Below are 56,166 nucleotides of genomic sequence, written 5' to 3'. Positions count from 1 at the left end.
TCCGAGCCCGGTGATGAAATGAAGGACCTCGGAGCCGTAGCGGTGCATGTATCTCGCCTTGTTGGATTTGCCGGGAGCTTAGGCGTCAATTGGCATTTGCACCATAAGGTGCAAGGCTGCGCCGGTTCGGTGCCTGAAATCTGTCGGCCCGGATAAGATTTTATCGGCGGCAAATGCTGGCAATTTGCCATTTTCCTGCCGAATGAAATGACTTATGTGAAGATATAAAGGTTCAACTGCGACGTGCACGGTTTCAATCGGGTGGGATGCCATGCTCTGGTATTCCGTGTGCTGGCAATTGCAGGCTTGTTTAGTGGCGTTTTAGGGGTTGGCGCGGCGAGAGCCGTTTCATCAGGTTTACATGCTGAATATGAAAAAAACCCGCATCGCTGCAGGGCTTGCCGTTGGTGTTGTGCTGGTCGCACTTGTCCTTTGGCGCCAGACGGGCGGCCATCACCAGGACGGGCCGCCGCCATCCACCGTCGAGACGGTTGCGGCGAGCGCGCGCGATGTGCAGGTGAAGCTCACGGCGCTGGGTTCGCTCGATGCGGATCAGTCCATCGTCGTCAGCCCCGAGATCGATGGCGTCGTCACCAGCATCGACTTCACGGATGGGCAACGCCTCAACAAGGGCGACACCATCATCTCGCTCGATTCCGGATCGCTGAAGGCGCGGCTCATGCAGACGCAGGCGCGGCTGACATTGACGCGCGCGAATTTCGATCGTGCCGAGCGGTTGCGCAAGCAAGGCTCGGGCACCGAGCGCGCGCTTGATGAGGCTCTGAACGACAGGCGTTCGGCCGAGGCCGATCTCGCGGCAGCGCAGGCCGATCTCGACAAGGCGAATATCAAGGCGCCCTTCACGGGGATCATCGGCTTGAGGCAGGTCAGCCTCGGTCAATATCTGAAGGCGGGTTCGCCGATTGCGACGCTTGCCGATGTCGACAATCTGCGCATCGATTTCCGCGTTTCTGAAGTCTTCCTCACGCAGATCCGCAAGGATCAGGAAGTGAGCGTCACGGTCGATGCCTTGCCGGGCGAGAGCTTCAAGGGCGTCATCGCCGCCATCGACCCTGTTGTCGATGTGGCGGGCCGCGCCATCAGCGTTCGCGCCGTGCTGCCCAATGAGCAGGGCAAGCTCCGGCCGGGTCTTTTCGGCCGCGTCAGTATCGTCACCCTGGTGCGCAACTCTATCGTGCTGCCCGAAAGCGCGATCGTTCCGCAGAAGACCGGCGGCAAGGCCGTCTTCGTTGTGATTAATGGCGGCGAGAAGGGGCCTCACGCCGAGCTGCGCCCGGTGGAGATCGGCGAGAGATTGTCAGGCGAGGTTGAAATTCTCTCGGGCATTGCGGCGGGAGACATCGTGGTGACTGCGGGGCAGATCAAGGTGCGCGACGGCGAGCCCGTTGTTCCGATTGCCGAAGCCGCGTCCCCAGCTCCGAAAAGCTGAGGCAGGCATCATGCATCTTTCAGAACTCTTCATTCGCCGCCCGGTTTTTGCGACCGTCGTTGCGCTTATCCTCATGCTGATCGGCATCGTCTCCTACGAGCGCCTTGCGATACGCGAATATCCAGCCATTGACGAACCGGTCGTCACGATCACGACGACCTATCGGGGCGCCAGCGCGTCGGTCATCGAACGCGAGGTGACGCAGCCGCTTGAAGAGTCGATTGCAGGCATCGAAGGCATCGAAATTCTTTCGTCCGCCAGCCGCCCCGAGCAGAGCCAGGTGACGGCGCGCTTCACACTCGAGACCGATCCTAACGTCGCCGCGAGCGATGTGCGCGACCGCGTGGGCCGCGTGCGCGGCATGTTGCCTGATGAAATCGACGAGCCGATCATTGCCAAGGTTGAGGCCGATGCGCAGCCGATCATGTTCGTCGCCTTTTTGAGCGACCGCATGTCGGAACTCGACATGACGGATTATCTCGACCGCGTCGTGAAGAACCAGCTTCAGAACCAGCCGGGCGTCGCGCAGGTGGTGATTTTCGGTGAGCGTCTTTATTCGATGCGCATCTGGGTCGATCGTGCGCGTCTCGCCGCCTACAATCTGACGGCGCAGGACGTCGAGACCGCGATCCGCCAGCAGAATGCGGAAATTCCCTCCGGTCGTATCGAAAGCCATGATCGCGAATTCACCGTTCTGGCAAAGACCGCGCTGAAGACGCCGGAAGAGTTCGGCAAAATCGTCGTGAAGCAGGCGGGCGGTTTTCAGGTGCGCCTCAGCGACGTGGCCAAGGTGGAAATCGACGCTGCCGAGAAACGCCGCGCGGCCACTTATAACGGCACGCCGTCGATCTCCATCGGCATCATCAAGCAGGCGACAGCCAATCCGCTCGAGGTGTCGAAAGGCGTTCGTGCGGAGCTGGAACGGCTTGCGCCGACCTTGCCTGCGGGCATGACGGCCAATGTCGGTTACGACACGTCGATCTTCATCGATGAATCCATCAAGTCGGTTTACGAGACAATCGGCGAGGCCATCGTGCTCGTCGTGCTCGTCATCTTCTTCTTCCTGCGCACGGTGCGGGCGTCGTTCATTCCCGTCGTCACCATTCCGATTTCGCTGATCGGCACTTTCGGCGTCATGTTTGCGCTGGGCTTCAGCATCAATACGCTGACGCTTCTGTCGATGGTGCTGGCGATCGGTCTTGTGGTCGACGACGCCATCGTCGTGCTCGAAAACATCTTCCGCCATATCGAAGAGGGCATGGAGCCGATTGCGGCCGCCATCAAGGGGTCACGCGAAATCACATTCGCCGTCATTTCGATGACGCTGACGCTTGCCGCCGTCTATACGCCGATTGCATTCGCGACAGGCCGCACCGGCAAGCTGTTTCTCGAATTCGCATTGACGCTTGCCGCCGCCGTTGTCGTCTCGGGCATCATGGCGCTGACATTGACGCCGATGCTTTGCTCGCGACTGCTGCGGCACAATCCGTCTGCCGGGCGGGTTGACAAGTTTCTCGGCGACAAGCTCGACTGGCTGGATGCGGCTTACAAGCGGACGCTTGAAACCGTCCTGTCGCGCCGTCGCCTCGTCGTTTTGGTCGCGGTCGGCGTCGCCATCTCCTGCGTCGGGCTTTACAAGATGCTCAATCAGGAACTCGCACCGATTGAAGATCGCGGCATGCTGCTCGTCGCGGGCCGTGCGCCCGAAGGCGCGACGATCGACTACACGTTGCGCTACACACGCGAGATCGAAAAGATCATTGCGCAGGTGCCCGAAGTGACGGGCTATCTCGTGGTCGCCGGTTTCCCGCAGATCACCAATCTCATCTCCTTCTCGCGTCTGGAGCCCTGGAGCGAGCGCAAGCGCAGCCAGAAGGAAATCATTCAGTCGATCAGCGACAAGCTGTGGAATATTCCGGGCATCATGGCTGTCGGCATCAATCCGCCGTCGCTTGGCCAGAGTTCGAGATCGCAGCCGGTTCAGTTCGTCATCCAGACATCGGGCACTTACGACGAGCTGGAAGAATATGTCAGCGCCTTCATGCACAAGATGAGGGAAAATCAGAACTTCATTTTCCCCGACACGGATCTTCATCTCGACAAGCCGCAGATCGACATTCAGGTCAATCGCGACAAGGTGATCGATGCGGGCATCGACATTTCGACTGTTGGCCGCACGCTCGAAACCTTTCTTGGCGGGCGCAAGGTCACGCGCTTTGAACAGAACGGCAAGCAATATGACGTCATCGTGCAGGTCGGCGATGAAGACCGCCGCTCGCCGAGCGACATTTCCGGCATTTACGTGCGCGCGGGCGATGGCCGGATGGTGCAGCTTTCAAACCTTGTGGAGGTGAAGGAAACCGTCGCGCCGGATTCGCTCAATCACTTCAACCAGTTTCGTTCGGCGACCATCACGGCAAACCTCGCGCCCGGCTATTCGATTGGCGAGGCGCTGATATTCATGCAGAAGGTCAGCGCGGAAGTTCTGCCGAGCACCGTGAAGACAGACGTCGATGGCGAGATGCGCGAATTCATCAAGTCGTCGGGAACGCTTGCGGCAACCTTCATGCTCGCGATCCTTTTCATCTATCTCGTTCTCGCCGCGCAGTTTGAAAGCTTTCTCGATCCGCTCATCATCATGATCAGCGTCCCGCTTTCGATTGCAGGCGCGCTGGCCATGCTGCTGATCACCGGCACGACGCTCAATATTTACAGTCAGGTCGGTCTCATCACACTTGTCGGCCTCATCACCAAGCACGGCATTCTGATCGTCGAGTTCTCAAACCAGCTTCGTGCTCAGGGCAGGAGCATCATGGAAGCGGTTGTCGAGGCGGCAGGGCTCCGGCTGCGGCCCATCCTGATGACGACGGGCGCGATGGTGCTCGGCGCCATGCCGCTTGCGCTAAGCTCCGGCGCGGGTGCCGAGAGCCGCAAGGCGATCGGCTGGGTGATTGTCGGCGGCATGAGCTTTGGCACATTGCTGACGCTCTTCGTCGTGCCGACGGTCTATCTCATGGTCAAGACGTGGCAGGCGAGCCGGGCGGCGCAGGCGCAGGTTGCGCCTGCCGAATAGCGTTCAGAAGAAACGCGCGATGCGGAGCTGCAGGTAATTGTCGTCTGCAATATTGTAGACGGGGTCCTGACGCGGAACATTGCCGAAGAAATAGGCTTCCGCCGAAACACGATAATCGCTGCCGAGGCGGCGCTCGCCCTTGAAGCGGAAGCCGAGCGCGCCCGTCTCCGCGTCGATCACCGCGCCGCCGAGCAGGCTGGTCGAGGCTTCGTCATTGGCCGTCCAGCGCAAAGCGAGGAAGCCGTCATTCTCATATGGCGCCCGCGCGACGAGGCCGCGGCTGTCCAGCGCATATTCCGCGACGACGCCAAGATCGCCCTGCGTACCGGCGATGCCATAAAATGTGTATTCGATGCCGCCCGTCGCCGCGCCATATTCGCGGCCGAGTTCGCGCCGCCAATAGCCTTCGAATTTGTAGAGCCACGCGCCCTTCGTCGCCTGCACGTCGATCGAGCCTTGCTTGATCTGTGCGTAGAAGGGCGAGAGTACGAGGTCGCCGTCCTTGCTCAGCGCCGGTTGCAGGATCGGATCGCGCCCCGTGCCCTGGAAATAGGAAAGGCCGAGGTCGATATCGCCGAAATTATTCGAATAACGGAAGGCGCCGTCTATATGGCGCTGCTTGCGCGAGCTTTCGTAACGCGCGAGATCCGTGTCGACCGGGATATCGGTTGCCGGGCGGCCGTCCGCGCCGGGGAAGTTACGCTCGCGGAAATAGGGCAGCAGGAACGCGTCGAAGGTGCCGAAGCTTTGCGTCGTCCGGATGCGCAGCATGGGCTGGCCGAGGCGGGTTTCCTGTTTCACCGGGTCTTCGATGATATCGACTTGATTGACGATATCGATGAGATGCACCGCTTCCGTCACGCCCCAGAACACCTTGTCGATACCGGCGCGGATTTCCCAATTGCCGGTTGCATAGGCATAGCGCGCTTCGCGCAAGTCCCAGTGGGTGCGACGATGGTCGCGCTGGTCGAGGCGCGCGAAAGGCGTTGCGACGAGAGACTGACCGTCGCCCCATATATATTTTGCGGTGAGTTCGCCCGCGATGGAGAGATCGCTGTTGGTCTGGCGCTGGTTGCTCGGCGATTGCGTAAAAACGCGGAACTCAGGTTCTATCGAACCGCGCAGGCCCAGATCCGAAGCGCTCGCCACGCCCGGCGCAACAAGCGCCGTGGCAGCCATCAGCGCGGCCATCTGCCCGATCGAAAAACTCCTGCGCCCCAATTCCCCAGCCCTATGATGCGGCAAAAATAATTAGACCCTTACTCGATCCCGCTCTAGCGCGCCCGCTCCAGACTTGCCGTCGTGAAGTCATCCTTGGTCAGGCCGGTGCGGAACTTGTAGCCCTCCCAGATGAGCTTCGTCGTCTTGCCGCTTTCGTGGTTGACCATGTCGAGTTCGCCCGGCCGCCAGAACTTGTTCTCGTAAAGCGCATAGTTCTGATAGGTCAGCGTCTTCAGGAGCGTGTCTTTGCGGTCGTAATAGTCGATCTTGCGGAACTGATAATCGGTCGTGTCGACCCAGACGGTTTCGCGGGTATAGCCGGAATCTTCATAGAGCGGCTTGCGCTCGATGACATGGCAGGTGCGGTCGCCGCAGGCTTCGTCCTTCAGCCATTTATAGGCGAACTTGCCGACTTGCTGCGTCGAGAAGTCCTCGAATGCGAATTCGCTGCCGACAAATGGGCCGGATTTGTTGGTCGATGAAATACGCTTCACGCGCTTGACGGTCGGCAGATAAAGCCACTGGTCGTCCGCGTCCTTGATGTGCGAATAGGTGAGAAGCGCCGTGCCTTCAATGTCGCGCGGACGCTCGAAGGTCATCAGGCTCCAGTCGCCATCGCTGCGATCGGTGTTTTCCAGCATCATGAAACGCAGCGCCCGCTCGCTCGTTTCACCCGAGGCGTTTGTCAGCACCATTTTCATGTCGGCGCGGGCATCGCCCCAGCCTCTGTCGCGCGCGTCGTTTTCGGCGGCGATTGCGGCGCCGCGCGCTTCCGGGTCGCTGACAGGCGGCAGGCCGGGCGCTTCGGCATGGGCGAGATGCGGCGCGAGCAGCGCCGTCAGCGCGAATGCAAATGTGGCGAGCGCGTTTTTCCGCGCGCGTGCGAATGTAGTTCCACCCATATCCACTTTCCCCCGCAACGACGCAGCTCTCTGCCTCGAAGCAGGAGCGACTTTGCGCCGATGATGCATGGCGCTATCGGCGTTTCAAAGGGGAAAATGCGGCGCGTGGTTGTTTCAGAAGGGCTTGTCGCCGTTCACGGTCACACGTTCCATATGGCGGCGGTGGCCATGATAGTCGTTCAGCGCAAAATGCTGCGTGCAACGATTGTCCCAGAAGGCGAGCGTGTCGTTCGTCCAGCGGAAGCGGCAGGTGAAGCCTTCCTGCGTGCAATGCTCGAAGAGGAATTTGAGCAGCGGCAGGCTTTCGCGGCGCGTCATCCCTGAGAACTTCTCGGTGAAAGCCATGTTGACGTAAAGCGCCTTGCGGCCGGTTTCGGGATGCGTCCGCACGACGGGGTGCTCGTAGGAGGGCACATCGTCGCCCGCGAGTTTGACTTCCATCGAGGAGCGCTTCTGCGCCGAGTGACCGCGCTCGCTATATTCGCCCTTGGCGGTGTGGATCGCCGTCAGCCCGCCCAGCATCTTCTTCATGCCGTCGGACAGGGTTTCATAGGCCAGATACTGGTTTGCCCAAAGCGTATCGCCGCCATAGGGCGGCACTTCCTTGGCGTAGAGGAGCGAGCCCAGTGCAGGATGCTCGAGGAACGACATGTCCGAATGCCAGCCGCCGCCGAAATTCACCTTGTCGTCACGCTCCTTGACGATCTTCATGATCTCGGGATGTCCGTCCATGCCCTTGACGTAAGGGTGGATATTCAATGTCCCGAAGCGGCGGGCGAAATTCTTGTGCTGCTCATGCGTCAGCGTCTGGTTGCGGAAGAAGATCACCTGATTGTCGAGAAACGCCTGATGGATGCTGGTGAAGGCCTCATTGCTAAGGTCTTGCGAGAGATCGACGCCCTCGATTTCTGCGCCAAGCGCGCCGGCGATGCGGTTTATCCTGATGCCACTCATGAGCGTCTCTCCGAAATCTATTTGCCGCTGGCTTTCTGAAAGCCGGGCCGCGACGACAGCCTGTCGAAATAGGCAGAAATATTTGCGTATTCGGCGAGAGGAACGCGGATCAGATTGCAGAGGAAGAGGTCATAGCCAAGCATGATATCGGCCGCCGTGAACTCATTGCCGCAGATGAAGGGCTTCGTCGCCAATTCCTTATCTAGCAGCGTCAGCACCTTTTTCAATGCGGCTTGTGCATCGGTCACGACGCTTGCGACGCGCTCTTCGGGTGGCTTGCGAAACGTATGCTGGATGATGAGGCTGACCGGCGGCATGAAGGTCGCTTCGGCGAAATGCAGCCATTGCAGATATTTGCCGTAGACCGGCGTGCCCAGCTTCGGCTCAAGGTGGCTGCCTGCATGTTTTGCGAGAATATATTGCACGATTGCGCCCGATTCATTGAGCATCAGGCCGTTGTCGTTGATGGCAGGCAGTTTCCCGAGTGGGTTGATGGCGAGATAGGCGTCGGATTGCAGATATTTCGGATCGAACTCGACCGTCTCTTTTTCATAAGGCGTGCCGAGTTCCTCCAGCAGCCAGAGGACGCGGATCGAGCGCGTATTGGGCGCGTGATAGACTTTGAGCAAGGCGGCCTCCCGGCGTTTTCGAATGTCGCGTTTCTTGCAGTTTAACCGATTGTCGGCCTCAGTCGAGTTTGCGCCGCTTTTTCGGAAAGTATCGGTCCAGCGTCACGGCGAAGGCAGGCAGGAAGAAAATCGCCGCGATCATGTTGATGAGGAACATGAAGGAGAGAAGCAGGCCCATGTCGGCTTGCAGCTTCAGCCCCGAAAAAGCCCATGTCGAGACGCCGACGGAGAGGGTCAGGCCGGTGAAGACGACAGCGACGCCGATCTGTTGAAGGGCGAGCGAATAGGCATCGCTCATGCCCATGCCCTCATCGAGAAATATCTGCAACCGGCTGTAGATATAGAAGGAGTAGTCGACGCCGATGCCGGTTGCGAGCACTAGGACGGGCAGCGTCGAGACCTTCAGGCCGATATCCAGCGCGGTCATGAACCAGTAGCCGAGGAAGGTTGCGAGCAGCAGCGGCATGCAGCAACAGACGATGGCGCGCCAGTCGCGATAGGCGAGCCAGACAAGGATGATGATTGCGGCATAGACCCAGAAGAGCATCGGAAATTCGTTCTCGGCGATGACGTCATTCGTTGCCGCCATGATGCCGATGCCGCCCATGGCGAGGCGGAAGTTCACGTCCTTGCGCGATAGGGCTTCAGGGTCGGTGGCCTGAAAGTGCTTTACCGCCGCGATCACGCCGTCGATGGACGCCGCCTTATGGTCGTTCATGTAGACGACGACAGGCAGCACGGTGCAGGCCTCGTTGAGAAGGCCGGTGCTTGGGTCGTAAGGCGCGGTCATCTGGATGAGTTCTTGTTGCGAACGCGGCAGGCCCACCCATTTCAGATTGCCCTCGCGCCAGATCGCCACCGTATCGCGCACCGATGTCGGCAGGGAGCGGACCGAATTCACGCCGTCCACATTGCGCATATACCAGGAGAAGCGATCGACGAGATGCATTGTCTTGTAGTCGATGCAGCCATCGGCGGGGGTCTCGACGACCACGATGAGCGCGTCGGCGGAAATGGAGAAGCGCTCGACAATGTCTGCGATGTCGCGGTTGTACCGCGCATCGGGCCATAGCTCGGAAAAGCCGGGCGTCAGGTCGCCGATGTGGCGTTGTCTCGTTTCATGCGCGGCGAGGCCGAGCAGGCCGACAAACACCACGAGCATGACCATGGAATTACGCGGCCGGGCGATGCGCGCAATGAAGCGCATGATCCGCTCCGGCGTTCGCTTCAGCCGTATGTATTTCTCCGCATATTCCGGATCATGCGGCAGGTAGGAGGCGAGCAGCGGCAGCATGATGAGGTTGGTGACGATTTTCAGCGCCACGCCGAGCGAGGCCATGACGGCCAGATCCTGAATGACCTCGATGGGGATCAGGTAGAGCGTCGCAAAGCCGACGAGATCGGTCAGCAGCGCAAGCGAGCCGGGAACGAGGAGGCCGCGGAAAGTCGCCCGCGCCGCCTCGTTCGACGATTGGCCTGTGCTGATCTGCGCGGCGATCATGTTGATCTGTTGCACGCCGTGGCTGACGCCGATCGCATAGACGAGAAAGGGCACAAGCACTGCAAGCGGATCAAGGCCGCGATCGAGAAGATGCAGAAGGCCGAACTGCCAGACGACCGAAACGAGCGAGCAGAAGACGGCAAGGAAGGTGAGCTGCACCGAACGAATGTAATAATAGACGGCGAGCGCCGTCAGCACGAAGGCAAGTCCGAAGAAGACCACCACCATGCTGGCGCCGTCGGCTATGTCGCCGATGAATTTCGCAAAGCCGACGATTTCGATTTCGGTCTTGTCGTCCTCGAATTTTTCGCGGACCTGCTTTTCGAGGCGACTCGACAGGTCGAGATAGTCGAGCTTTCCCTTGGTGACAGGGTCGATCTCCTGCAGCTCGGCAATGATGAGGGCGGCCTTCTGGTCGTTCGAAATCAGAAAGCCCTGATGACCGCCATTGAGCGCCCGGTCGCGGATGAGCAGCGCATCCGCATTGGTGAGTGTGTTGGCAGTCACGTTGCCGGGGATGACCGGATAGGAGTTGATGCCTTCCTCGGTGTTCTCCGTGACGCGCGTCGTCGGCGACCAGAGCGAGAGCACGGTCGTGCGCCGCACGCCGGGCAGGAAGGTGACTTCCTCGGTCACTTCATAGAGGCGTTTCAGGAATGCGGCATTCCAGATGGTGCCTTCGCGCGCGGTGACGGCGACGAGAACCAGATTCGCGCCGGGCACCTCATCCTGATATTTCAGGAAGGTCTGCACATATTCGTGCCGCGTCGGCACCTGTTTCAGAAAGCCGGCATCCATCTTCAGTTGCAGGGCGTAGTAGCCCATGACAACGGTGAACGCCGCCAGCAGGGCAAGGATCAGGATCCGGCCCTTGAAGACGATCAACTCGACTAACCGCACGAAAATTCCCCCCGGTGTCCACGGACCTTCTTCATTCGTGGACGATCTTGTTTATTCCCCCGTCGGACCGCTTCGTCTGTTTTGCAATTGCGAAGGCTCGAAGCGGCTATCCCTTTTATTGAGTATGGGCCAGACTTAGTAAAACTACTTAATCAATTTGGGGGGAGTCCAGTGAGCGTATCGAAGTGGGTTGCCGTTGTTACGGCGGGAGGGATGCTGGCGTCGGTCGCGGGCATAGCGGCGGTTCAGGCCGGAGTGCCGGAGGCGGCAGCCGCGCGGCTCGGGCAGGACCTGACGCCCGTTGGCGCGGAAAAGGCCGGGAACGCGGATGGGTCGATACCGGCCTGGACGGGCGGCCTCGACAAGGCGCCGGACGGCATCGGCTTCAAGGGCGACGGCCGTTATCCCGATCCCTTCGCGTCAGACCCGGTTCTCTTCACGATCGACAAGTCCAGCGCCGATAAATATGCGGACATGCTGACACCCGGCCAGAAGGCCATGCTCGCGACCTATCCCGATTACAAGCTCAACGTTTACCAGTCGCGCCGGACCTGCGCATTGCCGCAATCCGTCTACGATGCAACGCGCAAGAATGCGACGACGGCAAGCCTTGGCGGCGGCGGGGACAGTCTTTCCGGCGTGCTGATGGGCATGCCTTATCCGCTTCCTTTCGACGCCTATGAAATCGTCTGGAACCATAATCTGCGCTATCGCGGCTACAAGCTCGCCCGCACATTCGCGTCGGCGGCGCCGACAAGGACGGGGTCTTTCACACCCATCATCGTGAAGGACGAAGCGCTTTTCGATTATGCATCGCCAACGAACAAATCTTTCGAGCAGCTTGGCAACGTTTCCGTTCGTTATATTCAGGAGACGCTCGCACCGGCGCGGCGCGCGGGCCAGTTGCTTCTTGTGCATGAGACTGTCGATCCCAAGAAGGGCGAGCGGCGCTCATGGCAATATACGACAGGCAATACCAACTCCGCGCCGCGCGTGCAGCGCACCAGCGCGGTTGCCTATGACAATCCGCAAATCTATTCGGACGCCATGTCGACGGCCGACAGTTTCGACGTCTTTAGCGGCCCGCTCGATCACTACAACTGGACCGTGCTCGGCAAGGAAGAGCGCTATGTCGCTTACAATTCCTACAAGCTCAGCGCGCCGAATCTGAAATATGCCGACATCATCAAGGCCGGGCATATCAATCAGGATTATGTCCGCTATGAAAAGCATCGCGTCTGGGCGGTCGAGGCAAATCTGAAGCCGACGGAACGGCATGTCTATCATCGCCGCGTCGCCTATTTCGATGAGGATGGCGGCAATATGGTCGGCGGCGAGCTTTACGATGCGCGTGGCGGATTGTGGCGCGTACAGGAGGCGCACATCATTCAGTATTACGATGTGCCGACCTGCTTCAACGCGTCGGATGCCGTCTACGATCTCGTGGAAGGACGCTATGTCATTCAGAATCTGAAAAACGAGGAGAAGGGCATCGACTTTCACGCCGATAATATCAGCGACGGCATGTTCGTGCCCGACGAGCTGCGGCGCCGGATGAACAAGCGCTGAGCGGATTATTCCAGCGCGCCGACAAGCGAGGCGCGCTGGGATATCTCTATCCAGTTCCCGTCGGGGTCGCGGATGAACGAGATGCGCGCGATATCGCCCAATGTCTGCGGCGCCTGACCTTCGCGCCCGCCATGGGCGAGGATGCCCGCATGTTCCTCGTCGGTCTTGAAAACCTGAACCGTCAGATAACGAAAGCCGGTTCCCTGAATTGACGCGTCGGCGGGCGCGTCTTTCGCTTCCTCGATGAGGATCACGCTGTCGCCGCAATAAAACGATGCGCCGCCTTCTTCCGGCACGTCGGGCAAGCCCATGGCGAGAGCATAGAAGCGGCGGTGAGCGGCGATATCGCGCACGGCGAGCTTCATGCCGATGCGTGTGATGCCAAAGAGGCCCGGCGGCACCAGCGTCACAGCATTGCCGTCCGGATCGGTCAGGTGCTTTGGTCCGAGCAAGCCTTCACGCGCAATCATCAGCTCGCGATAGCCCGCAGCCGGTGTCTCGGCGACCGGCTCGCGTGATGCGTTGATTTTCAGCACTGAGCCGAGCATGTCGTGGCGATGCTGCTGGCGGCCATTGCCCAGCGGCAGCAGATGGTCGAAGGGCAGGCCGATCTCGTTCTGATAGAAGGCGAGCATCGCCTCGAGGCGGTTGGTGAAGAGGCCGACATCGAGGCGCGGTTTGGCGAGATTCATTGCCGGTTTCCTGTTCAATCAACTGCTGTCACCCCGGGCTTGTCCCGGGATCCAGAGCAACAAACTCCGAGCGAGCGGTCCTGGACCCCGGGACAAGCCCGGGGTGACAGAATAGAACCGCCCTTACGGCTTCTCGTTTGAAAATACGATGGTGCCTGACGCGGCGAACATGCCGCCGACGCCATGCGCGATCGAGATTTTTGCGCCGGGCACCTGCGCGGGCGCGATGCCGCGCATCTGCCGCACGCTTTCCTGAAGCGCATACATGCCATACATGCCTGAATGCATATAGGACAGGCCGCCGCCATTGGTGTTGAGCGGCAGCTTGCCGCCCGGCGCTGTGTTGCGATTGCGGATGAAGCTTGCCGCTTCGCCGCGTTCGCAGAAGCCGAGGTCTTCAAGGCCGAAAAGCGGCAGATGCGCGAAGGCGTCATAGATCATCAGGTGATCGACGTCGGCGTGCTTGATGCCCGCTTCGTCGAATGCCTTCTTGCCGGAAACGCGGAAGGCCTTCGATGTCGTGAAGTCTTCCATCTGGCTGACCATCGGCGTCTCGACGCTCTCGCCTGTGCCGAGGATATAGACGGGCTTTTGCGGGAAATCCTTCGCCCGTTCGGCGCTGGTCAGGATCAGCGCGCCGCCGCCGTCGGTGACGAGGCAGCACATCAGCATACGGAAGGGCCAGGCGATCATCTTCGAATTCAGGACATCGTCGACGGTGATCGGATCGCGGAAAGAGGCGCGCGGATTTTTCGCTGCCCATTCGCGCTGGATGACGGCGACCATGGCGAGGTCTTCTTCCGTCACGCCCAGTTCCTTCATGTAGCGCAGCACGGGAATGGTGAACATGGTGGGCGGGCTCGTGACGCCGTAGGGTACTTCGAACTGGCCCATCTGGCTTGCCGGATCGCGGCCGAAGTGGCGCGCGCCGATGCGCGAGCGTCCAGACTCCGCATGGGTGATGAGCACCGTGTTGCAAAGTCCTTCATTGATCGCCGCCGCCGCGTGGCGGACATGCAGCATGAAGGAGCAGCCGCCGACGCTTGTGCCATCGACCCAGGTCGGCGTGATGCCGAGATAGTGCGCGATTTCAACCGGGCTGTCGCCCGCCGTCGCCACGCCGTCGATATCCTTTGCTGTCAGCCCCGCATCCTTCAGCGCGTTGAGCGCCGCGTCGGCATGGAGCCCGAGAACGGACTGGTTGGTAATTTTTCCCATTTGCGTCGTTTCGGCTGCGCCGACGACCGCTACTGTTTTCTGTTTCATGTCTTACCCCTTTGCCGGGCGAAATTTCGGCAGGCTGATCGTCTCGCTCGCCTTTTCGAATGTGACTTCGAGCGGCATGTCGAGGATCAGCGCTTCCGGCGTCTGCGGGCAGTCGATGATGTTCGTCATCATGCGCGGACCTTCGGCGAGCGTGACGACCGCGATCGAGTGCGGCGCCTCGCCGAAGTCGGGGCGGGGGCGATGGTTGATGACGTAGCTGTAAAGGCTCGCCTTGCCGGACGCCTTGAAGGTTTCAACCTGACGCGACGAGCAGGCCGGGCAGAAGGCGCGAGGCGGGAAATATGTGTGCGTGCAATCCGTGCATCGCTGGAGGCGTAACTCCCCTGCCTGACAGCCATCCCAGAAAGACTGGGTTTCAGGCGTCGGTTTCGGGAGCGGGCGCATATATTCCGCCATGATCGGTTCCCTCTCGGTCAGTATGATGTTGATGCCAGTTCAAACGAGAGTAACGGCGCGATGCTGTTTGGCAAGGCGAAGCGGTGAACAGGTGCGCACCTGCCTTGAACGTTGATGCAGAGGGTCTATATTCGGATGATGGTTCACCTCAACCGCATCATCGGAATGTCATTGGTCGCAGCCGTCGCTTTCAGCGGTGCGGCTTATGCGGAGACGCCTGCCGCCATAGCGCCCGGCGCGACCGTGATCGACATTGCGGGCGAAGTCACGACAGCGGGTCTCAGCGGCGGCATCGCCGATTCCGTGCCGCTTTTCAGCGGCCCGTCAGGCCCCGTCGTTTTCGTGATGAGCGCGCCGGATGAGGAGCAGACCACGCTCGACAAGGCGCAGACAGCTAAGGTTCCACTCGCTCCCCGACTGTCCGCGCCCCGCGCGCGCTGATCATTCAAATCCGTGAAACGTCGCGAAGCTTTCCACGGGCTCACGCTCGGAGATGAGCGTATTGACCGGCGAGGTTTCATCTTCATAGCCGAGTGAGATGCCGCAGATGATGTATTCGTCATCCGACACGTTCAACACGCGGCGCGTCGCGGTCCAGTAGTTGTTCCAGGCGCCTTGCGCGCAAGTGTCGAGGCCGCGCACTTTCGCCGCCAGCATCAGCGACTGCATGAACATTCCGATGTCGAGAAAGCTCATCGCATCGAGATCTTTGTCGATGGTGAAAATCAGGCCGACCGGCGCATCGAAGAATTTGTAGTTGCGGCCCCATTGCGCCCAGTTCGCCGCCTGGTCGCCTTTCGGAATTCCGATCAGCGAATACATGTCCTTGCCGAGCTTGCGCATGCGCGAGGTGTAAGGCTCCTTGCGCTTCGAGGTGCGGGCGAATTCGGCTGCGGCATCTGCCGGGTTCGTTTCGCGATGGGCGAGCACTTCGGCTTCGAGCTGGCGGCGCACCTCGCCCGCGACCACATGCACTTTCCACGGCTGGATATTGGTGCCTGACGGCGAGCGGGAGGCGGCTTCGAGGATTTCTTTTACAAGGGTGAGCGGAACAGGATCGGGCTTGAACGCGCGAACGGATTTGCGCGCGCGCAAGGCTTCATCGAGATGCATGAAGGAAACTCCAACAGGAAATGACGTTGAGCGGCAGTCTAGGTGCCGCCGCTCAACGCTGCAAATGTCGCTCAGAGACCGAGGACGGCTTTCGCCATGATGTTGCGCTGAACTTCATTGGTACCCGCATAGATCGAGCCTGCGCGGTCGTTGAGATATTTCGCCATCACCGGCAGGCTGTATTTGGGGCCGATGGGCGTTTCGTTGCCCTTGGGCGCGACGAAGCCCGGCACGGGGCCGCCCGGCCGTGTCGCATGGGGCTGGTAGGGCATCGCATAGGCGGCGACCGCTTCGATTGCGAGTTCCGTCAGGCGTTGTGAAATCTCCGTGCCGCGCGTTTTCAGCAGCGAGGATTCCGCGCCCGGCGCTTCGCCATTCGACAGCGCCGACATGATGCGATGTTCGGTGAATTCAAGCGCCGAGATTTCGACATTGGCGGCTGCGATCTTCGAGGCGAAGTCCGGCTCGTCGATCAGCTTCATGCCGTCGCCTGTGCGTTCCGCCTCTGCGATGGCGCGGATGCGGTTCAGGCGCGTCGTCAGCCCCGGCGCATAGGCGTGGCCGCCGCGCTCGAACTGCATCAGATATTTCGCCACCGTCCAGCCGTCGCCGACCTTGCCCACGACATTGGCCTTGGGAACCTTCACATCGGTGAAGAAGACCTGGTTCTGGATATGCTCGCCCGACAGCATGATGAGCGGCTCGACCTTGACGCCGGGCGTATCCATGTCGATCAGCAGGAAGGTGATGCCGCGCTGGGGAATATCCTCTTTCGAGGTTCGCACCAGATTGAAAATGCGGTTGGCGTAGTTGGCATGGGTCGTCCAGATCTTCTGACCGTTGCAGAGGAAATGATCGCCCATATCGACGGCGCTCATCTGCAGGCTGGCAAGGTCGGAGCCTGAGCCGGGTTCGGAATAGCCCTGACACCAGAAATCGGACCCGTCGAGCATGCGCGGCAGGTAGAAGGCCTTTTGCTCCGGTGTGCCGTAACCGATCAGAACCGGGCCGCACATGCCAAGCCCCATCGGCGAGAGCGAGGGTGCGCCCGCCGCTGAAAGCTCGCTTGAGAAAATATAATGCTGGGCAATCGACCAGTCGCAGCCGCCATATTCGACGGGCCATGCGGGCGCGACCCAGCCCTTTTCGTAAAGCGTCTTGTGCCAGGTCATGGTCGTTTCGTAATCGGCATAGACGCTGGTCATCAGCGCTCCGGTTTCGCGCAATTCCGGCGTCAGCTTTTCGTCCAGAAAGCGGCGCACCTCATCGCGGAATGCGGTGTCTTTGGTGCTCAAGGACAGGTCCATCGATATCTCCCCCAATGTCTTTATCGCGAAAGACTATGCCCGGTGAGCCATATGTCAAAAATGCACAGTGAGGTGCCTCAAATACGTCGCGTCCCCCATTGGCGGGCATGGAAGTTTCACGTACATCTGGGCGTCGAATTTAGAAAAAGGCCGGTGCGGGCCCCATGTCGGCCAATCCAGATCAAGACTCCAACGAAGTAGCGACCATCAGCGGCACGTTGACGACGCCTGCCGAGCGGAAACGCGCCTTCCAGATTCTGTTTCTTTGCCAGCTTGCAGGCGGCATGGGACAGACCCTCGTTTACGCCGTGCTGCCGCCCATTGCGCGCCGCCTCGGCATGAGCGAGTTCGAAACGACGATGATCTATTCGCTCTCGTCGTTTCTCTGGATCATCACCAGTCCCTTCTGGGGTCGGCGCAGCGACATTGTGGGCCGCAAGCCCATCATGCTTCTCGGCCTGAGCGCCTTTGCCGTCTCAACGACGATCTTCGCCTTTCTGGTGCTTGTCGGCTTGTGGGGCTGGTTGTCGCTCACCATCGTTTTCCCATTGCTCATGCTGTCGCGCGCCATCTTTGGCGGCTTCGGCTCGGGCAATGGTTCGGCGGCTCAGGCCTATGTCGCCGACCGCACGACGCGGGGCGAGCGCGCCGCCGGTGTCGCTTCGCTAGGCGCGGCCTTCGGCATCGGCACGGCCATCGGGCCGGGCGTTGCGGCTGCCTTTGCAGAAATTCACCTTGTCGCGCCCTTCTTTGCCGTGGCGGCGCTTGCCTATGTCAGCGTCGGGCTGATCTGGTTTTATCTGCCCGAGCGCACGCGGCCCTCGCATCGGGTTTCCGCGAAGCAGCAGGCCAAGCGCGCGACGCTGAAATGGTACGACAAGCGCGCGCTGCCCTGGGTTATCGCCAGCGTCATCATCAGTTTCGCGCAGACGATCATCATGCAGCTCTGTGCCTTCTACTTCATCGACATTCTGAAGCTTGAACTCGACGATGCGACGCAGATGGTCAGCGTCGGGCTCATGGCCATGGCGATTTCGGCGCTCTTTGCCCAGATCGGGCTCATTCAGCGCTTCAATCTCTCGGTGCAGTTCCTGCTGCGCTGGGGCTCTGTCGTCATGATCTTTTCCTATGCCGGCCTCATCATCGGCAGCTCATATGGCGTGCTGGTCACGGCATTGACGCTGGCCGGCTTCGGCTTTGGCATGTTGCGCCCCGGCTTGCAGGCAGGCGCCTCGCTCTCGGTGTCGCGCCGCGATCAGGGCGCGATGGCGGGTTTCATCAGCGGCACCTCGGCGACGGGCATGATCCTGACGCCGTTCATCTTTCTCAACTCGTTCATCGGCTTCAATATCTACGACCGGATGCATCAGGCGCCGTTCATGGTCGGCGCGCTGCTGGTCATCATCATTCTCGCCTTCGCGCTCTTCCATCCGGCGATGAAAGACCTCAACCAGTCGGCGGACGATTACGAAGACGAGGAAGAGGGAATCGGGCTTCAGTAGCGGCCATGCTTGGGCGCACCTGCCAGCGTCAGCAGGTGCGCGGACATGACGATCACGATCATGATCGCCAGGAACAGGAACGGCGTGAGCGGAAAGCGCACGCGGCCAAATTCCTGAGGTCGTTTTTCCAGAAACAAAAGAAGAGCGACCGCTGCGATCGATACGGCGATGATCGCGAGAGTGGGGATGAGGGTCAGCCCCTCATCCATGCGAGATGGGGCCGAGCGCGCCGTCGGCCTCCCATTGCGCCATCAAACTGCCGACAACCGCCGCGAAAGCATGGGGCTGGTCGAGCATGATGTGGTGCTGCGCGCCCGGCACGGTGAAAACCGGCCTGTCGGGCGTGAGGCTGCGCAGAAAGTCCACCGAGGCCGGCTCGTAATCCTTGCTCTCAAGGCCGAAGACCGTCGCAGCCGGGCAGGCGAGCTTTGCATAGATATCCGCGTGATCGTTGCCCATGCGCAGTCCGTTGAAGATTTCGGCGTCGAACTTCCAGGTCCAGCCCGCCTCGTTTGAGGGACGGCGACCCGGATTGTCGCCGATCTTCACCTCGCGCAGGCTGAGCCCGCCGATATAGTCGACGATAAAGCCATTCGCGCAAGGCTGGAGAGGGGCAAGGCGAAAGCGTGCCTTTGCCGTCTCGAAGTCGGGATAGATGCGCGTCGGCCTGCGGACGGGGCCGTCGAGGAACCATTCGCGCGCGGTTTCGGGCGAGCGCACGGTGAAGTCGGCGAGAATCAGGCCGCCGAGCCGGTCGCTATAGTGGTTGCCCGCCATCAGCGTCGTGAAGCCGCCAAAGGAATGGCCGACAATGACGGGTTTGGGGCCGAGGCCCGCGTCAAAGGCGACCGCGCCGATTTCGTGAGCGAAGCTGTCGCGGGAATAATGCTCGCGCCAGTCGCTGTCGCCCATGCCTCCAAGGTCCATGGAGGCCACATTATAGCGGTGGGTCAGCAAGGGGGCGATGAAGGCGAACCAGAAGGCATGCGCGCCGTTACCGTGAACGAAAAGAATGCCCGGGCGCTTGGGATCATTATTGCCCCAGCGCAGGTAGTGGATATTTGCGCCATCGACCATCACACGGCGGCTTTCGCGGGGAGCGGCCAGCGCTTCGCGGAACCATTGCGGCTGGTGGTGCATCATGTCTTCGTCGGGAAGCGAGCGCGCGGCCGGTTCCGTCAGGTAGTTCTGGGGCTTTTCATACGCCATTTGTCACTGAATTCCGTTGGCAGGCGACGAAAATGACGCCTGCGCCAATTTTGGGTTGGTGATGGTCTAACCCGATTTCAGGCCATAGAAAAGTGCCTCCCGACTCGGGTTGACAGGGGCGGCTGCGCCCCTTAGGTTCCGCGCCAGTTCAAGGGTGTTCCGGCGAGACCGGTTGCGGGGCCTATGGCCGATCGCACACCTTTTCTTCGTCCTCTCTCCTCTCGGAGAGCAGGCCCATCGCAGATTTTGGTCCCGAAGGTTTCGCCATGAAAGTCCGTAACTCTTTGAAATCGCTCCGCCTTCGTCATCGCGACAACCGCGTTGTGCGTCGCAAGGGCCGCGTTTACATCATCAACAAGACGAACCCGCGCTTCAAGGCTCGCCAGGGCTGAAGCATGGGGATCGCTCGCGCGCCTTTCAGGTCCGCGATCATCTATCGAATTTTGGCCGCGCCTTTGGGTGCGGCCTTTTCGTTTTTGGGGGGTAAATGAGCGGCGCGCTGGATACGGTCGTCTTCGATATCGGCAATGTGCTGATCGGCTGGGACCCGCGACACCTTTACCGCAAGGTGTTCGCCAGTGAGGCTGAGGTGGAGCGATTCCTCGCCGAGGTCTGCACGCTCGACTGGCATCTCGCGCATGATTACGGCGTCTCGTTCGAGGAAAATGCGACAAAGCTGAAAGCCGTGCATCCCGATCATGCCGCGCTCATCGACATGTGGCGGGGGCGTTACGCCGAAATGATCCCGGGTCGCGTTCCCGGCACCGTCGATCTTCTCCATCGACTCGGCGACAGCGGCGTGCGACTCCACGGCCTGACCAATATGCCGAGCGACATCTTCATTTATCTTTGTGACGTCTATCCCGAATTGCAGCGGTTCGAAACGACGGTGGTTTCGGGCGATGAGGGCGTCATCAAGCCCGATCCGCGCATTTTCGAGATTCTGATCGAGCGGTCGGGGCTCATTCCTCAGCATGCGCTTTTCATTGACGACTCGCATGCCAATATCGAGGCGGCGGCGAAACTCGGCTTTGCGACTCATCATTTCAGCGACGCTGTAGCACTGGGACGCGACCTGACGAGGCTCGGCCTTATCGGCTGAACAAAAGCCGCTATAGTTGTTCGGGGCAGGAGATCGGCGACAATCGGAGGATCGATGAGCGGCAAATTCATGATCTACGGCGCGACCGGGTATACGGGCAAGCTTGTCGCCCGCACCGCCAAGGCGCTCGGCATGCAGCCCTTGCTTGCGGGCCGCAACGAGGCGCGGTTGAAATCCGTCGCCGGACAGCATGGTTTTGAGTTTCGCGCCTTCGAGCTTTCCGATACGGCCGCGCTGGTCGATGCGCTGTCCGAAGTCGATGTGGTCCTGCACACCGCCGGTCCCTTTTCAGAAACATCAAAGCCCATGCTTGATGCATGCATGCGCACCGGCACGCATTATCTCGACATTACCGGCGAGATCGATGTTTTCGAGGCATGTGCTGCGCGTGACGTCGAGGCAAAGCAGGTCGGCATCATGGTCATGCCCGGCGTCGGCTTCGACGTCGTGCCGAGCGATTGCCTTGCCGCGCACATGAAAGCGCGCATGCCCGATGCGGTTGAGTTGACGCTGGCGATTTCCGGTCTCGGGCACATGTCGCGCGGCACCGCCAAGACGGGCGTCGAGAGTGTGGGCAAGGGTACGCGCGTGCGCCGCGACGGGCGCATTGTTTCATTGAACACGCCGCCGCGCGCCGAATTCGATTTCGGTCATGGCCCACGCCATTCGATCGCGATCGGCTGGGGCGATGTCGCGACCGCGTTTCACTCGACCGGCATTCCTCACATCACGGTCTATTTCGAGGCCAGCCTTCAGCTTGAACAGATGGCGGCGCTTGGCGGCTTCAAGCGCTGGGTTGCCAGCCTCGGCTTCATGCAGCGCAAGCTCAAGGCACAGATCGATCAGCAGCCGGAAGGGCCGAGCGATGCCGAGCGGCGCGAAGGCTATGCCGTTCTTGTCGGCGAGGCGCGCAATATTGGCGGCGACAAGGTCGTGTCGCGCTTGCAGACGCCGGAAGGCTATACGCTGACCGCGATGACCAGCCTCGAAATCGTCCGCCGGGCGCTTGCGGGCGAGGTGCAACCGGGATTTCAGACGCCGTCGCTCGCTTTCGGGGCCGATTTCATCACCGAATTCGACGGCTGCACGCGCCAGGATATGAACGTCTGAGCGTCACGCCTCTTGGCCGGAATCGGGCCTGCGCCTATGCTTGTGCGTATGGCCACTCGCTTTCATAGATTTGCCGCTTCCCTTTTGTTTGCGTCGGTTATCTGCGCGACAGGGAGCGCGAGTGTTCGGGCGGAAGTGGCGCCGCCGCCGCCCACTACCAAGGAACAGGACCGGCCGCCGCGCGGCGCTGTGCTCGACGCGCTCTTTGCTGATCTCGCCAAAGCGCGCAGTGCGGAGGAAGGCAAAGCCATTGAAGCCGCCATTCAGAAGGTCTGGCTTCAGTCGGGCAGTCCCAGCATCGACATTCTCATGGGGCGTGGCCTCGAAGCCTTCGGGCAGAAGGACTATGACCGCGCGCTTTTCTATTTCAACGAGGTCGTGATGCTCGCTCCCGGCTTTGCCGAGGGCTGGAACAAGCGGGCTGCCATCTACTATCTCAAGGACGATTACTCCGCGGCGCTGAAAGATCTGGAGCATGTGCTGCGGCTGGAGCCGCGCCATTTTGCGGCCATGGGCGGGCTTGCGATCATGTTGCAGGAGCTTGGCGACAAGAAGGGCGCGCTGGAAGTTTTCCGCCGCGCGCTTGCGATCAATCCCTGGCTCGACAATGCGATGCAGGCGGAGAAAAGACTGTCCACCGATGTTGAAGGGCGGGGGATCTGACGCCCATGTGGTTTCTCGCGCTGCTCATTATTGTGCTCGCGGCTCTGCTTCTGGTCCTCGCCGTCTATTCAGCGCAATATTTTCAGCACATAGGGCGTGCCTATCCGGCGCGTGGCGGCTTTGTCGGCGCCGCGGGCGCGCGTTTGCATTATGTCGAAATGGGACCTGCCGATCCCCAGGGCGCGCCCATCGTTCTGGTGCATGGGGCCAGCGGCAATCTCGGCGACATGGTGGCGAGCATCATGCCGGCGCTTGCGAAACATCACCGCGTCATCGCCTTCGACCGGCCGGGGCATGGCTGGAGTGAGAGGCCGAAGCATTTCGATATCGCCAATCCCGCTGTGCAGGCAGAAATCCTGCACGCGGCGGTCGTCGCGCTCGGTATCGAAAAGCCTGTGCTGCTCGGGCATTCATGGGGTGGGGCGCTCGTCACCGCCTATGCGCTTGCCTTTCCCGATGAAATCGGCGGCCTCGTGGTTCTCTCCGGCGCAACGCATGTCTGGGAGGGCAAGACGGCCTGGTATCACAGGCTTGTGTCGAAGCCGGTCATCGGCTCGGTTTTTCTTCGTACGCTGATGGTTCCGGGCGGCAAGCTGCTGATGGGCGCGGGCGTTGAGGGAAATTTCGCGCCGGACAAGGCGCCAGCGGGCTATGCGGCGAGCATCGGTCTGCCGCTTCTCTTCCGCCCCGACAATTTCCGCGCGAACAGCATGGATTCATCGAGGCTGCGCGACTATCTGCTGACGCAGAGCAAGCGTTATCACGACATCAAGGTGCCGACGATCATCATCACTGGCAATCGCGACCGCACCGTCTGGGCGAAGCTGCATTCCTATGCGCTGCATGACGAGATCGCCGGTTCCGAACTTATCAAGCTCGTCGGCGTCGGCCATATGCCGCATTACGCGCGACCGGACATCGTCATAGATGCGCTCGAGCGTCTTGCAAACGGAAAGGTCCCGCGCCCGGGCACGCATGTGGTTGAGCCCGGCGCGAGCCTTATCCTGTTCTGATCAATCCGCCGAACTTCCCATGCGGCCCACAAAGGCGACACGCAGCATGTTCGTTGCGCCGGGCGTGCCAAGCGGCAGGCCAGCCGTCACGATGATGCGCTGGCCGGGCTGGGCATAGCCTTCACGGAAAGCAATGCCGCAGGCGCGTTCCGCCATGTCGTCGAGGTCTTTCGCGTCTTCGGTCAGCACGCAATGAAGGCCCCAGACCAGCGCCAGACGTCGCGCGGTCGTCGGGATCGGCGTCAGGGCGAGGATCGGGAAGAGCGGTCTTTCGCGTGCCGCGCGCAAGCCTGTCGAGCCTGAATTGGTCCAGCAGACAATGGCGGCCGCCTTCAGCGTGTCGGCAACCATATGCGCCGCCGCACTGATCGCGTCGGCGCCGGTTGCTTCCGGCTCATTGCGTTGCGCATACATGATGCCGGGATAGGTGGGGTCCGCCTCGACCTCCACGGCGACGCTGTTCATCATGCGCACCGCTTCGATCGGATATTGGCCCGCCGCCGATTCCGCCGAGAGCATGATCGCGTCTGCGCCTTCGAAAACGGCGGTGGCGACGTCGGAGACTTCGGCGCGTGTCGGCACGGGCGAAGAGATCATGCTTTCCAGCATCTGCGTTGCAATGACGACGGGCTTGCCCGCGCGCCGCGATGCGCGCGTGATGCGCTTCTGCCAGCCCGGCACCTGTTCAATCGGCAATTCGACGCCGAGGTCGCCGCGCGCCACCATCAGCGCATCGGCCATGTCGACGATCTCATCGAGATGCACAAGCGCCTGCGGTTTTTCGATCTTGGCGAGAATGGCGGCGCGTCCGCGTGCAATCTTGCGCGCCTCTGCAATGTCTTCGGGGCGCTGAATGAAGGATAGCGCCACCCAGTCGACGCCGAGTTCGAGCGCTGCTTCAAAATCGGCCCGGTCTTTCGCGGTCAGGGCGGCGACAGGCAGCACAGCTTCGGGCACGTTGACGCCCTTGCGGTTCGACAGGCGTCCGCCGACCACGACTTCCGTTTCGGCGAAGTCCTCGCCCGACTTCAGCACGCGCAGGCGGATCTTGCCGTCGTCGAGCAGCAGCGACTGGCCGTCCTTGATGGCGGCGAAAATTTCAGGATGGGGCAGCGGTGCTCGCGTGACTGTGCCGGGCGTCGTCGTGTCGAGATCGAGGCGGAAGCGCTGGCCCGCTTCGAGCAATGCCGATCCGCCTTCCATTTCGCCGACGCGCAGTTTCGGGCCTTGCAGGTCGGCGAGAATGCCGATCGGGCGATCCACATCTTTTTCGACCGCTCGGATCATTGCATGGACCCGGCGCAGGCCGTCATGATTGAGATGGCTCATGTTCAGACGAAATACGTCCGCGCCCGCGTCATAGAGCGAGCGGATCATTTCCGGCGAGCTCGATGCGGGCCCAAGCGTTGCGATGATCTTGACGTTACGGCGGCGTATCAAGGTGCTGTTCCTTATGCGTTATCTCGTGCGGCAGGTCTTTCTACCAGAATGACACGGAAATCGTTCACATTCGTGAAAGTCGGCCCCGTTTGTACGAGATCGCCAAGGCTTGCGAAGAAATGCCCTGAATCATGCGTGGCAAGGGCGGCCTGCGGGTCAAGGCCGAGCGCATGGGCGCGGGCGAGGGTGTCGGGGAGGATGAGTGCGCCTGCGGGGTCGTCTGCAACGCCCGAACCGCCGTCTATGCCGTCCGTGTCGCCTGCGAGCGCCGCAATGCCCGGCGCGCCATTCAGCGCCAGCGCGAGGGCCAGCGCATATTCCTGATTGCGCCCGCCGGGGTTTGCGCTTCTGGCGGCGAAGGTAACGGTGGTTTCGCCGCCTGAAAGGATGGCGAGTTTTTGACCGGCGGCCCTTGCTTCAAGTGCGAGGCGCGCATGATCGGCTGCGACGTCGCGCGCTTCGCCCTCCACCTTGTCGCCGAGGTCGATCACGTCATACCCATGCGCCTTTGCGATAGCGGCTGCGGCCTTCAGCGATCCCGCGCCGCTGGCGATGAGTTCAAAGCTTGCGTGGGCAAAAGCCGCGTCGCCGGGCTTCGGGCCTTCCGGTGAGGTGTCCAGCGCGTGAAGGATATGCTCGCCCGCATCGATGTGAAATTTCCGCAAAATGCGCAATGCGTCCTCGCGCGTCGTCGGATCGGCGACGGTCGGGCCGGATGCGATGACGGCGGGGTCGTCGCCCGCCACGTCGGAGATCGCCAGCGTCAGCGACGGTGCGGGCGCGATCGCCTTTGCAAGCCGCCCGCCCTTGATGCGTGAGAGATGTTTGCGCAGGCAATTGATGTCGGCAATCGGTGCGCCGGATGCGAGGAGCGCTCGTGTCAGTGCGCGTTTGTCGTCGAGCGTCACGCCGTCGATGGGCAAGGTCGCGAGCGCCGAGCCGCCGCCCGAAATCAGCACCAATGCGAAATCGTTCGGGTCGAGGTCGTTTGCCATTTGCAGAATGCGGGCGCTTGCGGCGACGCCATTGGCGTCGGGCACGGGGTGGCCCGCTTCGATGACTTCGATGTGGCGCGTCGGGCGGCCATGTCCGTAGCGCGTAAGGGCGATGCCTTGCAGAACGACGTCGGGGAAATGCGCCGCGTAATAGGCTTCGGCGGCTGCTGCCATGGCGGCTGCCGCCTTGCCGATGGCGAAGACCGTCAGGCGGCCCCTGGGAGGGGGCGGCAGGTGCCGGGCGAGAATGGCATCGGGCAATGCCGCGTGAATGGCCGCCTCAAAGAGGTTTTTGAGAAGCGCGCGTGTGTCTGGAAAGCTTGCGGGCATGTCGGGAAGCATTCTCGGCCTGTCGGTCATTGGGTATAGTGCGCCCATGCAGTCTATGTCACGCGAAGGCGATCTTCCCTTCGAACTCATCAATCCCGAGGGCGAGCCCCGATTTCTCGTCATTTGCGACCATGCATCGAACGCCTTGCCGCCGGGGTATGGCTCGCTCGGTCTCAATGCTGGCGAGTTCTCGCGCCATATCGCTTATGACATCGGCGCGGGCGCGGTGTCGCGGCTGCTTGCCGACAAGCTCGGCTGCCCGGCGGTTCTCGCGCGGTTCTCGCGGCTTCTCATCGATCTCAATCGCGGGGCCGACGATCCGACGCTGGTGATGAAGCTTTCCGATGGCGCGATCATTCCGGCAAACCGCAATGTCGATGCCTTTCAGGACGCGGCCGAGTTTGCGCATCGTCTCGCGCATTTTTACGAGCCCTATCACGCAGCGGTTGCGGGGGCCGTATCGCGGGCGCGCGCGGCAGGCGCCGTTCCGGCGATCCTCTCCATTCACAGTTTCACCCCGGTCTGGCGCGGAAAGGCGCGGCCCTGGCATGCGGGCATATTGTGGGATCGCGATGACAGGTTGCCGATGCCGCTGCTTCAAGCCCTGCGTCAGGAGCCGGGTCTCGTTATCGGCGACAATGAGCCATACTCTGGCGAGTTGAAGGGCGACTGCCTATATCGGCATGGAACGCAGAACGGCTTGCCGCATGCGCTGGTCGAGATTCGGCAGGATCTCATCGCCGATGCGCGCGGGCAGGAAGAATGGGCGGAGCGTCTGGCGCGATTGATTACGCGCATCGCGGTTCTGCCTGCATTGCATGAAATACGTCATTACGGCTCGCATGCCGATGAGTGAGGAGAGCGACATGGACAAGACCACGCAGAGCGAACTTGAGGCCGCGGCCTTTCGCCGCCTCGTTGCGCATCTTGGCGCGCGCACGGACGTCCAGAATATCGATCTGATGATCCATGGCGGCTTCTGCCGCAACTGCCTTGCCGACTGGTACGCGCAAGCGGCGGAGGCAAAAGGCCTCTCTATGACCAAGGATGAGGCGCGCGAAACGATTTACGGCATGCCCTTTGCCCAATGGAAGGCGAAGTATCAGCCCGAGGCGACGCCCGAGCAGCTTGCCGCTTTTGAAGCCGCGCAGAAGAAGGCGCATGGCTGAGCGCCGGTAATATCCACAGCTTTGTTAAGCATCTATATTGCCGCCCGGCCCCCACGCCGATAGGGTCTGCCACCCACCACCCTGTTGATTGAATTGGAGCGACGCATCATGGCGGACGGCAATATTCCTTTGAATAATGGCGGCGTTGCGCATGATCAGCTTCGCTCGGTCATTGAGCGCATCGAACGTCTCGAAGAAGAAAAGGCCGCGACCTCGGCTGACATCAAGGAAGTCTACGCGGAAGCCAAGGCAAATGGTTTCGATACGAAGACGCTGCGTCAGGTCGTGCGCATTCGCAAGCAGGACAAGGCTGAGCGCCAGGAGCAGGAAGCCATTCTCGAGCTTTACCTGCACGCGCTCGGCATGATCGAGTAGCTCACAGCTTGTTTGCCGCACCCCCATTTGAGGGTGTGCGGTCTCATAAATTTCAAAGCGCCGGCCCTCAAGGCTGGCGTTTTTGTTTTGTGAAGCGGCGTTGCAAATCGGCCCGGCACCCCCTTATCATGGCTCTGATTGCCGTCGCTCAATTAAAGTCCGTAGACGGAACATATTCCCTACGTTAGCATCAGATCGAATCAGTTCTGTTGCAAACGCAAACGTAAGTTTTTTGGGGGTAATATGTTCCGGTATATTCTGGCTGCCAGCGCTGCAGTATTGCTGAGCGCCTCATTCATCCAGCCCGCAAATGCGGAAGTCATGGCCAGCGGTCACAAGGCCGGGCAATGTCTGGATATGAGAAACGGCGTGGAAGCCATTCTTTGGTCCTGCCACGGCGCGGGCAATCAGAGCTTTGCTTTCCGCAGCGGCAGCTATGGCGAATTGCTGGTCGGCGGTCGCTGCCTTTCGACCACGGGCGGCGCAGGCTCAGGGATCGTTGCCGGTTCGTGCAACGGATCGCGTGGCCAGAAATGGACGATCACCAGCGCAGGCGCTCTTCGCAATGAAGAAGGCTGGTGCGCCGATGTGGAGCGCGGCGGCGGTCAGGGTTCGCGCGTGATCGCATGGCAGTGCTCTGGTTCATCCAATCAGCGCTGGGGTTTTTCCCGTTTCGTTTCCGCCGTGCAGGCTGCATCGCAGGGTTTGCTGAGTTCGTCTGCCGTGAGCGCAGCTAGCGGCGCGCGGGCTGGCTCCGTGATCAATTCCAATGGCGTGGTTTCGGCGGGCGGTGCCAATGCTGTTGCCGCAGGCGGCGCCAATGTCGTCGCCGCGGGTGGCGGCAATATTCTGGTGCCCATGGTCGGTGTCGTCGCGGCTGGCGGCCTGAACTAGAAGCACCTGAGGGCATCATCATGGGAGAACTTATCCTGATCGCGGCACTCGCCGTGACCGCCACCGGCTGGTTTTTTTATCTTCGTGCACGGAGCAAAGCCGGGAAGGCGGGAAATTGGCCGGTGGTCGATGGCGTCGTGACCGTCAGCGAGGTCGTGCACAAGGTTGAAACCAGCTCCGACAACAGCAGTCAGGACGTTTACTACGTCCAGCCGTCTTATACCTATGAAGTCGGCGGCAAGGGCCTCACAGGCACGCGCCTGAGCTTCGGCGCTGCGAACCGGTTCGACGATCGACAAAAAGCCGAGGAGATCGTTGCTCGTTACCCGGTCGGGGCGCGTGTGCAGGTACATTACAACCCGGACAAGCCTGCCGAATGCACGCTGGAAACGACACTCCCGTCACTGGTGTCGCCGCTTACCGCCACGCTGGCGGGTGCCGTCATCGCCTATGTAGGCGTCGGCTTCATCTAGCTTCGATCGGTGCAGTCGGTTCAACGCTTAATGTCATTTTCGAAGGCCAATGATGAAGTTGTTTGCAGAAGGAAGAACGCGGATGGGGATAGCGCGGCAGGTTGCGTTCGCGGCCATGCTGTCGCTGTGTCTGCCCGCAGCGGCGGAAGCGGTTGCGCTCGCACCGAATAGTGGCGCGATGACGCTTTCCGGCATTGTGGATACCGGCGGCGGTGCGGGAGGGAAGTTCTTCATCTCCGCGACGCTCAAGGGCGGAGATTTCACCGGGACCATGCGTGTGAGCGTTGGCGGGCAGTCTTTCGAGGCGGCGCTCATGCCATCGCGGAGCTATTTCGAGAACGGCAAGTGCTACTTCCGCGCCGAGAGCGGCCGGGCGCGCGCCGAGATCGGCGGCCCATGCGATAGCGCGTCGATCAAGGGCCGCTTTGAAGCCTTCCTGCCGGGAGAGGGCATGATGGGCGGCTCGGCGGAAGGACAGGTGCAGCTTGCCGGCGGCTCCGCGCCTGCTGCCGCTGCAACGGGCGTTCTGCCCAAGGTCAAACTCACTTGCGCCTATCAAGACCGCAAGATCGGCGTGGGCCTCGGCAAGCCGACGGAATACAGCCTCGCCTATAGCAACATGGTCTCGCTGGTCGTCAGCCCATCGGGAAAATATACGGCGGGAAAGAGCGGCGGCCAGTTTACCCGTGACGGCGACAAGATACGCCTTACCTCGGGAACTTGGGCTGGCGCGGTCGGCACGCTGGAGGCTGACCGTTCAGGCCGCCCTGCGGTTGTATTTCATATCGAAGAGAATCGGCGGCCTGACGGCGTTCATATCGTCGATCCCTACACGACGCGTTGCACGCAGGCGCGCTAGGCGGCCGGTCGGCGGCTGCGTTCCTCGGTCACGTCGGCGGGCTTTTGCCGCGTGCCTGTCTGGAGGCGAATTCTCAATCGCATCACGATCAAGCGCCAGCCTTCTGAGGCTGGCGCTTTCGTTTGCAGCGGTGCCGGGTTCTGATATTCGGCGGCAAGAAGCATGGCGACGAAACGCATGGAGGGGACGCGGCAGGCGACCGTATGCAGCAGGATCAGCATGGGCACGGCCACGAGCGCACCGAGCGGACCCCAGAGCGCCACGAGCAGCGACACGCCGACGAAGATTGCGAACGGATTGATGACGATGCGTTTCGACAGCAGCCAGGGCTGGACGAAATTGGCTTCGAGCGTGTGGATGATCAGCAGAATGGCGGGCGGTAGAGCACCGGCGAAAAAAGTATCCTCCGTCGCAAAGCTCACCAGCGCGCAGGCGATGATGATGGCTGCCGGTCCCATGATGGGGATGAAGTTGAGTAGGCCATAAGCAAGGCCCCAGAGCACGGCGCCGCTGATATCGAGCGCCATGAAGGTACCCGCTGTCAGAAGTGCGAGACAGACATTGATCGATGCGAGCACGAAGAGATAGCGCGAGACGGAGGCGCGCACGTCCCGGATGATCCTTGCCACTCGCAGCCGATCGGAAAGATTCGTTGGCAACATGATCAGGCGTTCGCGATAGGTCGCGCGGAAGACCAGCAGAAAGAGCGTCAGGATGATGACATAGAATGTCGTCGCCAAAGCGCCGGGTGTCGCTGTCGCGACTGCTTCGATCATGTTGGGTCGGGGTGTGACGAGCGTCGGCACCGTGCGCTGGCCGCCCATGCGGCCGATTTCGCGCGTCACGGCATCGACGGCGCGGAAGGATTTCTGTAGCGGCGCGAGTTTTTCCTGAAGTGCGCGCACAAAATCCGGCGCGTGTTTCAGCCAGTCGCTCACTCCCGGAATGACGATCATCACCAACGTACCGATGATGCAGGCGGCCAGTATCGTGACCAGGCTTGCGGCGGCCCAGGGCGGCAAGCGAAGATTGTCTTCGAGCGAGCCTACGACCGGCGCGAGGACCAGCGCCAGAATGACCGCGAATGACGTCGGCAAAAGCACGGTCTGAGCGATGCTCATGCTCCAGACGCTCGCAATGACAACCAGAATGATGAGGCAGAACCGGATTGCGGAAAGCTCGCCGCGTCCGTTTGAAATCCGAGTGGTGGGCGGGAGCAGGGCGCTCATCGCGCGTCGGCGCGCAAGGCATCGGCCGTGGCATCCTTGCCTTTCTCCGCCGATTTCGTCGTTGCTTCAATCATGTCGACCTCTGCGTAAATGCTCCAGCCGGAACCGGAACTCAAATTATGCGGCAGCGCCGCGTTCCTGAAATTGAGAGCCGCGCGATCCGCCAGAGGTCGGGGCGGGGCCATGCCGACCGGCTTCGCTTGCTGTCACGCTGGATCAACGCCGCGTATCGTCGGCGGTTCCGCGATGGCTCAGATAAAAGCGGCTCTTGCCACCGTTTCGCCGCGCCCCTGTGTTGAGGCGGAGTGGCAGGAGTGGTTTGTGTGTCCGTGGGCACGATTCAACAGTTGCTTATTTCGCCTCACCATCCTGTAATTTGAATTTCGCGTTTGCCTGAACAGTGCGCGGCTCTATTTGAGGTCGCAGTCGTGAGGAACGGACAATAGAGACAATCGATGCTGTTCAGCCCCATGGTGCGCTTCTCGTCTTGCGACTTCCCGAATGGGTGGTCACGCATGCCAGCGAGAGCCTTCAGCCTATTTTCGGTGCTGATGCGCAAGCAGTGATCGGCCGCCCTCTCAGTGAGTTGATGTCGCGTCACACAATTCACCGTCTGCGAAATATTTTGCAGTTCGTTATGGCCAATGGCGAGCCGGAACGGCTGATGAACCTCGCCATGGGGTACAAGCGCGAGCGTTTCGATCTCGCTCTTTACGCCGACCAGTCTCGCGCGGTTATCGAGATCAAGCCGCGCCAGCCCGGCCAGAAAAGCGCCGACGATGCGTTTTTTCTTCTCCGCGCAATGCGTGCTCGCGTGCGAAGCGCGACGTCGCCGATGGATGTTTGCGTTCGCGCCGCGCGGCAATCGCGTTCACTGACCGGATTTGATCGCGTCGGCATCTTCCGCTTTCGTGAAGACGGCACGAGCGAGATCGTCGCCGACGAGCACCGCAGCGACGGCGCGTCGAGCAGCGGGCTTCTTTACGGCGTCAACGAGACGAATATGCTGGCGCGCGATCTCGTGAAGGGCGCGCGTTTCGCCTATATCCCGGACACGAGTTATGTTCCTTCGCCCATTATGCCCGGGCCTGTGGCGCAGGGTGAATTGCACGGCTTGAATGCGCTCGGTCTGCAATGCATCTCGCCTGCTCATGCGGCTTACCTTCAACAATGCGGCATCGGCTCGGTCTTTGCGCTTCCGATAGGTCCGATCGACGCGCCATGGGGCGGCATGGTTTGCGTGAATGCAGAGCCGCGCTTCATCCCCTTCGAGACGCGAGGCGCCATCGAGTTTTTCGTGAACGGCATCGCGCTGCAAATCGGCCTTCTTGGCGCGGCTGAAACTTTCGGCACGCATATGACGGCCCGCAAGGCGCGCAGCGAGGTTCTGATCGATCCCGCGCTCGAGATAGACCCTGAAGAAAATCTTCAGGGCTTCGCCGACGCGCTGGGACGACATGTCGCCTTTGACGGCATCGGCTATTGGAACGGGCGCGGATTTGCCGCGGCCGGGCAAGTGCCCTCGCCGGATGCGGTGCACGGTCTGATTGCGAAACTCGATGCGGTGGCGTCGGTCGTCCAGTCGCATGACGATCTCGGCGTGTCGGCCGAAGGCGGCGGCCTGACGGGTCTTGGCGGTGTGCTTGCCGTCAGGCTTGGCCGACAGCCGAACAGCTATCTGATGCTGTTCCGCAAGGAGACGGTCCGTCCGGTCCGCTGGGCTCAGCCGGGGCAGCTCGCGCCGGTTCGCGAAGAGATGGAAAGCGGCCGCTCGCTTCCCTGGAGCCGCGTCGATGTCGAGGTCGCACATTCCCTGCGCTCCCTTCTCCTCGATCTCAAGCTGCGGCGTCTCGATCGCGATGAGGAAGACAATTCCGTCGCGTTGCATCGTCAGGAGTTTTTGATCAAGGAACTCAACCATCGGATCAAGAATCTTCTGGCGCTGTTCCAGTCTCTGGTCGCCAAGACCGCCGAAACATCGGACACGCTTGAGGGATTTGTCGAGACTTTGGCCGGGCGCGTGCGCTCGCTTGCGCTGGCGCATGATCAGATAAACGGTCACGGCGTTTCGAGCGTGCCGCTGCGCTCGCTGGTCGAAGCTGAAGTGGCGCCCTATCTGACGTCGCAAACCGCGATCGAGATCGAAGGCCCCGATATCGCCTTTTCCTCCCACGCATTTGCGGTGGTCGCTCTCGTCATGCATGAGCTTGCGACGAATGCCGCCAAATATGGTGCGCTCAGTCAGGCATCTGGAAAACTCGCTGTGCGCTGGGCGCGCAACGAAGATGGCGCGGTTCGTCTCGATTGGCGCGAGCATTGCGTTGCGCCGATCTCGCCACCGAAGCGGCGCGGCTTCGGCTCGACCGTTGTGGAGCGCATGATCCCCTTCGAGTTGAGAGGGGCCGTCAATCTGGATTATCTGACGCACGGCCTGTCGGCCACGTTCAAAATCCCTTCGGAGTTTGTCGAGGATCAGTTGGTCGATGTGGCGCAGCCACGACGCCCGATATTGTCGCCCGAGGTTTTTACGGCGGATCACGCGCTGCGTGCGCTCGTGGTCGAGGACAATATGATCATCGCCCTTGAGGCGGAAGACATGTTGCGCCGCCTTGGATTTTCGCATGTCGATATTGCCGCGCGGTGCGAGGATGCGCGGTCCTTTCTCGGTGAGGGTGCTTTCGACATTGTCGTTCTCGACGTTAACCTCGGCGGTGAAACCTCATTTCCGCTTGCTGAGCAGTTGGCGAAGGCCGGCACGCCATATTTCTTTGCAACGGGCTATGGCGAGCAGAGCATCATTCCCGATCATTTTTCGCATGTGCCGATTGTCGCCAAGCCATATTCCGAGGCGAGCCTTTCTGCCGCCTTGTCGCAATATCTCGGCAGGTGTGGTTGAGCGAGTTTGAGCTTTCGCCGTTTCGCTGCGGAACAATATTTTTCAGGCATCGTTAAACCTTCGACAGTTCCGTTAATGATCGAAGGAGATTGAAAATGAAACGCCTTCTTGCAGGGACAGCATTGCTGACCGTCTGTATGCCGATGATGGTTTACGCTGCAGGCGCCGATAATATTGCTCCTCCCGTGTCGCCTGATGCGGCATCGCGCGTGCAGGCTGCGCCGGAGGGTGCGAAATCGGCGCTTTCGCCGGATGTCATCACGCATGAGAGCGGTGTCGATGTCATTTCGGCTGATGCATTGAGCGCCTATTACCTCAATGGTGCCGATGTCGCAGGCCCCGACGGCAAAAGCATCGCCAAGATAAATGATGTCGTGTTCGACGATGCCTGGCATGCGCAGCGCGCAATCATCGCGGTTGGCGGCGTTGCGGGCATCGGCGCGAAGAATGTCGGTGTCGATTTTTCCAGCCTCGGCTGGTCCGGTCACGATGTCAAAAAGCCGGTCGTAAAGGTCGATATGAATGAGGATGGCCTCAAGGCGCTGCCGGCCGTCGACAAGGACAAGATCGGTTCGGGGCAGGTGCTTGCCAGCTCGCTGCTCGGCCATAAGGTCAAGCTTCAGGATGGCGACGAGACCGCGAGGATTTCGGATCTGATCCTCGACAGAAACGGCGTTGCGCGTTACGCGGCCATCGATTTCGGCGGCGTTCTCGGCGTCGGCGACAAGCGCGTCGCGGTTGCCTTTAACAAGCTCGGCACGTTCACCAAGGATCGGCCGATCACACTGCAGGACACCAAGGCGGGTTTGTCGGCCGCACCGGCCTTCGTCTATTCGATCGACGAATCCACAGCTTCGGTTGTTTCGACGCCGGACAGAGACGCGGGCTCGCCCGCCACGCATTGACGCCTCGTGGAGTGGTGTGAGTTTTAGCGAGGAAGCGCCTGCCGACCATGTCGGCGGGCGCTTTTTTGCGCGCCTTCCGACGTGGACAGGCTGCCGCCAGGGCGGGCTAAAACTCGTGTTTTACGGGAGGGTCCGGAATGAACCCCGACCTGGCACGGGGGGGCACGGGGGGACGATAAATGCCGGGTCGGGGTTTTTCAGCGGCCCCAAAGGGGCTCGCCAAAATTCAATCACGCATTCCGAACACTGATAAAACGCCGATGCGCGTAATAGGTTCCCGAAAATCCGTCACTCGACAAAATTTAGTGAAGCGAGGGCGAAATGTTTGGAATCGTTACCTGAATAGCCGTCCCGTCTTCGTTGATCTGCTGCACGCCGCCAAGTTGGCGCACAAGACCCGCTAAAAGATTGAGACCATTGCGCCTGGCCGGGGCTTCACCCTGAGCGGGTTCAAATAAACGCTTGTCGGCCTGCACGATGAGAATGCCGCCGGTTCCAGCCTTGCGGATCTCGATGCGAATATGGCCGGGGATAGGGCTGCCATTACGGCGCAACGTCGCCTCGCCGATGATTTCCGTAATGAGAAAGGCAAGCGGCACGGCAATATCGGCGGAAGCGGACAGCTCGTCGGCATCGGCCTCAAAAAGGGGCAGCGGATCGATATCGCCCATGGCCTGTTCCGTCGCCGCGCATAAATCCGTCAGCAGCGCTTTCAGCCTGACGGAGCGCATGTCGTCGCCCTGATAGATTGCACCATGCACAAGGCCAAGCGCTGTCACGCGCCTCTGAACCTCGGTGAAGGTCGCCACTTCAGACGGGGTTTCCGCGCGCCAGCTCTGCAGGTTCATCAGGCTGTTGATGATCTGCAGATTGTTGCGCACGCGGTGGTGCACTTCGCGCGTCAGGGCTTTCTGGTGCGACACGGCTTCGCGCAGCGCGTCGTCGCGGGCGGCAATCGTATCGGCCATGTCGTTGAATGTCGCCGCGAGCAGCTGCACCTCGCCGGGCAGATCGTCGACGTCGAGTATGCGTGAGCGCGTGTCGCCCGCCGTATAGGCCGCCATGCCACGACGAATTCGAAGCAGCGGCCTGGTGACGAAATATCCTATCGCGAAGGCCGTGATCGCCAGCGCCGCGAGCCACATCAGCAGCGCGGAGCCGATATTGCTGTAGAGAAGAAAGTGGGCAGGGTCGCCGATCGATGCTGTGGGCATTCCATAGACGGCGAACATCTCGCCCGCCAGCGGCACAAGCACGTAACGCCGTTCAATGCCGTCATTTCCGTATCCGTCAAAGATGCCCGATGCCGTGCTGCTCGGCTGCTTGTCGAGAAAGCCGGTGGGCAGCCAGTTTTCTGTGGGCACCTGATTTGAACGCTGCACCAGCGCGTTGCCCTTATGGTCGAGTACGACCATGGCGCCGCCTTCGGGGAGGCTTATGTCGCGCATCGGTTGTTCAAGGGCGCTCAGCTTGATCATGACGACCAGCACATGCCGGACATTGTTTCCCGCATCGAAAAGGGGCGCGGCGGCCGCGATGCTCGGTTCGGCGCCAAGGCCCGGGTCCGCCGCGCTGATCGCGAAAGACTGGCCGTTCAGGACGGATTGAAACCAGGCCGGGAAAGGCGCCGCGACAGCGCCCTGACTGCCCTGCGCAATGCATTGCACCGCGCCGTCGGGCGCGAGCATGGCGATGTTGGTGAAGTCTGAATATTGGGAGAGCAGCCTTGCGAGGTTCTCGCCGCATTGGGCTTTCGCCGTATCGGGCGGCAAGACGGCAATGGCGCCCAGCAGATTTTTCGCGCGATTGATGATCGCTTCTTCGCGACGAAGAACCTGTTCGCCTTCGCCGACCACGCTGGTGACGATCTGGGTGCGATAGTGCTGATAGCCGATATAAGCGTTCGCCAGGGCGATCGCGGCAATCGGAAGCAGCGTGAAGCTGAGGAGAAACAGGAGCCTCGCGCGGAGCGACTTTAGTTGTGCACGCATAAGAAAACGCCCCTTTCGGGGGGTAGTGGAAATTCGTTCATGCAGCTAGGTGCGGAAATATGCTTCGCGTTTCGCAGGATTTTATCGGCTCGCTACCGCCTCTTCAGCCGTCCTGCTCAGTAATCTGGTCAAGCTTCCTCATCAGTTCCGCGAGATCGTCGGGGACCGGTTCCTGAACCACATCTTGGTAAACGCGCCGCAGACTACGCCCGAGCGCTTCGCGCCGTTGCCTTGCTTCTTCGCGATTTGACGCCGCCTTGCCCCCTGAATTGGTGCCCGCCGACGCGCCTTGTCTACCCTTGCCTGACGTCATTTCCAAACTCTGCCGTCCTGATTTGCGGCGTATAAGAAAAAAGGCCACAAAACTCGCGGCGTGAATGAAACTCTTTTTCGGCTCAATGGTTCCATCAAGTAAGACATATTCTGCCCACTAATTTCAGTGCACCATGGAGACCGGTCCTGCCGGATGAACAAAGGAGTCCAGACTGATATGTCACTCGCACAGGAACTCGGTCCGCATCTGCCGTATCTTCGTCGCTATGCTCGTGCTCTGACAGGCAGCCAGGAACGCGGCGATTCCTTTGTACGCGCAACCTTGATGGCGATCATCGACAATCCAGCCTGCTTCCCGACAGGTATCGAAGCACGTCCCGGCCTGTATCAGTTGTTCCATACGATTTGGGCGACCGTCAATATTGAGGTCCAACCGGATGGCGCAGCAGAGTCCGATCCGACGCGGATAGCCGCGGAAAAGCTTGGCCGCCTCACGCCTCTCAACCGTCAGGCCTTGCTGCTGACGGCGATGGAGGGGTTCAGCGCCGCCGATGCAGCCCTCATCATCGGTGTCGCCAATGAAGAAATGGACGCCCTGCTCGAAGCTGCGCTGGCGCAGATAGACAGTCAGATCGCGACCGAAGTGCTGATTATCGAGGATGAACCGATCATCTCGATGGATCTTGAGGAAATCGTCCGCGAGCTGGGCCACAAGGTCAGCGGCACGGCGGTGACGCGCAAGGAGGCCGTGGCGGCTGCAAAACACAGGCAGCCCGGACTTGTGCTTGCCGATATTCAGCTTGCCGATGGCAGCTCGGGCATCGATGCGGTGAAAGATATTCTGGGCGGCATAACCGTTCCGGTGATCTTCATCACGGCATTTCCCGAACGCCTGCTGACGGGCGACAGGCCGGAGCCGACCTTCCTCATCACCAAGCCGTTTCAGCGAAATGCCGTCAAGGCTGCGATCAGTCAGGCGCTGTTTCTCAGCAGCACTGTGTCGCTGGCGGACTGATTGCCACGAATAGGCCCAATTTGCGGAGTTCCATATGGAACCCGTTGAGGCGCTGTGCGTTTAATTCGAGCGCCATCTCGATTTATGGAGTTGGTCGCGATCTGTTTTCTCCGGTCTCTCGTATCTCTCCAGGAGGTTGCGACATCCACTCCGGTCACGACGCGAGGGCAGCATGATGCCTCTGTTCAAGCGGCTGTCTCATTATGCCGAACTGACAGAAAGTGATTTCGCACCATTGCGAACCCTCCCCGCGCAAAAACAGGTTGCGGAGCGAGGGCGCGACATTGTCGTCGCAGGCGAGGCGTTTAAGCGCGCCTTCATCGTCGAGAGAGGTTGGGCCATTCGTTATCAGATGCTCAAGGATGAGAGACGTCGGGTTTTGAATGTGCTCATACCGGGCGACATGTTCGGCCTGCAGGGTTTTGTTGCCGCCGAAGGCGATCATTCGGTCATCGCAGTCACCGACATGAATTTGCCGACGATTGCGCCCGTCGCGGCGCTTGCTGTGACGAACAGCGCAAAGGCGATACGCGCCGAGGTGCCCGCATGAGTGACGCGCCGCAACCTCGTCCCGATGTCATTCATCTCAATGACGAAGACTTCAAGACGGAGCTGGCGGCTGTCATCCCGCAATTGCGCGCCTTCGGGCGAAGCCTTTGCGGGCATCGGGAAATGGCCGACGATCTCGTTCAGGAAACCATGCTGAAGGCCTGGACGGCGCGCAAGCGGTTCGAGGCCGGCACCAGCATGGCGGCGTGGACGCATACGATCCTGCGCAATCTCTTTCGCTCGCAAATGCGCCGTGCGCGCTTCACGGGCGAATGGGATGACGCGAAAGCCGAAGAGATATTGTCGGCGCCTGCAGGCCAGGAACAATATATGCAGCTTGCCGATTTGCAGCGTGCCTTGCTTAAGCTGCCGGCGGCTCAGCGCGAGGCGCTTGTTCTCGTCGGCGCGGGCGGATTTTCCTATGAAGAAGCCGCCGAGATTTGCGGCTGTGCCATCGGCACGGTCAAAAGCCGTGTGGCGCGGGCGCGCACAGCGGTGGAGCGGATGCTTTCAGGAGACGAGTTGGCCCTGCGCACGGATGAGCCGCTCTCGGCCGTATCTGCGCTCGACACCATCCTTCAGAATGTCGACGACCTGTCCGGCGACGGGCATTGATTTCATCGGCGGTGACAAGAAAAAGGGGCCCACGCGATGGGCCCCTTTCCTGTTTTAGATATGGCTCGTTTAAACCGGCGGGCGGCGTCCACGGACGACGCCGAACAGGAGGCTCGCCAGAAACAGAACCAGAAATACGACAAAGAGAATCTGCGCGATGCCCGCAGAGGTGCTGGCGATACCGCCGAAGCCAAGCACGCCGGCGATGAGTGCGATGATCAGAAATGTTATGGCCCAGGACAACATGAGCGTCTCCTCTCTACGACGCCTTTGTGCGACGTCGCTGTTCAATGGATAAGAAGAATTCAATGCGCCGTTTCAGCTTCTCGTCACTTGGCGTTGCGCGCCGAGTTTTCGATGGTCGAGCCTGTCGCCTTCACGTCCTTGCCGGCGCCTTCAACGGTATTGCAAGCGGCAAGGCCCGCAGCGCCATAACCGGCAACAAGCACCAGCAATGCGACGCGTGTGAAATTCTTCTTCATGATGTTTCCTCTTCTCTCGCATGGTGTCGTCGGCCGAGATGAAGGCCGATTGCATATTCTCGACATTCAACAAACGAGCGAGGCGGCGATTTGTTTCCATACCCCTTGTTGTGCGGTGCACGCGCCGGTTCTCGTAAATTCAATTAAATCGGAACCAAACGGAGCGCCTGCGCGTTAAATCCGTAACCCGGTCGTTTGTCTCCGCGGCACCACGTCATTTCAGCGCCCATATTTCTGCGGGTTAAGGCGCGGAATGCTCGTCGCGATCAACCTCATATCTGACGAAATGGGACAGAAACTTTTGTCTGACGAGATTTGTCTTTTTCTCGATGTTGACGGCACGCTTATCGATCTCGCGCCGCGACCTCAAGATGTGGCCGTGCCTCAATCCCTTCGTGGCGACCTTCTTCGCGCTACGCAAAAACTACATGGTGCGCTTGCGCTGATCAGCGGTCGCAGCGTCGATGCCATCGACAGGCTTTTCCATCCGTTGCGGCTTTGCACGGCGGGGGTTCACGGCGCGGAATTGCGGTTCGTGCCCGATGCAGAGGTCGTGCAGGCGCCATCTGCTCTCCTTCGTGTCGATTTGCGCAGGAAACTTGTCGCGCTCGCTCAGCATTTTCCGGGCGCAATAGTCGAGGATAAGGGCGCGAGCGTCGCCATGCATTATCGCGCCTGTGCCGACCGGCGCATCGAGATGCTTGCCGCAATCGATAGCGAACTTGCGCGTCAGGCCGATCCGCGTCTCGTTATTCTGCCCGGTCATTTCGTTTTCGAGGTGAAGCACAAGGGTTACGACAAGGGAACGGCGGTCGCCGCATTCCTAGACACCGCCGCCTTTCACGGCCGTTTGCCCGTGATGATCGGCGACGATGTAACGGATGAAGCAGGTTTCAGGACCGCCATAGCGCGAGGCGGCTATGGCTTTTCCGTCGGGCGCGATGTCGAGGGAGCAAGCGGGCGTTTCGATCAAGCCGAAGATGTGCGCCGCTGGCTGGCGCTGGTCGCGAGCGAATGGTCAGGCCCGTCCGTTTCATTGTTGCCGAATAGAAAAACTGGAGTGTAGCTGGTGTCACGTCTTATCGTCGTTTCAAACAGGGTCGCAGTGCCGCAAGCGGGGCGGGCAAAGGCAGCAGGCGGGCTTGCCGTTGCCATCAACTCCGCCTTGCGTGAACGCGGCGGCGTCTGGTTCGGCTGGAGCGGGCACGTCAGCGAGACGCCTTCGCTCACGCCTGAGGTCACGACCAGCAACAATATCGATTATTGCGTCACCGATCTGTCGCCTGACGATCTTCAGGAATATTATCACGGCTTTGCCAATCGCGTGCTCTGGCCCCTGATGCATTACCGCGTCGATCTCGCGGAATTTTCACGTGCCGATCTGTCCGGCTATATGCGCGTCAATGAAGAATTCGCCGAACATGTTTCGCGTTTTCTGAAGCCCGACGATGTCGTGTGGATTCACGATTATCATCTGATGCCGCTGGCAAAATTTCTGCGCGAGCGCGGTCACCGCAACAAGATCGGCTTCTTCCTGCACATTCCTTTTCCCTCGCTCGAAATCATTCAGGCATTGCCGCATCATCTGGAAGTCAGCGCCGCATTGACGCAATACGATCTCGTCGGCGTTCAGACCGAAAACGACCGCGAGAATCTCGCGCGTTATTTCGCGCTGCTTGGCGGGCGCGAGATCGACGGTGATCATCTTTTTGAATTTCCTGACAGGCAGGTTCGGATCGGCGCGTTTCCGGTCGGCATCGAGACGGAGGTTTTCGCCCGTTGTGCGCGGCGCATCAGCCGTTCCTCCTTCGTCAAGGAGGTACGAGAAAGCATGTCGGGCCGCAGCCTCGTCATAGGCGTCGACAGGCTCGATTATTCGAAAGGCATTCCAGAGCGCATGGACGCCTTTGAGCGCTTTCTCGCTGCGAACGAGGATTGGCACAACCGCGTCACCTATCTGCAGATCACGCCGAAGAGCCGTTCCGAGGTGCAGGAATATGCCGACATGGAACACCAGATCAACGCCAAGACGGGGCAGGTGAACGGCGACTATGGCGAGGCGATCTGGACGCCGATCCGCTATATCAATCGCAGCTATTCGCGCACGGCGCTTGCCGGTCTTTATCGCATGGCCGATGTCGGCCTCGTCACGCCCTTGCGCGACGGTATGAACCTCGTCGCCAAGGAATATGTCGCCGCGCAGGATCCCGCCGATCCGGGCGTTCTCATTCTGTCGCAATTTGCGGGTGCCGCCTTCGAGCTTGGCGACGGCGCCTTGCTCGTCAATCCACATGAGGCGGAAGCCGTGGCGGCGGCGCTGAAGCGTGCGCTTGAAATGCCGCTGGATGAACGGCGCAGGCGCCATGCGGGCATGATGAAGATCGTCGAAGAAAACGACATTCATCGCTGGGCGGCGCGGTTCCTGTCCGCCCTGTCGGCGGGCGATGCATCCCGGCAGCCTGCGTCTTTGGCGAAAAAGGCGGGTTCGCGCGGCGGGAGCGACGCAAGCAGCGGCGGCGGGGTATCCCGCCATATATCCTTTCCGGCAGCCTAGATCGTCTTCATCTTCTTCCGGCGCTTGCGACCTGCTATAGCGAGCGGGCAGGGGAATGCTCCTTGCGCTATCGCTGGAGAAATTTCGTGACCGATGCCGCGCATTCATGGCCCCGTTCCCGCATCGCGTCCTGGCTCGTTGCCGGGGCGGCCATTCTCGCCGCCGCCCTTTTGATGCGCTATCTCGTGATCGAACCCCATGCCATCGGCATAGCCTGCGCCGATGACACCGGACCCTGGTGGTGCGAGCCGCGTCAGGCCGTCGTGATGATGCATATATGGAAGGTCTGGGGCTGGCTCGGCCTTGCAGGCGGCCTTGCCGCCATCGCCTTCGGCTGGCGCTGGGCGATCTGGCTCGGCTTCTCGATGAGCCTTGTCGGGCTCGTGCTCTACAATTCGGAATATGCCGCGGTCGGTCTGGTGCTTACGCTTTTGCGTCTGCCGCGGAGCTGAAGACGCCGAACACGGCCGCTTTCAGATTGCCGATCCATGGCAGTGCAAACAGCAGGTTGAGCAGGCACCAGGTCAGCGCTTCGGCGTTGTGCGGGCCTTCATTGAAGGCAATCACGCCGGCATTGACGATGAAGAGCAGCGCGAACAGCGTTTCCTCGCGGCGGTTCGGCAGCGCGCGCTTGTGGTCGCCGCGATTGAGCGCGAGCAGCGCAAGGCTCAGTGCCGCAAGGCCGAAGGCGGCGAGCGGAAAATCGCGATAGCGATTGTCGAAGCTCAGGCCCATCGAAACAACCATGGCGGAGAATGCCACGGCGAGCTGCGTCAGCCCCAGATAGAGCGGCATTCCAAGACAGGCGCGGTTCGGCGCGCGCAGCCAGTCGAGGGTCGCGGCAATCGGCATGGGCCCGGCTGCCTGACGCTTCTTGGTGATCTCGGGCAAAACGAAAACGACGACGGCGAGCGACTGGGCAAAGAGCAGCAATTCGACGGCACCTTCGAGCGGCGTGCGCCACGCCACGATCGAATGCTCGGCCTGAAGGAGAAGCGCCGTGCCCGCAAAGCCCGCGCCGAAGCCTGCGGCAAGGCCGCCCAGCGCTTCGGGCTTGCCGCCGCGCCAAGCCATGATCATCAGCACGAGAAGCGAAAGCGCGAAGCTTGAGCCTGCTTCAAGACGCCATTTTGGATGTTCGGAAACGGGGCCGGTCCAGGGAAATTTCGGTTCGCGATCGGTGGTGAAGAAACCCCAGTGACCGCCGACCGTGCCTTCCAGCGCGCGCTTCCATGGCTGGTCGAAGGCTTCGATCAAATTATAATCGAGGTCGACACTTTCGGCATAGGCTGCGAATTCACGCAGATAGCGCGCTTCGGAAACGATCGACGGCACGGCGCCGCCGCGCTCGCGACCATGGCTCGGAAACCCCGTTTCGCCGATGAATATGCGTTTGCCCGGAAAATGCGCGGCGACATCCTCGCGCACGCTTTTCAGGTAGTTGACGCCTTCGGCCGCCGAGGTCGGATTGTTCTCCCAATAGGGAAGAATATGGATCGTGACGAAGTCGGCTGCGTCGGCAAGCGCCGGCGGCGCCTTCATCCAGAAATCCGTCACATCGGCATAGGTCACGGGCAGGCCCGTCGCTTCCTTCACCGTTTTCAGATAGCGCACCAGATCGTCGGGCGTCTGTTCGCCGCGCAGCAGCACTTCATTGCCGACGATGATGGCGCGGATCGCCTTGGGATAGGCATTGGCAAGCTCGATCGCCTGCGCGATCTGCTTTGCGTTTTTCTCCTCGTCCATCCCGATCCAGATGCCGAGGAGCACCTGCATGCCGTGCTTGGCAGCAAGCGGCACGGTCGCGGCAAGGCCGAGATCGACGCTGTAGATGCGGACGCAATCGGTCACACTCGAAAGCAGCACGAGATCGGCTTCGATGCGGGCGGGATCGGCGATGAAATCGGGATTGAAGGGCGTGTCGCTGCCGCGATAGGGCGTATAGCTGACGCAATGCACCTTTCCCGCGGGCGCATCGACCATGTCGACGGGCGCGCCCAGGAATTTCCAGATGAAAACCGTTATCAGTGCGGTTGCCACGAGGCCCAGCAGGAAGGTAACGGGCGCCATCTTCATTTTGGGCGAAACTTCTATTGTGCAATGCGGAGGGGAGGAGATAGCACTCTTCGCGCAATGGGATCAATGGTGTGCCATATGGCCCCTCCGGACGGCAAAACGGCGCGAGATGCTATCCCGCGCCGTTCCGCTTGCGATTATGTGAGGCCGATCAGGAGCCTTCGCGGACTTCAAGGCCAAGTTCGCGGACCTTTCGGTAGAGCGTCGAACGGCCAATGCCGAGGCGACGCGCCACTTCCGTCATGTGGCCCTTATATTTCTCGATGGCGAGGCGGATCATCTCCGCTTCGATGTCTTCGAGCTTGCGCACATTACCCGCATCATCCGTGACGGCGATGCCGTCGGAGAAATTCGAGCGCGCGAATTCGGCGAGCGTGTTCCGGTTTTCGCGCATCGGCGCATGTGCCGGTTCGGCGTAGCTCTGCGCGGCGACAGGCGCGAGCGAGGGTGCGCGCGGCATGGCGGATTCCGCATAGCCGTCGACCATGCTGGCGATCTGCGGAAAGTCCGAGGCCTCGAGCATTTCGCCGTCGCAAAGCACGATGGCGCGGAAGACGGCGTTTTCGACCTGACGCACGTTGCCCGGCCAGTCGAAGGCGCAAAGCATGGCGAGCGCGTCGCGCGAAATGCCGAGCACGGGCTTGCCTTCTTCCGCCGCGAGGCGACGGATGAAATGCGCGACGAGATCGGGAATGTCGTCCTTGCGCTCGCGCAGCGGCGGCACATTCATCGGGAAGACATTGAGGCGATAGTAAAGGTCTTCGCGGAAGCGGCCTTCCTTCACCATCTGCAGCAGATCGCGGTTCGTTGCAGAGATGAGGCGGATATCGACCTTCACCGGCTTCTTGGAGCCGACGGGATCGACCTCGCCCTGTTGCAGCGCGCGCAACAGTTTCACCTGCACGTCGAGGGGCAGCTCGCCGATTTCGTCGAGGAAAAGCGTACCGCCGCTGGCTTCCTGAAACTTGCCGGCATGCTTGTCGCTGGCGCCGGTGAAGGCGCCTTTCTCATGGCCGAAGAGAATGCTCTCGACCAGATTTTCCGGGATGGCGCCGCAATTGACGGTGATGAAGGGTTTGCCCGCGCGTTCGCTCTCGCCCTGAATGGCGCTGGCGATCAGCTCCTTGCCGACGCCGCTTTCGCCTTCGATCAGAATGGGAATGTTCGACTGGGCGGCGCGCTTGCCGAGACGGATCACCTGACCCATTCCGGCGCTGCGCGCGATGAGGTCGGAGAAGGTCAGGCGGCCTGACTGCTTCTTCTGCAAACGCGAAATTTCACCCGTCAGCGCATTAACCTTCAGCGCATTGCGCATCGACACGTGGAGGCGCTCGGGGCTCACCGGCTTGATGACGAAATCGGTCGCGCCTTCGCGCATCACGTTGACCACCGTTTCGATGCCGCCATGCGCCGTCAGAACGATGACCGGCAGGTTGGGCTTCGTCGGATGGACGCGCTTCAGCACTTCCATGCCATCGACGCCGGGCATCACAAGGTCAAGGATCACCAAGGAAATTTCGGAGCCGGATGGACCTTCGAGATAGGTCAGGGCCGCCGCGCCGCCGTCTACCGAGACGGCGCGATAACCATCGCGATTCACGACCTCTTCCAGAATGCGTCTCTGTGCAGGGTCGTCGTCGACGATCAGTATGGCCTGAGTCATTACGTGCCTCGATGGTTCAGGGAATGCGGGTCATATGCATCTACCTGGCCCATATTGGGGCGAAGTGGTAAAGACCATCTTAATCCTATGGCAACCTTCGGAGCGTAGGTTTCTTCCATAAAACTGGGTCAATAACTCCCCAAATTGGCCCCGGGTGAAATCGTCTCGGATACGGAATAGTGTTGCCATCGTGTAACTTTGAGGCTCGAACTTAAGGGAAATTGGCAAATCCGGTTGATGGTCGGTCGGGTTCCATGCGATTAGATTGCCTGATGTTAGATACCGGTGGGGTCCGGGCCTCCCGTCACGAAGTCGGGCGGTTGAGCATAAATAACGACGGAGATTGGGATGAAAATGATATCCCGCCTTATAGCGATGGGGACTTTCCTCGTGCTTGCAGGCTGCGGCACCTGGACTGCTGAATCGTATCTGCATGAAACGATCAGCGGCGACTCCTTCAACGCGTGTCTGGCTCGCGAATATCAGGAGAGGGCGACCTCTGAAGCTTATGTCGACTGCAATTGGGTCGACACAGCCGCTATCGTTGCAAAGGGTCGCGCTGCGGCCGCTGGCGAGACGGTGCTTCCTTGGGATCCTTCCACGCGTGGCGTGCTCGCATCCGACCTGCCTGAGCTGCAGGACGCGCGTGCGAAGCTGCTCGCAGCGCTCGATAATGGTGGTCGCACTGGCCCCCGTGCTTGCGAATGCGCCAAGGCGCAGCGTTACTATGACGGCTGGGTTGAGCAGGCGAGCGACAATAAGCTCGGCAACAATGGCTCGTGGCTCGGTGGCGAAGGCGGTCCGGTTCAGCCGGAACGCGTGAAGGCCGAGAAGGCAGCTTTCTATGAAGCGCTGACGGCTTGCGAAGCAAGGGCAGCTGTTGCCGTGGGCGGTCCCTGGACCATCTACTTCGGCTTCAACAAGTTCAACCTGACGCAAGAAGCACAGGCTGTGATCCAGGAAATCTCGAAGTCCGCTACTCCGGCCTTCGCGGTTGTTGGTCACACCGATACGTCGGGCAGCAACGCCTACAACAACGCTCTGGGCAATCGTCGTGCGACCTCGGTCGCCAACGCGCTCACGGCCAATGGCAAGTCGACCTGCTCGGTCACTTCGGATGGCGAGGCGAACCTCGCAGTCCAGACGGGCGACGGCGTGCGTGAGCCGCTGAACCGCCGTGCGGTTGTGTCGGTCTGCCCGTAAGGGTCGTCTCGATAGACAGATTGAAGGCCCCGACCGCAAGGTCGGGGCCTTTTCTTTTGGCGCTCGGCGTAAAGCTTTTCTTGGCCCATGTTGAACATGGCGTCCCGCCGCGCGATATAAGCTTGAGGTCGGCTTTCCTCGGCCTCCAAGCCCGGAGTGTTCATGCGTCACTTTTCAAAGCCCCTTCGCTCGCTTGCAGAGCCATCCGCATCCCCATCGGCTGAGAGCGATCTGCCCGTCTGGGATTTGAGCGATCTCTATTCGAGCCCTGAAGCGCCGGAACTCGGCCGCGATCTTTCGCAGGTGGCAGACGCCGCCAGGACCTTCGCCGCGCAGTATCGCGGCAAGCTCTCCGCGCTTGTCGGTGCGCCGCAGGGTGGCGAGGCGCTGGCCGAGGCGATCCGCGCTTACGAAGCGATGGAAGACACGCTTGGCCGCGTCATGTCCTATGCCGGGTTGCTTTACGCGACCGACAATACCAATCCCGTGAATGCCAAGTTCTATGGCGACATGCAGGAGCGTGTGACGCAGATATCGACCGATCTGCTTTTCTTCACGCTTGAACTCAATCGGCTGGAAGATGAGGCGATGGCCGCAGCGCTCAAGGCGCCCGCGCTCGCTCACTACGCGCCCTGGCTTCGCGATCAGCGCATGATGCGCCCCTATCAGCTTTCCGACGAGATCGAGACGCTGCTGCACGAAAAAAGCGTCTCGGGACGCGGCGCATGGAATCGCCTCTACGACGAAACGCTTGGGCGTCTCACCTTCGACATTGATGGTGCGCCCGTCGCGCTTGAGGCAGCGCTGCATCACCTCTCCGACAAGGAGCCCGCAAAGCGCGAGGCGGCGGCGAAGTCTCTTGCGAAAGTGTTCGAGGCCAATATCGGCACCTTCACTCTTGTCACCAACACGCTTGCCAAAGACAAGGAGATCGAGGACCGCTGGCGTCGCTTCGACGACATCGCCTCGTCGCGTCACATCGCAAATTGCGTCGAGCCCGAAGTCGTCGCAGCGCTTGTCGATGCAGTGCGCAAATCCTATCCGCAATTGTCGCATCGCTATTACGCGCTGAAAGCCAAATGGCTGGGCCTCGACAAGCTCGAATATTGGGATCGCAACGCGCCGCTGCCGGAAGCGGATGACGCGCATATTCCATGGGCGAGTGCGCGCGAAACCGTGCTCACCGCCTATCGCGGCTTTACGCCGAAAATGGCCGACATCGCCGAGCGCTTTTTCGACAATGGCTGGATCGATGCGCCGCTGCGCCCGGGCAAGGCCACGGGCGCCTTCGCGCATCCGACCGTGCCGAGCGCGCATCCTTATGTGCTCGTCAATTATCAGGGCAAGACGCGCGATGTGATGACGCTTGCCCATGAGCTTGGTCATGGCGTCCATCAGGTGCTTGCCGCAGGGCAGGGCACGCTGATGGCCGACACGCCGCTGACGCTTGCCGAAACCGCCAGCGTCTTCGGCGAGATGCTCACCTTCCGCAAGCTGCTTGCCGATACGAAAGACCCGAAGTGCCGCAAAGCCATGATCGCGGGCAAGGTCGAAGACATGCTCAATACGGTCGTGCGCCAGATCGCCTTCTATACATTCGAGCGGCGCATCCACACGGCGCGGCGCGAAGGCGAACTCACCGCCGAGCAGATCGGCAAGATATGGATGGAAGTGCAGGGCGAAAGCCTTGGGCCTGCCATTCATCTGGGCGAGGGCTATGAGACTTATTGGTGCTACATCTCGCACTTCATTCATGCGCCGTTCTACGTCTATGCCTATGCCTTCGGCGATTGTCTGGTGAATTCGCTTTATGCCGTCTATGCGCAAGCGTCTGAAGGCTTTGCCGAGCGCTATCTCGACATGCTGTCCGCAGGCGGAACATTGCGTCACAAGGAGCTGCTCGCTCCCTTTGGCCTCGATGCCAGCGATCCTGCTTTCTGGGACAAGGGCCTTTCCGTCATTCGCGGATTGATCGACGAATTGGAACAGGAGGCATGAGCGACAAGAAGCCCGATGTGACGCTAAAGGGGGCGACGCTGAAGGACGAGGAATCCAATCGTCTCGGGCGACGCATGAAACGCTATGCGCAGGTCGGCGCAGGCGTTGGCGGGCTTGCCGCGAAATTTGCGGGCCAGCGCATGTTCGGCCTGACGCCGAATAACGACAAGACGGCGCGCGAATTGAAGGTCGCGCTTGGCGGGCTCAAAGGTCCGATCATGAAGGTCGCGCAAATGCTCGCGACTGTTCCCGATGTCGTCCCGCCGGAATTTGCCGCCGAGCTTTCAGAGCTTCAGTCGGCAGCGCCTGCGATGGGCTGGCCCTTCGTCAAGCGGCGCATGCGTGCCGAACTTGGGCCGGGCTGGGAGGCGCGGTTCAAATCATTCGAGCATGAAGCCGCCGCCGCCGCTTCTCTCGGTCAGGTGCATCGCGCCACCGCGCTTGATGGCACTGCACTTGCCGCAAAGCTTCAATATCCCGACATGCAATCGGCGGTCGATGCAGACCTCAATCAGCTCGGCATCATCTTCTCGATCCATCGCCGTATCGACACGACAATCGACACGCGCGAGATCTATGCCGAGATCCGCGCCCGTCTCGTCGAAGAGCTCGACTATGAGCGCGAGGCCGCGCATATGCGGCTTTACGCCGATATCTTCGCGAAGGAGCCGCGCATCGCCGTGCCGGTCGCGGTGGACGATCTTTCCACCAAGCGGCTCCTCACCATGACCTGGCTTGAAGGTCAGCCGCTGCTTTCCTTCCGCGATCGCTCGCTTGCAGAGCGCAACGCCATTGCGGAAGCCATGTTCATGGCATGGTGGCTTCCCTTCAGCCATTACGGCGTCATTCACGGCGATCCGCATCTCGGCAATTACACGGTGCGCGAAACGCTTGGCATCAATCTTCTCGACTATGGCTGCATCCGCATTTTCCCTGCCGCCTTCGTCGAAGGCGTGGTGGAGCTTTATCGCGCGCTTGAAACGGACGATCGCGACCGCGCGGCGGCGGCCTATAAGCGCTGGGGCTTCACAAAGCTCAGCAACGAACTCATCGACGTTCTGAATGTCTGGGCCGGTTTCATCTATGGCCCGCTTCTCGACAATCGCGTGCGCTCGATTGCCGATGGCGTCAGCCCGGCAGAATATGGCCGCAAGGAAGCCTTTCAGGTTCATCAGGCCTTGCGCAAGCTCGGGCCGGTGACGCCGCCGCGCGAGTTTGTTTTCATGGATCGCGCGGCCATCGGTCTTGGCGGCGTCTTTCTGCACCTCGGTGCAGAGTTGAATTTCTACAAGCTCTTCAACGAAACCATCGAAGGCTTTGATGTGGGCAAACTTGATAAGCGTCAGGCGCGCGCGCTAAAGAAGGCGGGCGTGCCGAAGCCCGTGTGACCCTTATTCAAATCGAGACTTTTCCATGACCGACGATCTCCTCGAAGAAAGCTCCATTTCACTTCCGGCTGGCTATCAGCCGATGAACTGGTTTCACGGCTTCGGGCGCCAGATCGGGCCGCTTTATGAAAAGATCGGAACCGATGGCGAGTATGCGCGCGCCTTTCTCGTGCAGGAGCATCACACCAACGGCATGGGCAATTGCCATGGCGGCATGTTGATGGCTTTTGCCGATATGGCATTCGGTCATGCCGTCACGATGAAGGCGCATCGCTATTGGGTGACGGTGCGCCTTCTCACCGATTTTCTTTCGGCGGCGAAAGTTGGCGACTGGGTTGAGGGCAATGCCGTGATCGTCGGCACCGAGGATGATTTCTTCACCGTGCAAGGCCGCATCTGGTGTGCGGACCGCGTCATCATGACGGGCACCGGCGTCTTCAAGGCGCTGGGTGATCGGCCCGTAAAAAAACAGGCGAGCGCATGAGCGATCTACTGCCTGCAATCGCGCCGGGTGACGAGCAGGGACCACTGGTCATTGACGCGCCCGGCTGGTTTCAGCGCGCCATCGCCATTGAGCCCGAAAGCAGCACCATCACGGTTGAAGGCACGCAAGTTCACTATCTGCGCTGGGGCGATCGCTCCAAGCCCGGTCTTCTTCTTGTTCACGGCAATGGCGCGCATGCGCGCTGGTGGTCGTTCATCGCGCCGTTTCTCGCGCGTGAATATTCCGTCGCCGCCATCGACGTGTCGGGCATGGGCGATAGCGGCTGGCGCGAGACATATTCGCTCGAGGTTTTCGCCGAGGAACAGATCGCGGTTTGCGAAGATGCGGGCTTCTTCAAGAATGAAGAGCCGCCGATCATTGTCGGGCATTCATTTGGCGGTTTCATCACCATCCTCACCGGCGCGCTTTATGGCGAACGGCTTGCGGGCACGGTCATCGTCGACAGCCCGGTCAATCCGCCCGAGCGTCCCGGTGGCCCGCCCAGTCGCGAGTTTCGTCCTCACCGCGTCTATCCGACGATTGACGAGGCGATGGGCCGCTTTCGCCTTGCGCCGCCGCAGCCTTGCGAGAATCGCTACATCCTCGATTACATCGCGCGCCATTCCCTGAAAGAGGTTGATGGCGGCTGGACCTGGAAGTTCGATCCGGCGATCTGGCAGCGATTCGATATTGGCGACATGAGTGCGCGTCTGGCCGCCACGCGCTGCCGCATCGCCATCATGCGCGGCGAATTCTCCGTGCTGCTGCCGCCGGAGATCGGCGATTACATGTCCGGGCTTCTCGGCCGCTCCGCGCCCCTTATCGAAATTCCGCAGGCGCGCCACCACATCATGCTCGATCAGCCGCTGGCTTTTGTGTCCGCATTGCGGGCGCTGCTGGCCGATTGGGACCACTCAAAGCCGACGCGGCGCACCGACTTTCCAAAGAGCTCGCCCTTCGAGATTTGATGCTGTGCAAATTCGGGCGAGAGCCCTGCATAAGCATGGACAGGCATGTGCCTCGCACGCTTGCCGTAGGCCCTCGCTTTGCTATAGTCCGCGCTGCTCAAAAAGGCAGACATCACGATAAGAGGGCGGATACATGGCTGAGAACAAGGCAACTCCCGATTGGGGCGCAGCAATGCGTGCGGATGAGCATATCGGCACCTATGCCGGTTTCCTCACCGTTGCCAAATGGGGCATTGGCGCGCTTGTCGTCATTTTCGTGCTTATGGCCATTTTCCTTCTGTAAGCCGGTCGACCGCCGATAATGCCCGGGGCTGGGGTTGACTATCATGCCCAAGGCATTTAATTGGAATAATTCTAATTAGCAGAGGCCGCCGATCCGGCGGCCGCTCTTTGCTACACACAGGCATGTTCATGAAACTTGCGATCCCCAGAGAACGGCAGGACGGCGAAACGCGCGTCGCAGCCTCGCCGGAGACGGTGAAAAAGCTTGTCGCCCTTGGCCTCGACGTCACCGTCGAAGCAGGGGCGGGCGCTCAAGCGAGCGTCTCCGATGCCCTTTATCAGGAAGCGGGCGCGAAAATCGCCGCCACTGAAGCCGAGGCGCTGAAAGATGCGGATCTCGTCTTCAAGGTGCGCGCGCCCAGCGACGAGGAAATCGGCCTGATGAAGCGCGGCGCGATGCTTGCCGCCATACTCAATCCCTATGACGACAAGGCGCGCATCAAGAAATATGCCGATGCAGGCATCAACGCCTTCGCCATGGAATTCATGCCGCGCATCACGCGCGCGCAGTCGATGGACGTGTTGTCGTCGCAGTCGAACCTTGCGGGCTACAAGGCTGTCATCAATGCGGCGGCCGCGTTCACGCGCGCAACGCCGATGATGATGACGGCGGCGGGCACCATCGCGCCAGCGCGCGCCTTCATCATGGGCGTCGGCGTCGCGGGCCTTCAGGCCATTGCGACCGCAAAGCGTCTCGGCTGCATCGTGTCGGCGACGGACGTTCGCGCGACCACGAAAGAGCAGGTCGAGAGCCTTGGCGGCACTTTCGTCATGGTCGAATCCGAGGAATCGGGCGATGCGGCCGGCGGCTATGCCAAGGAAATGAGCGACGAGTACAAGCGCGCCCAGGCCGCTCTCGTTGCCGAACACATCAAGAAGCAGGACATCGTCATCACCACGGCGTTGATCCCCGGTCGTCCGGCCCCCGTTCTCGTCAGCGAGGACATGGTCAAGACGATGAAGCCCGGTTCGATCATCGTCGATCTGGCGGCGGAACGCGGCGGCAATTGCCCGCTGACGGAACCCGGCAAGACGGTCGTCAAGCATGGCGTCACGATCATTGGCGATCTCAATGTCGCCGCGCAGCTTTCAGTCGACTCTTCGGCTCTCTATTCCAAGAACCTGCTGAACTTCATCACGCCCTTGATCGACAAGGACACGAAGTCGCTCAACATCAATTGGGAAGACGAGATCATCACCGGCACGGCGCTGACGCGCGACGGGCAGGTGGTTCATCCGCAATTCCGCGAAGGAGCAAACTGATGGAAACGGTAATCGATCCTCTGGTTTTCCGGCTTGCGATCTTCGTGCTCGCGATTTTCGTCGGCTACTACGTTGTGTGGAGCGTGACGCCTGCGCTGCACACGCCGCTCATGTCGGTCACGAACGCCATTTCGTCGGTCATCATCGTCGGCGCGCTGATCGCCGTCGGCGTCGATCTGACGGTTGCGGGCGATGCGGGCTGGATGTCCAAGGGCCTCGGCTTTGCCGCCGTGATCCTTGCCTCGGTCAACATCTTCGGCGGCTTCCTGGTTACTCAACGCATGCTTGGCATGTACAAGAAAAAAGATCGCTGAGGGGCGCCCAGACATGTCAGCCAATATCGCGGCACTTCTTTACCTGGTCTCCGGCGTCCTGTTCATCATGGCGCTTCGCGGCCTGTCCTCACCTGAAAGCTCGCGCGGCGGTAACCGCTTCGGCATGATCGGCATGGGTATTGCCATCGTGACGACGCTTACCGTTCTGCAGACGCAGAACCAGACGACATGGGCGCTGGTCCTTGTCGGCGTCATCATCGGCGGCGGCATCGGCGCCGTCGTCGCGCGTCGCATTGCCATGACGGCCATGCCGCAGCTCGTCGCCTTCTTCCATTCGCTGGTCGGTCTTGCTGCGGTGCTCGTCGCCTGGGCGGCCTTCTTCTCGCCCGCCGCTTACGGCATCGGCGAGCTTGGCGCGATCCATCCCGGCAATCTCATCGAGATGTCGCTTGGCGTCGCCATCGGCGCGATCACCTTCTCGGGCTCGATCATCGCCTTTGCGAAACTCAACGGGAACATGTCCGGCGCGCCGATCATGCTGCCGGGGCGTCACTTCATCAATGCGGCCATGGCGCTCGCCATTGTCGGCGGTGTCGTGTTCCTCTGCCTCGATCCGGCGAACCAGTCGGTCGAGCTGTTCCTTGCGATCACGCTCGTTGCCTTCATCTTCGGCTTCCTGATCATCATCCCGATCGGCGGCGCGGACATGCCCGTCGTCGTCTCGATGCTGAACTCCTATTCGGGTTGGGCCGCCGCCGGCATCGGCTTCACGCTTGGCAACCTCGCGCTCATCATCACCGGCGCTCTCGTCGGTTCGTCGGGCGCGATCCTTAGCTACATCATGTGCAAGGGCATGAACCGCTCTTTCATCAGCGTCATTCTTGGCGGCTTCGGTGCGGATACGAGCGCCGCGGCAGGCGGCAAGGTCGAGACGCGCCCTGTGAAGCAGGGTTCGGCGGACGACGCTGCCTTCATCATGAAGAATGCGGGTTCGGTCATCATCGTTCCGGGTTACGGCATGGCGGTGGCGCAGGCCCAGCACGCGCTGAAGGAAATGACCGACCATCTGAAGAAGGAAGGCGTCAAGATTTCCTACGCCATCCATCCGGTCGCCGGTCGTATGCCTGGTCACATGAACGTGCTGCTCGCCGAAGCCAACGTCCCTTACGACGAAGTTTTCGAGCTTGAAGACATCAACAACCAGTTCGCGCAGGCCGACGTTGCCTTCGTCATCGGCGCGAACGACGTGACGAACCCGTCGGCGAAGACGGATACGTCGAGCCCGATTTACGGCATGCCCATTCTCGACGTCGAGAAGGCGCGCACCGTGCTCTTCATCAAGCGCGGCATGGGTTCGGGTTATGCGGGTGTCGAAAACGAACTGTTCTTCCGCGACAACACGATGATGCTGTTTGGCGATGCGAAGAAGATGGTCGAGCAGATCATCAAGGCGCTCTGAGCTTTCACGGCTCTGGTATCGCGGGCGGCGCTTCGAAAGGGGTGCCGCCCGTTTTCGTTTGAGGGGGAGCAAATGGATATTTATCACGGCTGGTGCGACCTGAAGCCCGGCGTCTCGGACACGCAATTTGCGGATGCCTTTGCGCGCTACATGGGCCATCTGAAGCGCGAGGGGAAGGTCGAGAGCTTTCGCCTGACGCGGCGCAAGCTGGGGCTCGGGCCGTCCCATCTGGCCGATTTCCATTTCATGATCGAAGTGCGCGACATGGCGCAACTCGACGAGGCCTTTTCCTTCGTCGCAACGCGCGCGGGCGAGATCGAGGGCGAACATCGCGGCGTCAACGCGCTGGTCCAAAACGTCACCTTCGCGCTCTACCGCGACTTCCCCGATGCGGTGAGGAAGCGGGGCGAGGAGAAGTTTTAGGTCTCCCCACACTCCGCGTCGTCCCGGGACTTGTTCCCGGGACCCAT

Annotated in this window: 57 protein-coding genes (1 of these 57 only partly in view); 34 read left to right on the top strand and 23 right to left on the bottom strand. The window is 60.7% G+C overall.

Going from position 1 to position 56,166, the window contains the following annotated elements; all coding sequences use genetic code 11:
• Nucleotides 1-48, bottom strand: part of the annotated coding region (locus WA943_RS07515) for a phosphatase PAP2 family protein (RefSeq protein WP_424469244.1) (this coding region is incomplete at its 3' end). 513 nt of the annotated region lie to the left of the window's left edge; 48 of its 561 annotated nt are in view.
• A 313-nt stretch (nt 49-361) separates the two neighbouring features.
• Here WA943_RS07515 and WA943_RS07510 point away from each other — a divergent pair.
• The gene (locus tag WA943_RS07510; RefSeq protein ID WP_424469243.1) at nt 362-1,450 is read left to right on the top strand and encodes an efflux RND transporter periplasmic adaptor subunit; all 1,089 of its coding nucleotides are present in this window, start codon (nt 362-364) and stop codon (nt 1,448-1,450) included.
• Between the two features lie 10 nt (nt 1,451-1,460).
• On the top strand, nt 1,461-4,523 hold the full coding sequence (locus WA943_RS07505; protein WP_424469242.1) for an efflux RND transporter permease subunit: 3,063 nt from the start codon (nt 1,461-1,463) through the stop codon (nt 4,521-4,523).
• 3 nt (nt 4,524-4,526) lie between these two features.
• On the opposite strand, the gene WA943_RS07500 is transcribed toward WA943_RS07505, so the two are convergent.
• From WA943_RS07500 to WA943_RS07480, 5 genes are all read right to left on the bottom strand, one after another.
• On the bottom strand, nt 4,527-5,702 hold the full coding sequence (locus tag WA943_RS07500) for a hypothetical protein (protein WP_424469241.1): 1,176 nt from the start codon (nt 5,700-5,702) through the stop codon (nt 4,527-4,529).
• A 95-nt stretch (nt 5,703-5,797) separates the two neighbouring features.
• Entirely contained in the window at nt 5,798-6,646 is an 849-nt protein-coding gene (locus WA943_RS07495; protein ID WP_424469240.1) for an outer membrane lipoprotein-sorting protein, read from the bottom strand.
• 114 nt (nt 6,647-6,760) lie between these two features.
• Nucleotides 6,761-7,600: a TauD/TfdA dioxygenase family protein gene (locus WA943_RS07490; protein ID WP_424469239.1), complete on the bottom strand. Its 840-nt coding sequence runs from the start codon at nt 7,598-7,600 to the stop codon at nt 6,761-6,763.
• Between the two features lie 17 nt (nt 7,601-7,617).
• Entirely contained in the window at nt 7,618-8,229 is a 612-nt protein-coding gene (locus WA943_RS07485; protein WP_424469238.1) for a glutathione S-transferase family protein, read from the bottom strand.
• Nucleotides 8,230-8,287: 58 nt separating this feature from the next.
• Nucleotides 8,288-10,630, bottom strand: coding sequence for an efflux RND transporter permease subunit (locus tag WA943_RS07480; protein ID WP_424469237.1), 2,343 nt, complete (start codon nt 10,628-10,630; stop codon nt 8,288-8,290).
• A 171-nt stretch (nt 10,631-10,801) separates the two neighbouring features.
• On the opposite strand from WA943_RS07480, the gene WA943_RS07475 reads away from it, so the two are divergent.
• On the top strand, nt 10,802-12,199 hold the full coding sequence (locus tag WA943_RS07475; protein ID WP_424469236.1) for a DUF1329 domain-containing protein: 1,398 nt from the start codon (nt 10,802-10,804) through the stop codon (nt 12,197-12,199).
• A gap of 5 nt (nt 12,200-12,204) precedes the next feature.
• Here the strand turns inward: WA943_RS07475 and WA943_RS07470 are convergent, their stop codons facing one another.
• The 3 genes from WA943_RS07470 to WA943_RS07460 all read right to left on the bottom strand — a co-directional run bounded on the left by WA943_RS07470 (nt 12,205) and on the right by WA943_RS07460 (nt 14,574).
• On the bottom strand, nt 12,205-12,891 hold the full coding sequence (locus tag WA943_RS07470; protein ID WP_424469235.1) for a VOC family protein: 687 nt from the start codon (nt 12,889-12,891) through the stop codon (nt 12,205-12,207).
• A 123-nt stretch (nt 12,892-13,014) separates the two neighbouring features.
• A complete protein-coding gene (locus tag WA943_RS07465) occupies nt 13,015-14,157 on the bottom strand; it encodes a thiolase C-terminal domain-containing protein (protein ID WP_424469234.1) in 1,143 nt (380 codons plus the stop codon).
• A 3-nt stretch (nt 14,158-14,160) separates the two neighbouring features.
• A complete protein-coding gene (locus WA943_RS07460; protein ID WP_424469233.1) occupies nt 14,161-14,574 on the bottom strand; it encodes a Zn-ribbon domain-containing OB-fold protein in 414 nt (137 codons plus the stop codon).
• Between the two features lie 114 nt (nt 14,575-14,688).
• Here WA943_RS07460 and WA943_RS07455 point away from each other — a divergent pair, with 114 nt between their 5' ends.
• Nucleotides 14,689-15,015, top strand: coding sequence for a hypothetical protein (locus WA943_RS07455; RefSeq protein ID WP_424469232.1), 327 nt, complete (start codon nt 14,689-14,691; stop codon nt 15,013-15,015).
• Here the strand turns inward: WA943_RS07455 and WA943_RS07450 are convergent, their stop codons facing one another.
• Nucleotides 15,016-15,687, bottom strand: a complete 672-nt coding sequence (locus WA943_RS07450) for a nitroreductase (protein WP_424469231.1) — start codon at nt 15,685-15,687, stop codon at nt 15,016-15,018.
• A gap of 71 nt (nt 15,688-15,758) precedes the next feature.
• Nucleotides 15,759-16,994 (bottom strand): acyl-CoA dehydrogenase family protein, encoded by a 1,236-nt coding sequence (locus tag WA943_RS07445; RefSeq protein WP_424469230.1) that lies wholly within the window; start codon nt 16,992-16,994, stop codon nt 15,759-15,761.
• Between the two features lie 164 nt (nt 16,995-17,158).
• On the opposite strand from WA943_RS07445, the gene WA943_RS07440 reads away from it, so the two are divergent.
• Entirely contained in the window at nt 17,159-18,496 is a 1,338-nt protein-coding gene (locus WA943_RS07440) for an MFS transporter (protein ID WP_424469229.1), read from the top strand.
• Here the strand turns inward: WA943_RS07440 and WA943_RS07435 are convergent.
• Nucleotides 18,490-18,705: a hypothetical protein gene (locus WA943_RS07435; RefSeq protein ID WP_424469228.1), complete on the bottom strand. Its 216-nt coding sequence runs from the start codon at nt 18,703-18,705 to the stop codon at nt 18,490-18,492. The genes WA943_RS07440 and WA943_RS07435 overlap by 7 nt on opposite strands.
• Nucleotides 18,698-19,705: an alpha/beta fold hydrolase gene (locus tag WA943_RS07430; RefSeq protein WP_424469227.1), complete on the bottom strand. Its 1,008-nt coding sequence runs from the start codon at nt 19,703-19,705 to the stop codon at nt 18,698-18,700. Before WA943_RS07430 ends, WA943_RS07435 begins: the two co-directional genes overlap by 8 nt.
• 266 nt (nt 19,706-19,971) lie before the next feature.
• Here WA943_RS07430 and ykgO point away from each other — a divergent pair, with 266 nt between their 5' ends.
• From ykgO to WA943_RS07405, 5 genes are all read left to right on the top strand, one after another.
• Entirely contained in the window at nt 19,972-20,097 is a 126-nt protein-coding gene (gene ykgO / locus WA943_RS07425; RefSeq protein ID WP_424469226.1) for a type B 50S ribosomal protein L36, read from the top strand.
• Between the two features lie 95 nt (nt 20,098-20,192).
• Entirely contained in the window at nt 20,193-20,807 is a 615-nt protein-coding gene (locus WA943_RS07420) for an HAD family hydrolase (protein WP_424469225.1), read from the top strand.
• A gap of 54 nt (nt 20,808-20,861) precedes the next feature.
• A complete protein-coding gene (locus WA943_RS07415) occupies nt 20,862-21,917 on the top strand; it encodes a saccharopine dehydrogenase family protein (RefSeq protein WP_424469224.1) in 1,056 nt (351 codons plus the stop codon).
• A 135-nt stretch (nt 21,918-22,052) separates the two neighbouring features.
• Nucleotides 22,053-22,580: a tetratricopeptide repeat protein gene (locus WA943_RS07410; RefSeq protein WP_424469223.1), complete on the top strand. Its 528-nt coding sequence runs from the start codon at nt 22,053-22,055 to the stop codon at nt 22,578-22,580.
• Between the two features lie 5 nt (nt 22,581-22,585).
• On the top strand, nt 22,586-23,593 hold the full coding sequence (locus WA943_RS07405; RefSeq protein WP_424469222.1) for an alpha/beta fold hydrolase: 1,008 nt from the start codon (nt 22,586-22,588) through the stop codon (nt 23,591-23,593).
• Here the strand turns inward: WA943_RS07405 and pyk are convergent, their stop codons facing one another.
• The gene (pyk, locus tag WA943_RS07400; protein WP_424469221.1) at nt 23,594-25,033 is read right to left on the bottom strand and encodes a pyruvate kinase; all 1,440 of its coding nucleotides are present in this window, start codon (nt 25,031-25,033) and stop codon (nt 23,594-23,596) included.
• An 11-nt stretch (nt 25,034-25,044) separates the two neighbouring features.
• Nucleotides 25,045-26,388, bottom strand: coding sequence for a glycerate kinase type-2 family protein (locus tag WA943_RS07395; protein ID WP_424469220.1), 1,344 nt, complete (start codon nt 26,386-26,388; stop codon nt 25,045-25,047).
• Nucleotides 26,389-26,404: 16 nt separating this feature from the next.
• Here WA943_RS07395 and WA943_RS07390 point away from each other — a divergent pair, with 16 nt between their 5' ends.
• From WA943_RS07390 to WA943_RS07365, 6 genes are all read left to right on the top strand, one after another.
• Complete coding sequence (locus WA943_RS07390; protein ID WP_424469219.1) at nt 26,405-27,214, top strand: N-formylglutamate amidohydrolase; 810 nt, start codon at nt 26,405-26,407, stop codon at nt 27,212-27,214.
• A 10-nt stretch (nt 27,215-27,224) separates the two neighbouring features.
• Nucleotides 27,225-27,527: a DUF1244 domain-containing protein gene (locus tag WA943_RS07385; RefSeq protein WP_424469218.1), complete on the top strand. Its 303-nt coding sequence runs from the start codon at nt 27,225-27,227 to the stop codon at nt 27,525-27,527.
• A 108-nt stretch (nt 27,528-27,635) separates the two neighbouring features.
• Nucleotides 27,636-27,902 carry a DUF2312 domain-containing protein gene (locus tag WA943_RS07380; RefSeq protein ID WP_424469217.1) on the top strand — a complete coding sequence of 89 codons (267 nt, stop codon included), beginning with the start codon at nt 27,636-27,638 and terminating at the stop codon, nt 27,900-27,902.
• Between the two features lie 243 nt (nt 27,903-28,145).
• Complete coding sequence (locus WA943_RS07375; RefSeq protein ID WP_424469216.1) at nt 28,146-28,796, top strand: ricin-type beta-trefoil lectin domain protein; 651 nt, start codon at nt 28,146-28,148, stop codon at nt 28,794-28,796.
• A 20-nt stretch (nt 28,797-28,816) separates the two neighbouring features.
• The gene (locus WA943_RS07370; RefSeq protein WP_424469215.1) at nt 28,817-29,269 is read left to right on the top strand and encodes a DUF3592 domain-containing protein; all 453 of its coding nucleotides are present in this window, start codon (nt 28,817-28,819) and stop codon (nt 29,267-29,269) included.
• An 82-nt stretch (nt 29,270-29,351) separates the two neighbouring features.
• On the top strand, nt 29,352-30,128 hold the full coding sequence (locus WA943_RS07365) for a hypothetical protein (RefSeq protein WP_424469214.1): 777 nt from the start codon (nt 29,352-29,354) through the stop codon (nt 30,126-30,128).
• Here the strand turns inward: WA943_RS07365 and WA943_RS07360 are convergent.
• On the bottom strand, nt 30,125-31,357 hold the full coding sequence (locus tag WA943_RS07360) for an AI-2E family transporter (RefSeq protein WP_424469213.1): 1,233 nt from the start codon (nt 31,355-31,357) through the stop codon (nt 30,125-30,127). The two genes, WA943_RS07365 and WA943_RS07360, sit on opposite strands and share 4 nt — an antisense overlap.
• On the bottom strand, nt 31,354-31,542 hold the full coding sequence (locus WA943_RS07355) for a hypothetical protein (RefSeq protein WP_424469212.1): 189 nt from the start codon (nt 31,540-31,542) through the stop codon (nt 31,354-31,356). Before WA943_RS07355 ends, WA943_RS07360 begins: the two co-directional genes overlap by 4 nt.
• A gap of 257 nt (nt 31,543-31,799) precedes the next feature.
• On the opposite strand from WA943_RS07355, the gene WA943_RS07350 reads away from it, so the two are divergent.
• Nucleotides 31,800-34,253, top strand: coding sequence for an HWE histidine kinase domain-containing protein (locus WA943_RS07350; RefSeq protein WP_424469245.1), 2,454 nt, complete (start codon nt 31,800-31,802; stop codon nt 34,251-34,253).
• Nucleotides 34,254-34,348: 95 nt separating this feature from the next.
• Nucleotides 34,349-35,158 carry a PRC-barrel domain-containing protein gene (locus WA943_RS07345; RefSeq protein ID WP_424469211.1) on the top strand — a complete coding sequence of 270 codons (810 nt, stop codon included), beginning with the start codon at nt 34,349-34,351 and terminating at the stop codon, nt 35,156-35,158.
• 302 nt (nt 35,159-35,460) lie between these two features.
• Here the strand turns inward: WA943_RS07345 and WA943_RS07340 are convergent, their stop codons facing one another.
• Both WA943_RS07340 and WA943_RS07335 read right to left on the bottom strand, forming a co-directional pair.
• Entirely contained in the window at nt 35,461-37,149 is a 1,689-nt protein-coding gene (locus tag WA943_RS07340) for a sensor histidine kinase (protein WP_424469210.1), read from the bottom strand.
• A 103-nt stretch (nt 37,150-37,252) separates the two neighbouring features.
• The gene (locus tag WA943_RS07335; protein ID WP_424469209.1) at nt 37,253-37,462 is read right to left on the bottom strand and encodes a NepR family anti-sigma factor; all 210 of its coding nucleotides are present in this window, start codon (nt 37,460-37,462) and stop codon (nt 37,253-37,255) included.
• A gap of 177 nt (nt 37,463-37,639) precedes the next feature.
• Between WA943_RS07335 and WA943_RS07330 the strand changes: the two genes are divergently transcribed.
• The 3 genes from WA943_RS07330 (at nt 37,640) to WA943_RS07320 (ending at nt 39,601) form a co-directional block, all read left to right on the top strand.
• Nucleotides 37,640-38,437 (top strand): response regulator, encoded by a 798-nt coding sequence (locus tag WA943_RS07330; RefSeq protein ID WP_424469208.1) that lies wholly within the window; start codon nt 37,640-37,642, stop codon nt 38,435-38,437.
• A gap of 172 nt (nt 38,438-38,609) precedes the next feature.
• Nucleotides 38,610-38,987 carry a cyclic nucleotide-binding domain-containing protein gene (locus tag WA943_RS07325; RefSeq protein WP_424469207.1) on the top strand — a complete coding sequence of 126 codons (378 nt, stop codon included), beginning with the start codon at nt 38,610-38,612 and terminating at the stop codon, nt 38,985-38,987.
• Nucleotides 38,984-39,601 (top strand): sigma-70 family RNA polymerase sigma factor, encoded by a 618-nt coding sequence (locus WA943_RS07320; RefSeq protein WP_424469206.1) that lies wholly within the window; start codon nt 38,984-38,986, stop codon nt 39,599-39,601. Before WA943_RS07325 ends, WA943_RS07320 begins: the two co-directional genes overlap by 4 nt.
• 69 nt (nt 39,602-39,670) lie before the next feature.
• On the opposite strand, the gene WA943_RS07315 is transcribed toward WA943_RS07320, so the two are convergent.
• On the bottom strand, nt 39,671-39,847 hold the full coding sequence (locus tag WA943_RS07315) for a DUF1328 domain-containing protein (RefSeq protein WP_424469205.1): 177 nt from the start codon (nt 39,845-39,847) through the stop codon (nt 39,671-39,673).
• A gap of 83 nt (nt 39,848-39,930) precedes the next feature.
• Nucleotides 39,931-40,083, bottom strand: coding sequence for an entericidin A/B family lipoprotein (locus tag WA943_RS07310; protein ID WP_424469204.1), 153 nt, complete (start codon nt 40,081-40,083; stop codon nt 39,931-39,933).
• A 253-nt stretch (nt 40,084-40,336) separates the two neighbouring features.
• Between WA943_RS07310 and otsB the strand changes: the two genes are divergently transcribed.
• The 3 genes from otsB (at nt 40,337) to WA943_RS07295 (ending at nt 43,089) form a co-directional block, all read left to right on the top strand.
• Nucleotides 40,337-41,149, top strand: a complete 813-nt coding sequence (gene otsB / locus WA943_RS07305; protein WP_424469203.1) for a trehalose-phosphatase — start codon at nt 40,337-40,339, stop codon at nt 41,147-41,149.
• Nucleotides 41,150-41,152: 3 nt separating this feature from the next.
• Complete coding sequence (gene otsA, locus WA943_RS07300; protein WP_424469202.1) at nt 41,153-42,637, top strand: alpha,alpha-trehalose-phosphate synthase (UDP-forming); 1,485 nt, start codon at nt 41,153-41,155, stop codon at nt 42,635-42,637.
• Nucleotides 42,638-42,723: 86 nt separating this feature from the next.
• The gene (locus WA943_RS07295) at nt 42,724-43,089 is read left to right on the top strand and encodes a hypothetical protein (RefSeq protein WP_424469201.1); all 366 of its coding nucleotides are present in this window, start codon (nt 42,724-42,726) and stop codon (nt 43,087-43,089) included.
• Here the strand turns inward: WA943_RS07295 and WA943_RS07290 are convergent.
• Both WA943_RS07290 and WA943_RS07285 read right to left on the bottom strand, forming a co-directional pair.
• A complete protein-coding gene (locus WA943_RS07290; RefSeq protein ID WP_424469200.1) occupies nt 43,061-44,713 on the bottom strand; it encodes a beta-(1-6) glucans synthase in 1,653 nt (550 codons plus the stop codon). The genes WA943_RS07295 and WA943_RS07290 overlap by 29 nt on opposite strands.
• 151 nt (nt 44,714-44,864) lie before the next feature.
• On the bottom strand, nt 44,865-46,376 hold the full coding sequence (locus tag WA943_RS07285; RefSeq protein WP_424469199.1) for a sigma-54-dependent transcriptional regulator: 1,512 nt from the start codon (nt 46,374-46,376) through the stop codon (nt 44,865-44,867).
• A 348-nt stretch (nt 46,377-46,724) separates the two neighbouring features.
• Here WA943_RS07285 and WA943_RS07280 point away from each other — a divergent pair, with 348 nt between their 5' ends.
• From WA943_RS07280 to WA943_RS07235, 10 genes are all read left to right on the top strand, one after another.
• Nucleotides 46,725-47,579: an OmpA family protein gene (locus WA943_RS07280; RefSeq protein WP_424469198.1), complete on the top strand. Its 855-nt coding sequence runs from the start codon at nt 46,725-46,727 to the stop codon at nt 47,577-47,579.
• A gap of 162 nt (nt 47,580-47,741) precedes the next feature.
• Nucleotides 47,742-49,577: a M3 family oligoendopeptidase gene (locus WA943_RS07275; protein WP_424469197.1), complete on the top strand. Its 1,836-nt coding sequence runs from the start codon at nt 47,742-47,744 to the stop codon at nt 49,575-49,577.
• The gene (locus tag WA943_RS07270; protein ID WP_424469196.1) at nt 49,574-50,965 is read left to right on the top strand and encodes an ABC1 kinase family protein; all 1,392 of its coding nucleotides are present in this window, start codon (nt 49,574-49,576) and stop codon (nt 50,963-50,965) included. The genes WA943_RS07275 and WA943_RS07270 overlap by 4 nt, the downstream gene beginning before the upstream one ends.
• Nucleotides 50,966-50,990: 25 nt before the next feature.
• Nucleotides 50,991-51,449 carry a PaaI family thioesterase gene (locus WA943_RS07265; RefSeq protein WP_424469195.1) on the top strand — a complete coding sequence of 153 codons (459 nt, stop codon included), beginning with the start codon at nt 50,991-50,993 and terminating at the stop codon, nt 51,447-51,449.
• Nucleotides 51,446-52,417, top strand: a complete 972-nt coding sequence (locus tag WA943_RS07260) for an alpha/beta fold hydrolase (protein WP_424469194.1) — start codon at nt 51,446-51,448, stop codon at nt 52,415-52,417. The genes WA943_RS07265 and WA943_RS07260 overlap by 4 nt, the downstream gene beginning before the upstream one ends.
• 133 nt (nt 52,418-52,550) lie before the next feature.
• Entirely contained in the window at nt 52,551-52,700 is a 150-nt protein-coding gene (locus WA943_RS07255; protein WP_424469193.1) for an aa3-type cytochrome c oxidase subunit IV, read from the top strand.
• A 128-nt stretch (nt 52,701-52,828) separates the two neighbouring features.
• Nucleotides 52,829-53,962, top strand: coding sequence for a Re/Si-specific NAD(P)(+) transhydrogenase subunit alpha (locus WA943_RS07250; RefSeq protein WP_424469192.1), 1,134 nt, complete (start codon nt 52,829-52,831; stop codon nt 53,960-53,962).
• Nucleotides 53,878-54,276: an NAD(P) transhydrogenase subunit alpha gene (locus WA943_RS07245; protein ID WP_424469191.1), complete on the top strand. Its 399-nt coding sequence runs from the start codon at nt 53,878-53,880 to the stop codon at nt 54,274-54,276. The genes WA943_RS07250 and WA943_RS07245 overlap by 85 nt, the downstream gene beginning before the upstream one ends.
• Nucleotides 54,277-54,289: 13 nt before the next feature.
• Nucleotides 54,290-55,696 carry an NAD(P)(+) transhydrogenase (Re/Si-specific) subunit beta gene (locus tag WA943_RS07240; protein WP_424469190.1) on the top strand — a complete coding sequence of 469 codons (1,407 nt, stop codon included), beginning with the start codon at nt 54,290-54,292 and terminating at the stop codon, nt 55,694-55,696.
• Between the two features lie 72 nt (nt 55,697-55,768).
• A complete protein-coding gene (locus tag WA943_RS07235; protein WP_424469189.1) occupies nt 55,769-56,119 on the top strand; it encodes a DUF6614 family protein in 351 nt (116 codons plus the stop codon).
• Nucleotides 56,120-56,166 lie beyond the last annotated feature (47 nt).

This window comes from Parvibaculum sp. (genome assembly GCF_049651025.1).
Classification (GTDB): Bacteria; Pseudomonadota; Alphaproteobacteria; order Parvibaculales; family Parvibaculaceae; genus Parvibaculum.
Note: the sequence above shows the minus strand (reverse complement) of the source record. Positions and strands in the feature narration are given on the sequence as shown.

Coding starts and splice junctions, on each gene's coding strand:
- WA943_RS07375 (WP_424469216.1), top strand. CDS start 28,146: ATGTTCCGGTATATTCTGGCTGCCAGCGCTGCAGTATTGCTGAGCGCC.
- WA943_RS07390 (WP_424469219.1), top strand. CDS start 26,405: ATGCAGTCTATGTCACGCGAAGGCGATCTTCCCTTCGAACTCATCAAT.
- WA943_RS07440 (WP_424469229.1), top strand. CDS start 17,159: ATGTCGGCCAATCCAGATCAAGACTCCAACGAAGTAGCGACCATCAGC.
- WA943_RS07240 (WP_424469190.1), top strand. CDS start 54,290: ATGTCAGCCAATATCGCGGCACTTCTTTACCTGGTCTCCGGCGTCCTG.
- WA943_RS07370 (WP_424469215.1), top strand. CDS start 28,817: ATGGGAGAACTTATCCTGATCGCGGCACTCGCCGTGACCGCCACCGGC.
- WA943_RS07380 (WP_424469217.1), top strand. CDS start 27,636: ATGGCGGACGGCAATATTCCTTTGAATAATGGCGGCGTTGCGCATGAT.
- WA943_RS07330 (WP_424469208.1), top strand. CDS start 37,640: ATGTCACTCGCACAGGAACTCGGTCCGCATCTGCCGTATCTTCGTCGC.
- WA943_RS07315 (WP_424469205.1), bottom strand. CDS start 39,847: ATGTTGTCCTGGGCCATAACATTTCTGATCATCGCACTCATCGCCGGC.
- WA943_RS07340 (WP_424469210.1), bottom strand. CDS start 37,149: ATGCGTGCACAACTAAAGTCGCTCCGCGCGAGGCTCCTGTTTCTCCTC.
- ykgO (WP_424469226.1), top strand. CDS start 19,972: ATGAAAGTCCGTAACTCTTTGAAATCGCTCCGCCTTCGTCATCGCGAC.
- WA943_RS07415 (WP_424469224.1), top strand. CDS start 20,862: ATGAGCGGCAAATTCATGATCTACGGCGCGACCGGGTATACGGGCAAG.
- WA943_RS07265 (WP_424469195.1), top strand. CDS start 50,991: ATGACCGACGATCTCCTCGAAGAAAGCTCCATTTCACTTCCGGCTGGC.
- WA943_RS07310 (WP_424469204.1), bottom strand. CDS start 40,083: ATGAAGAAGAATTTCACACGCGTCGCATTGCTGGTGCTTGTTGCCGGT.
- WA943_RS07450 (WP_424469231.1), bottom strand. CDS start 15,687: ATGCATCTCGATGAAGCCTTGCGCGCGCGCAAATCCGTTCGCGCGTTC.
- WA943_RS07255 (WP_424469193.1), top strand. CDS start 52,551: ATGGCTGAGAACAAGGCAACTCCCGATTGGGGCGCAGCAATGCGTGCG.
- WA943_RS07490 (WP_424469239.1), bottom strand. CDS start 7,600: ATGAGTGGCATCAGGATAAACCGCATCGCCGGCGCGCTTGGCGCAGAA.
- WA943_RS07235 (WP_424469189.1), top strand. CDS start 55,769: ATGGATATTTATCACGGCTGGTGCGACCTGAAGCCCGGCGTCTCGGAC.
- WA943_RS07320 (WP_424469206.1), top strand. CDS start 38,984: ATGAGTGACGCGCCGCAACCTCGTCCCGATGTCATTCATCTCAATGAC.
- WA943_RS07250 (WP_424469192.1), top strand. CDS start 52,829: ATGAAACTTGCGATCCCCAGAGAACGGCAGGACGGCGAAACGCGCGTC.
- WA943_RS07335 (WP_424469209.1), bottom strand. CDS start 37,462: ATGACGTCAGGCAAGGGTAGACAAGGCGCGTCGGCGGGCACCAATTCA.
- WA943_RS07345 (WP_424469211.1), top strand. CDS start 34,349: ATGAAACGCCTTCTTGCAGGGACAGCATTGCTGACCGTCTGTATGCCG.
- WA943_RS07495 (WP_424469240.1), bottom strand. CDS start 6,646: ATGGGTGGAACTACATTCGCACGCGCGCGGAAAAACGCGCTCGCCACA.
- WA943_RS07270 (WP_424469196.1), top strand. CDS start 49,574: ATGAGCGACAAGAAGCCCGATGTGACGCTAAAGGGGGCGACGCTGAAG.
- WA943_RS07500 (WP_424469241.1), bottom strand. CDS start 5,702: ATGGCTGCCACGGCGCTTGTTGCGCCGGGCGTGGCGAGCGCTTCGGAT.
- WA943_RS07360 (WP_424469213.1), bottom strand. CDS start 31,357: ATGAGCGCCCTGCTCCCGCCCACCACTCGGATTTCAAACGGACGCGGC.
- WA943_RS07280 (WP_424469198.1), top strand. CDS start 46,725: ATGAAAATGATATCCCGCCTTATAGCGATGGGGACTTTCCTCGTGCTT.
- WA943_RS07460 (WP_424469233.1), bottom strand. CDS start 14,574: ATGGCGGAATATATGCGCCCGCTCCCGAAACCGACGCCTGAAACCCAG.
- WA943_RS07455 (WP_424469232.1), top strand. CDS start 14,689: ATGCAGAGGGTCTATATTCGGATGATGGTTCACCTCAACCGCATCATC.
- WA943_RS07325 (WP_424469207.1), top strand. CDS start 38,610: ATGATGCCTCTGTTCAAGCGGCTGTCTCATTATGCCGAACTGACAGAA.
- WA943_RS07385 (WP_424469218.1), top strand. CDS start 27,225: ATGGACAAGACCACGCAGAGCGAACTTGAGGCCGCGGCCTTTCGCCGC.
- WA943_RS07430 (WP_424469227.1), bottom strand. CDS start 19,705: ATGGCGTATGAAAAGCCCCAGAACTACCTGACGGAACCGGCCGCGCGC.
- WA943_RS07275 (WP_424469197.1), top strand. CDS start 47,742: ATGCGTCACTTTTCAAAGCCCCTTCGCTCGCTTGCAGAGCCATCCGCA.
- otsB (WP_424469203.1), top strand. CDS start 40,337: ATGCTCGTCGCGATCAACCTCATATCTGACGAAATGGGACAGAAACTT.
- WA943_RS07420 (WP_424469225.1), top strand. CDS start 20,193: ATGAGCGGCGCGCTGGATACGGTCGTCTTCGATATCGGCAATGTGCTG.
- WA943_RS07260 (WP_424469194.1), top strand. CDS start 51,446: ATGAGCGATCTACTGCCTGCAATCGCGCCGGGTGACGAGCAGGGACCA.
- WA943_RS07355 (WP_424469212.1), bottom strand. CDS start 31,542: ATGGCCCCGCCCCGACCTCTGGCGGATCGCGCGGCTCTCAATTTCAGG.
- WA943_RS07285 (WP_424469199.1), bottom strand. CDS start 46,376: ATGACTCAGGCCATACTGATCGTCGACGACGACCCTGCACAGAGACGC.
- WA943_RS07435 (WP_424469228.1), bottom strand. CDS start 18,705: ATGGATGAGGGGCTGACCCTCATCCCCACTCTCGCGATCATCGCCGTA.
- WA943_RS07470 (WP_424469235.1), bottom strand. CDS start 12,891: ATGAATCTCGCCAAACCGCGCCTCGATGTCGGCCTCTTCACCAACCGC.
- WA943_RS07510 (WP_424469243.1), top strand. CDS start 362: ATGCTGAATATGAAAAAAACCCGCATCGCTGCAGGGCTTGCCGTTGGT.
- WA943_RS07445 (WP_424469230.1), bottom strand. CDS start 16,994: ATGGACCTGTCCTTGAGCACCAAAGACACCGCATTCCGCGATGAGGTG.
- WA943_RS07365 (WP_424469214.1), top strand. CDS start 29,352: ATGGGGATAGCGCGGCAGGTTGCGTTCGCGGCCATGCTGTCGCTGTGT.
- WA943_RS07505 (WP_424469242.1), top strand. CDS start 1,461: ATGCATCTTTCAGAACTCTTCATTCGCCGCCCGGTTTTTGCGACCGTC.
- WA943_RS07465 (WP_424469234.1), bottom strand. CDS start 14,157: ATGAAACAGAAAACAGTAGCGGTCGTCGGCGCAGCCGAAACGACGCAA.
- WA943_RS07290 (WP_424469200.1), bottom strand. CDS start 44,713: ATGAAGATGGCGCCCGTTACCTTCCTGCTGGGCCTCGTGGCAACCGCA.
- WA943_RS07405 (WP_424469222.1), top strand. CDS start 22,586: ATGTGGTTTCTCGCGCTGCTCATTATTGTGCTCGCGGCTCTGCTTCTG.
- WA943_RS07395 (WP_424469220.1), bottom strand. CDS start 26,388: ATGACCGACAGGCCGAGAATGCTTCCCGACATGCCCGCAAGCTTTCCA.